The sequence below is a fragment of the Polynucleobacter hirudinilacicola genome (genome assembly GCF_002192535.1).
GTDB classification, from domain to species: domain Bacteria; phylum Pseudomonadota; class Gammaproteobacteria; order Burkholderiales; family Burkholderiaceae; genus Polynucleobacter; species Polynucleobacter hirudinilacicola.
The window spans coordinates 57,672-114,845 of record NZ_NAIA01000001.1 but is presented as its reverse complement, the minus strand read 5'-3'; the positions used below and the strand labels follow the sequence as shown (position 1 = coordinate 114,845).

54 protein-coding genes, 2 tRNA genes and 3 pseudogenes (2 of these 59 running past the window's edge) are annotated in these 57,174 nt (G+C 44.9%); 25 read left to right on the top strand and 34 right to left on the bottom strand.

Annotation, left to right across the window (positions count from 1 at the left end):
- Positions 1-941 carry the 3' portion of an LPS export ABC transporter permease LptG gene (gene lptG / locus B6A14_RS00575; RefSeq protein WP_087908542.1) on the top strand. It extends 214 nt beyond the left edge of the window, so the window shows 941 of its 1,155 coding nt (coding positions 215-1,155); its start codon lies off the left edge, out of view; its stop codon occupies positions 939-941.
- Between the two features lie 62 nt (positions 942-1,003).
- Positions 1,004-1,945 (top strand): CysB family HTH-type transcriptional regulator, encoded by a 942-nt coding sequence (locus B6A14_RS00570; protein ID WP_087908541.1) that lies wholly within the window; start codon positions 1,004-1,006, stop codon positions 1,943-1,945.
- Between the two features lie 38 nt (positions 1,946-1,983).
- On the opposite strand, the gene B6A14_RS00565 is transcribed toward B6A14_RS00570, so the two are convergent.
- A tRNA-Leu gene (locus B6A14_RS00565) sits at positions 1,984-2,068 on the bottom strand.
- 152 nt (positions 2,069-2,220) lie between these two features.
- Here B6A14_RS00565 and B6A14_RS00560 point away from each other — a divergent pair.
- The 8 genes and pseudogenes from B6A14_RS00560 (at position 2,221) to rng (ending at position 8,892) form a co-directional block, all read left to right on the top strand.
- Positions 2,221-2,940: a YebC/PmpR family DNA-binding transcriptional regulator gene (locus tag B6A14_RS00560; RefSeq protein ID WP_087908540.1), complete on the top strand. Its 720-nt coding sequence runs from the start codon at positions 2,221-2,223 to the stop codon at positions 2,938-2,940.
- Between the two features lie 41 nt (positions 2,941-2,981).
- Complete coding sequence (purD, locus tag B6A14_RS00555) at positions 2,982-4,259, top strand: phosphoribosylamine--glycine ligase (RefSeq protein ID WP_087908539.1); 1,278 nt, start codon at positions 2,982-2,984, stop codon at positions 4,257-4,259.
- Positions 4,260-4,295: 36 nt separating this feature from the next.
- Positions 4,296-5,207, top strand: coding sequence for an oxygen-dependent coproporphyrinogen oxidase (gene hemF / locus B6A14_RS00550; RefSeq protein ID WP_087908884.1), 912 nt, complete (start codon positions 4,296-4,298; stop codon positions 5,205-5,207).
- A complete protein-coding gene (locus B6A14_RS00545; protein ID WP_087908538.1) occupies positions 5,204-5,893 on the top strand; it encodes a nicotinate-nucleotide adenylyltransferase in 690 nt (229 codons plus the stop codon). The genes hemF and B6A14_RS00545 overlap by 4 nt, the downstream gene beginning before the upstream one ends.
- Before the next feature lie 46 nt (positions 5,894-5,939).
- A pseudogene (gene rsfS, locus B6A14_RS00540) lies at positions 5,940-6,326 on the top strand (ribosome silencing factor); the annotation flags it as partial.
- Positions 6,327-6,360: 34 nt separating this feature from the next.
- A complete protein-coding gene (rlmH, locus tag B6A14_RS00535) occupies positions 6,361-6,804 on the top strand; it encodes a 23S rRNA (pseudouridine(1915)-N(3))-methyltransferase RlmH (RefSeq protein ID WP_087908536.1) in 444 nt (147 codons plus the stop codon).
- Between the two features lie 4 nt (positions 6,805-6,808).
- Complete coding sequence (locus tag B6A14_RS00530) at positions 6,809-7,432, top strand: Maf family protein (protein WP_201721440.1); 624 nt, start codon at positions 6,809-6,811, stop codon at positions 7,430-7,432.
- Entirely contained in the window at positions 7,429-8,892 is a 1,464-nt protein-coding gene (gene rng, locus B6A14_RS00525; RefSeq protein ID WP_087908534.1) for a ribonuclease G, read from the top strand. Before B6A14_RS00530 ends, rng begins: the two co-directional genes overlap by 4 nt.
- A 5-nt stretch (positions 8,893-8,897) precedes the next feature.
- Here rng and msbA read toward each other — a convergent pair whose 3' ends face one another.
- The gene (gene msbA / locus B6A14_RS00520; protein ID WP_087908883.1) at positions 8,898-10,661 is read right to left on the bottom strand and encodes a lipid A export permease/ATP-binding protein MsbA; all 1,764 of its coding nucleotides are present in this window, start codon (positions 10,659-10,661) and stop codon (positions 8,898-8,900) included.
- 10 nt (positions 10,662-10,671) lie between these two features.
- Between msbA and B6A14_RS00515 the strand changes: the two genes are divergently transcribed.
- From B6A14_RS00515 to B6A14_RS00505, 3 genes are read left to right on the top strand one after another with little or no spacing between them, the layout of a single operon-like run.
- Positions 10,672-11,433 (top strand): glycosyltransferase family 2 protein, encoded by a 762-nt coding sequence (locus B6A14_RS00515; protein ID WP_087908533.1) that lies wholly within the window; start codon positions 10,672-10,674, stop codon positions 11,431-11,433.
- Entirely contained in the window at positions 11,430-12,209 is a 780-nt protein-coding gene (locus B6A14_RS00510; protein ID WP_087908532.1) for a glycosyltransferase family 2 protein, read from the top strand. The genes B6A14_RS00515 and B6A14_RS00510 overlap by 4 nt, the downstream gene beginning before the upstream one ends.
- A complete protein-coding gene (locus B6A14_RS00505; protein ID WP_236635583.1) occupies positions 12,209-13,384 on the top strand; it encodes a glycosyltransferase family 9 protein in 1,176 nt (391 codons plus the stop codon). The genes B6A14_RS00510 and B6A14_RS00505 overlap by 1 nt, the downstream gene beginning before the upstream one ends.
- Here B6A14_RS00505 and dnaE read toward each other — a convergent pair.
- On the bottom strand, positions 13,381-16,998 hold the full coding sequence (gene dnaE / locus B6A14_RS00500) for a DNA polymerase III subunit alpha (RefSeq protein ID WP_087908531.1): 3,618 nt from the start codon (positions 16,996-16,998) through the stop codon (positions 13,381-13,383). The genes B6A14_RS00505 and dnaE overlap by 4 nt on opposite strands.
- Positions 16,999-17,001: 3 nt before the next feature.
- On the opposite strand from dnaE, the gene gluQRS reads away from it, so the two are divergent.
- Positions 17,002-17,949 carry a tRNA glutamyl-Q(34) synthetase GluQRS gene (gene gluQRS / locus B6A14_RS00495; protein ID WP_087908530.1) on the top strand — a complete coding sequence of 316 codons (948 nt, stop codon included), beginning with the start codon at positions 17,002-17,004 and terminating at the stop codon, positions 17,947-17,949.
- Between the two features lies 1 nt (position 17,950).
- On the opposite strand, the gene B6A14_RS00490 is transcribed toward gluQRS, so the two are convergent.
- The 3 genes from B6A14_RS00490 to B6A14_RS00480 all read right to left on the bottom strand — a co-directional run bounded on the left by B6A14_RS00490 (position 17,951) and on the right by B6A14_RS00480 (position 21,143).
- Entirely contained in the window at positions 17,951-19,420 is a 1,470-nt protein-coding gene (locus B6A14_RS00490) for a DEAD/DEAH box helicase (RefSeq protein ID WP_087908529.1), read from the bottom strand.
- Positions 19,421-19,426: 6 nt separating this feature from the next.
- Positions 19,427-19,834: a GlcG/HbpS family heme-binding protein gene (locus tag B6A14_RS00485; protein WP_087908528.1), complete on the bottom strand. Its 408-nt coding sequence runs from the start codon at positions 19,832-19,834 to the stop codon at positions 19,427-19,429.
- Positions 19,835-19,958: 124 nt separating this feature from the next.
- Positions 19,959-21,143 carry a pyridoxal-phosphate-dependent aminotransferase family protein gene (locus B6A14_RS00480; RefSeq protein WP_087908527.1) on the bottom strand — a complete coding sequence of 395 codons (1,185 nt, stop codon included), beginning with the start codon at positions 21,141-21,143 and terminating at the stop codon, positions 19,959-19,961.
- A gap of 197 nt (positions 21,144-21,340) precedes the next feature.
- On the opposite strand from B6A14_RS00480, the gene B6A14_RS00475 reads away from it, so the two are divergent.
- Together B6A14_RS00475 and B6A14_RS00470 are read left to right on the top strand one after the other, a co-directional pair.
- Complete coding sequence (locus B6A14_RS00475; protein WP_087908526.1) at positions 21,341-22,030, top strand: GntR family transcriptional regulator; 690 nt, start codon at positions 21,341-21,343, stop codon at positions 22,028-22,030.
- A complete protein-coding gene (locus B6A14_RS00470) occupies positions 22,027-25,104 on the top strand; it encodes an FAD-binding and (Fe-S)-binding domain-containing protein (protein WP_087908525.1) in 3,078 nt (1,025 codons plus the stop codon). The genes B6A14_RS00475 and B6A14_RS00470 overlap by 4 nt, the downstream gene beginning before the upstream one ends.
- A 25-nt stretch (positions 25,105-25,129) precedes the next feature.
- Here B6A14_RS00470 and B6A14_RS00465 read toward each other — a convergent pair whose 3' ends face one another.
- The 3 genes from B6A14_RS00465 to queG are packed head-to-tail and all read right to left on the bottom strand — an operon-like array spanning position 25,130 to position 27,380.
- A complete protein-coding gene (locus B6A14_RS00465; RefSeq protein WP_236635581.1) occupies positions 25,130-25,483 on the bottom strand; it encodes an AzlD domain-containing protein in 354 nt (117 codons plus the stop codon).
- Positions 25,480-26,265 carry an AzlC family ABC transporter permease gene (locus B6A14_RS00460; protein ID WP_087908524.1) on the bottom strand — a complete coding sequence of 262 codons (786 nt, stop codon included), beginning with the start codon at positions 26,263-26,265 and terminating at the stop codon, positions 25,480-25,482. The genes B6A14_RS00465 and B6A14_RS00460 overlap by 4 nt, the downstream gene beginning before the upstream one ends.
- 17 nt (positions 26,266-26,282) lie before the next feature.
- Complete coding sequence (gene queG, locus B6A14_RS00455) at positions 26,283-27,380, bottom strand: tRNA epoxyqueuosine(34) reductase QueG (RefSeq protein ID WP_087908523.1); 1,098 nt, start codon at positions 27,378-27,380, stop codon at positions 26,283-26,285.
- Between the two features lie 43 nt (positions 27,381-27,423).
- Between queG and tsaE the strand changes: the two genes are divergently transcribed.
- The 4 genes from tsaE to B6A14_RS10555 all read left to right on the top strand — a co-directional run bounded on the left by tsaE (position 27,424) and on the right by B6A14_RS10555 (position 30,127).
- Complete coding sequence (gene tsaE / locus B6A14_RS00450) at positions 27,424-27,969, top strand: tRNA (adenosine(37)-N6)-threonylcarbamoyltransferase complex ATPase subunit type 1 TsaE (RefSeq protein ID WP_087908522.1); 546 nt, start codon at positions 27,424-27,426, stop codon at positions 27,967-27,969.
- A gap of 4 nt (positions 27,970-27,973) precedes the next feature.
- Positions 27,974-29,320, top strand: a complete 1,347-nt coding sequence (locus B6A14_RS00445; RefSeq protein ID WP_087908521.1) for an N-acetylmuramoyl-L-alanine amidase — start codon at positions 27,974-27,976, stop codon at positions 29,318-29,320.
- 86 nt (positions 29,321-29,406) lie between these two features.
- Positions 29,407-29,482 (top strand) — tRNA-Lys (locus tag B6A14_RS00440).
- A gap of 423 nt (positions 29,483-29,905) precedes the next feature.
- Positions 29,906-30,127, top strand: a complete 222-nt coding sequence (locus B6A14_RS10555; RefSeq protein WP_201721439.1) for a helix-turn-helix domain-containing protein — start codon at positions 29,906-29,908, stop codon at positions 30,125-30,127.
- 49 nt (positions 30,128-30,176) lie between these two features.
- Here B6A14_RS10555 and B6A14_RS00430 read toward each other — a convergent pair whose 3' ends face one another.
- From B6A14_RS00430 to B6A14_RS00400, 8 genes and pseudogenes are all read right to left on the bottom strand, one after another.
- Positions 30,177-30,902, bottom strand: a complete 726-nt coding sequence (locus B6A14_RS00430; RefSeq protein ID WP_161491098.1) for a plasmid recombination protein — start codon at positions 30,900-30,902, stop codon at positions 30,177-30,179.
- Positions 30,895-31,077, bottom strand: coding sequence for a helix-turn-helix domain-containing protein (locus B6A14_RS00425; protein ID WP_269088037.1), 183 nt, complete (start codon positions 31,075-31,077; stop codon positions 30,895-30,897). The genes B6A14_RS00430 and B6A14_RS00425 overlap by 8 nt, the downstream gene beginning before the upstream one ends.
- Positions 31,078-31,287: 210 nt before the next feature.
- Entirely contained in the window at positions 31,288-32,052 is a 765-nt protein-coding gene (locus B6A14_RS10345; protein WP_236635580.1) for a site-specific integrase, read from the bottom strand.
- Positions 32,053-32,106: 54 nt separating this feature from the next.
- Positions 32,107-32,685 (bottom strand): annotated as a pseudogene (locus tag B6A14_RS10550) (tyrosine-type recombinase/integrase); the annotation flags it as partial.
- Positions 32,686-33,073: 388 nt separating this feature from the next.
- Positions 33,074-33,559: a methyltransferase family protein gene (locus B6A14_RS00415; RefSeq protein WP_087908516.1), complete on the bottom strand. Its 486-nt coding sequence runs from the start codon at positions 33,557-33,559 to the stop codon at positions 33,074-33,076.
- Positions 33,560-33,834: 275 nt separating this feature from the next.
- Positions 33,835-34,416, bottom strand: a complete 582-nt coding sequence (locus B6A14_RS00410; protein WP_087908880.1) for a c-type cytochrome — start codon at positions 34,414-34,416, stop codon at positions 33,835-33,837.
- Positions 34,413-35,744: a sulfite dehydrogenase gene (soxC, locus tag B6A14_RS00405; RefSeq protein WP_236635579.1), complete on the bottom strand. Its 1,332-nt coding sequence runs from the start codon at positions 35,742-35,744 to the stop codon at positions 34,413-34,415. Before soxC ends, B6A14_RS00410 begins: the two co-directional genes overlap by 4 nt.
- 331 nt (positions 35,745-36,075) lie before the next feature.
- Positions 36,076-36,816 carry an acetoacetate decarboxylase gene (locus B6A14_RS00400; RefSeq protein WP_087908515.1) on the bottom strand — a complete coding sequence of 247 codons (741 nt, stop codon included), beginning with the start codon at positions 36,814-36,816 and terminating at the stop codon, positions 36,076-36,078.
- 678 nt (positions 36,817-37,494) lie between these two features.
- Here B6A14_RS00400 and B6A14_RS00395 point away from each other — a divergent pair.
- A complete protein-coding gene (locus tag B6A14_RS00395; RefSeq protein WP_087908514.1) occupies positions 37,495-38,466 on the top strand; it encodes a hypothetical protein in 972 nt (323 codons plus the stop codon).
- A gap of 132 nt (positions 38,467-38,598) precedes the next feature.
- Here B6A14_RS00395 and B6A14_RS00390 read toward each other — a convergent pair whose 3' ends face one another.
- The 4 genes from B6A14_RS00390 to B6A14_RS00375 are packed head-to-tail and all read right to left on the bottom strand — an operon-like array spanning position 38,599 to position 41,429.
- A complete protein-coding gene (locus B6A14_RS00390; protein ID WP_087908513.1) occupies positions 38,599-39,267 on the bottom strand; it encodes an amino acid ABC transporter permease in 669 nt (222 codons plus the stop codon).
- Positions 39,267-40,001 (bottom strand): amino acid ABC transporter ATP-binding protein, encoded by a 735-nt coding sequence (locus B6A14_RS00385; RefSeq protein WP_087908512.1) that lies wholly within the window; start codon positions 39,999-40,001, stop codon positions 39,267-39,269. The genes B6A14_RS00390 and B6A14_RS00385 overlap by 1 nt, the downstream gene beginning before the upstream one ends.
- Entirely contained in the window at positions 39,998-40,657 is a 660-nt protein-coding gene (locus tag B6A14_RS00380; protein WP_087908511.1) for an amino acid ABC transporter permease, read from the bottom strand. Before B6A14_RS00380 ends, B6A14_RS00385 begins: the two co-directional genes overlap by 4 nt.
- A 19-nt stretch (positions 40,658-40,676) precedes the next feature.
- Complete coding sequence (locus B6A14_RS00375) at positions 40,677-41,429, bottom strand: transporter substrate-binding domain-containing protein (protein ID WP_087908510.1); 753 nt, start codon at positions 41,427-41,429, stop codon at positions 40,677-40,679.
- A gap of 235 nt (positions 41,430-41,664) precedes the next feature.
- On the opposite strand from B6A14_RS00375, the gene B6A14_RS00370 reads away from it, so the two are divergent.
- Complete coding sequence (locus B6A14_RS00370) at positions 41,665-42,444, top strand: transporter substrate-binding domain-containing protein (protein WP_087908509.1); 780 nt, start codon at positions 41,665-41,667, stop codon at positions 42,442-42,444.
- Positions 42,445-42,601: 157 nt separating this feature from the next.
- Here B6A14_RS00370 and B6A14_RS00365 read toward each other — a convergent pair whose 3' ends face one another.
- From B6A14_RS00365 to B6A14_RS00350, 4 genes are all read right to left on the bottom strand, one after another.
- Positions 42,602-43,240: a cytochrome b/b6 domain-containing protein gene (locus tag B6A14_RS00365; protein ID WP_087908508.1), complete on the bottom strand. Its 639-nt coding sequence runs from the start codon at positions 43,238-43,240 to the stop codon at positions 42,602-42,604.
- The gene (locus B6A14_RS00360; protein ID WP_236635578.1) at positions 43,237-43,695 is read right to left on the bottom strand and encodes a diheme cytochrome c; all 459 of its coding nucleotides are present in this window, start codon (positions 43,693-43,695) and stop codon (positions 43,237-43,239) included. Before B6A14_RS00360 ends, B6A14_RS00365 begins: the two co-directional genes overlap by 4 nt.
- Positions 43,696-43,702: 7 nt before the next feature.
- The gene (locus tag B6A14_RS00355) at positions 43,703-44,086 is read right to left on the bottom strand and encodes a DUF1924 domain-containing protein (protein ID WP_087908507.1); all 384 of its coding nucleotides are present in this window, start codon (positions 44,084-44,086) and stop codon (positions 43,703-43,705) included.
- A gap of 210 nt (positions 44,087-44,296) precedes the next feature.
- Entirely contained in the window at positions 44,297-46,387 is a 2,091-nt protein-coding gene (locus tag B6A14_RS00350; RefSeq protein ID WP_161491097.1) for an adenylate/guanylate cyclase domain-containing protein, read from the bottom strand.
- A 434-nt stretch (positions 46,388-46,821) separates the two neighbouring features.
- Between B6A14_RS00350 and B6A14_RS00345 the strand changes: the two genes are divergently transcribed.
- Positions 46,822-47,748 (top strand): LysR substrate-binding domain-containing protein, encoded by a 927-nt coding sequence (locus B6A14_RS00345; RefSeq protein ID WP_087908505.1) that lies wholly within the window; start codon positions 46,822-46,824, stop codon positions 47,746-47,748.
- Between the two features lie 11 nt (positions 47,749-47,759).
- Here B6A14_RS00345 and B6A14_RS00340 read toward each other — a convergent pair whose 3' ends face one another.
- Together B6A14_RS00340 and B6A14_RS00335 are read right to left on the bottom strand one after the other, a co-directional pair.
- Complete coding sequence (locus B6A14_RS00340) at positions 47,760-48,344, bottom strand: DUF3501 family protein (protein WP_087908504.1); 585 nt, start codon at positions 48,342-48,344, stop codon at positions 47,760-47,762.
- Between the two features lie 34 nt (positions 48,345-48,378).
- The gene (locus tag B6A14_RS00335) at positions 48,379-49,716 is read right to left on the bottom strand and encodes a heterodisulfide reductase-related iron-sulfur binding cluster (protein WP_087908503.1); all 1,338 of its coding nucleotides are present in this window, start codon (positions 49,714-49,716) and stop codon (positions 48,379-48,381) included.
- Positions 49,717-50,093: 377 nt separating this feature from the next.
- Between B6A14_RS00335 and B6A14_RS00330 the strand changes: the two genes are divergently transcribed.
- On the top strand, positions 50,094-50,531 hold the full coding sequence (locus B6A14_RS00330) for a rubrerythrin family protein (protein WP_046329724.1): 438 nt from the start codon (positions 50,094-50,096) through the stop codon (positions 50,529-50,531).
- Between the two features lie 651 nt (positions 50,532-51,182).
- Here B6A14_RS00330 and B6A14_RS00320 read toward each other — a convergent pair.
- The 6 genes and pseudogenes from B6A14_RS00320 to B6A14_RS00300 all read right to left on the bottom strand — a co-directional run bounded on the left by B6A14_RS00320 (position 51,183) and on the right by B6A14_RS00300 (position 55,608).
- Positions 51,183-51,734: a phosphohydrolase gene (locus tag B6A14_RS00320; protein ID WP_087908501.1), complete on the bottom strand. Its 552-nt coding sequence runs from the start codon at positions 51,732-51,734 to the stop codon at positions 51,183-51,185.
- An 89-nt stretch (positions 51,735-51,823) separates the two neighbouring features.
- Positions 51,824-51,955, bottom strand: a complete 132-nt coding sequence (locus tag B6A14_RS10425) for a hypothetical protein (RefSeq protein WP_269088031.1) — start codon at positions 51,953-51,955, stop codon at positions 51,824-51,826.
- Positions 51,956-52,070: 115 nt separating this feature from the next.
- On the bottom strand, positions 52,071-52,394 hold the full coding sequence (locus B6A14_RS00315; RefSeq protein WP_087908500.1) for a P-II family nitrogen regulator: 324 nt from the start codon (positions 52,392-52,394) through the stop codon (positions 52,071-52,073).
- Positions 52,391-53,521, bottom strand: a pseudogene (locus tag B6A14_RS00310) (efflux RND transporter permease subunit); the annotation flags it as partial. The pseudogene B6A14_RS00310 and the gene B6A14_RS00315, both read right to left, overlap by 4 nt.
- A gap of 416 nt (positions 53,522-53,937) precedes the next feature.
- Complete coding sequence (gene ampD, locus B6A14_RS00305; protein ID WP_269088030.1) at positions 53,938-54,756, bottom strand: 1,6-anhydro-N-acetylmuramyl-L-alanine amidase AmpD; 819 nt, start codon at positions 54,754-54,756, stop codon at positions 53,938-53,940.
- A gap of 3 nt (positions 54,757-54,759) precedes the next feature.
- The gene (locus B6A14_RS00300; RefSeq protein ID WP_087908499.1) at positions 54,760-55,608 is read right to left on the bottom strand and encodes a cytochrome C assembly family protein; all 849 of its coding nucleotides are present in this window, start codon (positions 55,606-55,608) and stop codon (positions 54,760-54,762) included.
- A gap of 20 nt (positions 55,609-55,628) precedes the next feature.
- On the opposite strand from B6A14_RS00300, the gene ffh reads away from it, so the two are divergent.
- Complete coding sequence (gene ffh, locus B6A14_RS00295; RefSeq protein WP_087908498.1) at positions 55,629-57,011, top strand: signal recognition particle protein; 1,383 nt, start codon at positions 55,629-55,631, stop codon at positions 57,009-57,011.
- A gap of 2 nt (positions 57,012-57,013) precedes the next feature.
- Here the strand turns inward: ffh and B6A14_RS00290 are convergent, their stop codons facing one another.
- Positions 57,014-57,174, bottom strand: partial view of a proline--tRNA ligase gene (locus B6A14_RS00290; RefSeq protein ID WP_087908497.1) — the end only. The gene runs 1,582 nt beyond the window's last position; only the last 161 of its 1,743 coding nucleotides appear in the window; the start codon falls outside the window, past its right edge; its stop codon occupies positions 57,014-57,016.

Below are 57,174 nucleotides of genomic sequence, written 5' to 3'. Positions count from 1 at the left end.
CGGGACTTATTGGCAGTATTTATGTCTTCGCTATGCTTGCCAGTCAATCAGAATTTACTATCCTGCGTATTGCTGGATTAGATGTAAAACGTGGTCTCATCACCCTCACCAAAATCTCGCTGCCACTGGTAGCGCTCACACTCATCATGAGTGAATGGGTTGGACCCTATACCGAGGCCAAGTCAGATCAAATTCGCATGAAGGCACTGGGCTCTGCATACTCCTCGCAATTTAGAACTGGTGTTTGGGTGAAAGATCGCTTACGCAATGAAGATGGCAGTGGGCCAGTGCGATCTGGCGTCCGTTATGTCAATGTAGGCAAAGTCGATAAAGATAATGCAATTCACAATATTCGCATGTATGAGTTTGATGATGTCTATCGCCTGCTCTCTATTAGAAGCGCTACCTCAGGTCAATTTGATGAAACCGGAGTCTGGGTGCTTAACAATGTAACCGAAACTCGCTTTAAAGAAACAAAGCAGTCTGACCCATTGAACCCAGTCTTTTCTTCACAGATCTTTACTCACCCCATACTAACTCTTGAGTCAGAGGTCACGCCCCAAATTTTGAGCGTGCTACTCATTAGCCCAGAAAAAATGTCTATCCTAAGTTTGGGTCGCTTCATCTCCCATTTGCGCGACAACAAACAAGATGCTCAACGCCATTCCATCGCCTTCTGGAAGAAGGTGGTTTATCCCTTTACGATTTTTGTGATGCTAGCTTTGGCATTACCTTTTGCCTACTTAAAAGTACGCGCTGGTAGTGTGGGCATTAAGGTTTTCGGTGGAATCATGCTCGGCATGAGCTTCCAGCTCTTCAATTCCTTATTCTCAAACGTGGGTCTGTTGGGATCTTGGCCAGCTTTTATGACCGCCTTAACGCCACCCCTCGTTTATCTTTTGCTTGCAATCATTGGATTGCGCTGGGTATCTAAGTCTTAATACCCAAAATTCATTTAGAATTTGATTCCTATATCATTGTTGGTATATAGACAGGAATCCCCATGAATCTTCATCAATTTCGCTTTGTCCGCGAAGCGGTTAGACAAAACTTCAACCTGACAACAGCCGCTAAAGCACTCTTTACGTCTCAGCCTGGTGTATCCAAGGCCATCATTGAGCTCGAGGATGAATTGGGCGTGGAGATCTTTCGCCGGCATGGCAAACGGATTCGCTCACTCACTGAGCCAGGCAAAAGAATTCTGAGTTCGATTGAACGCATTTTGGATGAAGTCGAAACCTTAAAGCGTGTGGGCAAAGATTTTGCGAGTCAGGATCAAGGTAACTTTGTAATCGCAACCACACATACGCAAGCTCGCTATGCACTTCCTAAGGTTCTAACTGAATTCACTAAACGGTTTCCAAAAGTGCGCGTTAGCATTCAACAAGGCAACCCAGGACAAATTGCAGAGTTACTAACTCATGATCGGGCGGATATTGCGATTGCTACTGAAGGTATTGCTAATACCCCTGGAGTGCTTGCGCTGCCTGGCTATCAATGGCAGCACGTAGTGATGGTGCCCTTAAGTCATCCACTCCTCAATCAAGCAACAGTAACCTTAGAAGAGATTGCGAAGTACCCCATCATCACTTATGACAAAGCGTTCGCAGGCCGTAGCAAAATTGATGCTGCCTTTGCGCAACGAAACATTACTCCAGATATTATTTTGGAAGCAATTGATGCGGATGTAATTAAAACCTATGTAGAAACTGGCATGGGAATTGGCATCGTGGCCGGTCATGCGTATGATTCGGATAGAGACCGTAACCTCAAAGTGATTCAAGCGAGCCATCTGTTTGGTAATAACGTAACGCATCTTGGTGTTAAGCAAGGTGCTTACCTACGCTCTTTTGTCTACACCTTCATTGAGCTCTTCTCGCCGACCTTAACCAAGAAAATTGTCGAGCAGGCGATGAATAACGAATCGGATTCGTACGAAATTTAGGGTTTTGAAGAAACTCAAAGACTGAACCGTCATTTGAGTGGTGCCTCGGGGCGGACTCGAACCGCCACGCCTTGCGGCACCGGATTTTGAGTCCGGCACGTCTACCAATTCCATCACCGAGGCAGGTGTTTGCAGTGGAAATTCTGCTTAGTTTGATGCTTTGTTACTGCTAAGACATGAGAGTGTAACAAAAAATGGCTCCCAACCCTCTACCTTTGGTCTAGAACCCCTTAAAATGAGTGCTTCTAGCCAAATTATTAAAAGGAATTACCCGTATGGCCGGCCACTCGAAATGGGCCAATATTCAGCACCGCAAGGGTCGTCAAGACGAAAAACGCGGCAAGATTTGGACCAAACTCATTAAAGAAATTACTGTTGCTGCTAAATTGGGTGGTGGTGATGTCGCAACCAATCCTCGTTTACGCTTGGCGATTGATAAAGCCAAAGACTCTAATATGCCTAACGACAATGTGCAGAGAGCAATTCAGCGGGGCACAGGTTCGCTTGAAGGCGTGAACTACGAAGAGATTCGTTACGAAGGTTACGGCATGAATGGTGCTGCAATTATTGTTGACTGTTTAACTGATAACCGCACCCGTACCGTTGCTGAAGTTCGCCATGCATTTAATAAGAATGGCGGCAATATGGGTGCCGAAGGATCAGTAGCTTTTCTATTTAAGCATTGCGGTCAAATGTTATTTGCACCCGGTACGAATGAAGATCAACTCATGGAAGTTGCCTTAGATGCTGGCGCTGAAGACGTCATTACGCATGATGATGGCTCGCTTGAAGTTCTCTCTCCAGTTCCGGATTTTAGTAAGGTGCAAGATGCTATTAGCCAAGCAGGTCTCAAACCTGAATTAGCTACTGTCGCAATGCGCCCTGAGACCGAGATTGCCCTAGAGGGCGAACAGGCAGAAAGTATGCAAAAACTATTAGATGCTCTTGAAAATCTCGATGACGTTCAAGAAGTCTTTACGAACGCCTCTCTTTAAAGAAATATTTTTCCCACAACCTATTTAAGCCACAGCTAGCTATGAAAATTCTTCTCATTGGATCCGGCGGACGCGAACATGCATTAGCTTGGAAGCTTGCGCAATCGCCTCAAGTGCAAACCGTCTATGTAGCACCAGGCAATGGTGGCACTGCCACGGCCAAGCAGGCTACTGCTGGCATTGAGAATCTACCAATAACCGGCTTACAAGAGTTAGCAGACTTTGCTAAACGTGAAAAGATTCATCTCGCCGTAGTTGGCCCAGAGGCCCCTTTAGCAGCTGGCATAGTTGATGTTTTCCGTAATAATGGTTTGCGTATTTTTGGCCCAACACAATTAGCAGCACAACTGGAGTCATCTAAAGATTTCTCCAAAGCATTTATGAAACGGCATGGTATTCCGACAGCGGATTACCAAACCTTCTCCAGCGCGCTTGAAGCCCATGCATACATCGATGCTCAGGGTGCGCCAATCGTAATCAAGGCTGATGGTCTTGCTGCCGGTAAAGGTGTTGTAGTTGCAATGAGCCTAGATGAAGCACATGCAGCAATCGATATGATGCTAGCTGACAATAAGCTCGGTAATGCTGGTGCGCGTGTTGTGATTGAAGAGTTTCTGACCGGCGAAGAAGCCAGCTTTATTGTGCTTGTTGACGGTAAGCATGTTCTTGCACTAGCAACTAGTCAAGATCACAAACGCTTACTCGATGCTGATCAAGGTCCCAATACTGGTGGTATGGGCGCCTACTCCCCTGCCCCGGTTGTCACTCCAGAAATTCATGCACGTGCATTGCGTGAGGTCATCATGCCAACAGTCAAGGGCATGGAAGCAGACGGCATTCCCTATACCGGCTTCTTATATGCTGGCCTAATGATTTCTCCAGATGGCAAGCTTAAAACATTAGAATTCAATTGCCGCATGGGAGATCCAGAAACTCAACCCATCATGGCTCGCTTACGTAGCGATCTAGTAAATGCGCTAGACCATGCTGTAGATGGCAAGCTCAATGAAGTGGAGTTGGAGTGGGATCGTCGTACTGCATTAGGCGTTGTACTGGCAGCTCATAACTATCCAGAGACTCCTCGTAATGGCGATGTGATTACTGGTATTCCAGCCGACACTGAAGATCAAATCACTTTCCATGCGGGCACTCAATTGCAAGATGGCAAGATCGTGACTTCTGGTGGTCGCGTGTTGTGTGTGGTCGGACTTGCAGATACCGTTCGCGGCGCTCAACAAAAAGCTTATGAAGCTATTAATCAAATTCATTTTGATGGCATGCAATATCGTAAAGATATTGGCTATCGCGCGGTTAAATAAGACAGAGGCAATCCCTTGACATCCACTAACACCCAAATTGATATCGCAGCCCTAAAGGATTATTTTTTAGGCTTACAGGATCGCATTACGAGTGCAATGAGTGCGCTTGATGGCAAAGCTTTTATTGCTGATGAATGGCATAAGCCTGAAGATAGCAAACTCAAAGGTTATGGTCGTACCTGCACTCTAGATGGTGGCAATATTTTAGAAAAAGGTGGGGTTGGGTTCTCCCATGTTCGTGGCGATCAAATGCCGCCCTCTGCTTCCCATCACCGCCCCGAAGTAGCTGGTCGCAAATTTGAAGCTATGGGAGTGTCACTCGTCTTTCACCCCAATAATCCCAAGGTTCCTACTACCCATATGAATGTGCGCTGCTTTATTGCGCAAGCACCTGATAAAGAGCCAGTCTGGTGGTTTGGTGGTGGCTTTGACCTGACACCCTATTACGGCGTTGATGAAGACTGCAAACATTTTCATCAGACTGCTAAGGATGCACTAGATCCATTTGGCGAAGCACTCTACCCTCGCTTTAAGAAATGGTGTGATGAGTACTTTTACCTTAAACATCGTGAAGAGCCACGTGGTATTGGTGGCATCTTCTTTGATGACTTCAATGAGTTGGGCTTTGAGAAAAGCTTTGCGATGACACGCGCCGTTGGTGATGCGTTTATCAATGCTTATCTGCCGATCGTAGAGCGTCGTTATAAAGATGCTTTCACACCAGAAGAAAAGGCTTTCCAAGAGTACCGTCGGGGTCGTTATGTTGAGTACAACCTCTTGTTTGACCGGGGCACGATCTTTGGCTTACATTCAGGTGGCCGCACAGAATCCATTTTGATGTCAATGCCACCAGTAGTTCAGTGGTGGTACAACTGGCAGCCAAAACCGGGTACACCTGAGGCTAAACTATATGACTACTACCTCAAACCACGGGATTGGTTGGGTTGAGCACCACTCAGAAAATCGGCATCTTAGGGGGAACCTTTGATCCACCCCACATAGGCCACTTAAAACTAGCAAGTCATTTTGCAGAAATTCTGCAATTAGATGAATTGCTACTCATTCCCAGTGGTGAGCCATGGCAGAAAGGGTCAGATATCACGCCCGCAGAAATTCGCTTTCAGTTGACTGAAGCGGCAGCCAAAGATTTAGCCAGAGCATTCTTGTACTTAAAAATTCCAACTCGTATTGGTGTTGATCGTATTGAGATAGAGCGCACTGGCCCAAGCTATAGCATTGATACCGCTAAATCCCTACGTGAGCGCTTTGGGCCCAAAGCCAGTCTGATTTGGTTGACGGGGGTAGATTCACTGATCAACCTTCCAACCTGGAACTCGTGGCGTGATCTATTTAAATATATGAACTTTGCAGTGACCAGTCGGCCGCATTACGATCTCAATGCCGAGATGGGTACTGAAATTCAGGAGTTACTGAAAGTACATCAGATAATGGACCCAGCCGCACTTGAAATGCAGCCATCTGGCCTCATCTACATAGATGAAAGCTTATCAGTAGACCTTTCCTCTACCGAGCTGCGTAAGCGCCTTAAAACACCGGCTCGTGGCCAGATTGAATCAGAGGAAATTTCATCCCATACCCTACAAATCATTACAAATCTGGGCTTGTATCAGTAATCAAGCTAAGATCATCCTAAATATAGAAAAATATCATCGAGAAACCATGGACTTACGTAAATTACAACGCGTCATTATTGATGCCCTAGAGGATGTTAAAGCGCAAGATATTCGCGTTTATGACACCACTAAACTGAGCGAGCTATTTGATCGCGTGATCATTGCCACTGGCTCAAGCAATCGTCAAACGCGATCGCTGGCAATGTCCGTCAAAGAAGATGTCAATGCTAAAGGTGGTGAAGTGATCTCCATCGAAGGATTAGAGACTGGCGAATGGGTCTTAGTAGATTGCGGAGATATCGTGGTTCACATCTTGCAGCCGATGCTGCGCTCTTACTATCAGCTTGAGGGTATGTGGGGTGCAAAACCAGTACGGGTCAAATTGGCTGGTAGCAAAGGACTGGTTAAAGCAAGTGAACTTGAAGACGACGAGTAAATAACTCTGTTCATAATTGATTCGCTAGTCAATGCGCCTCACCATAGTTTCTGTCGGACACAAAATGCCTGATTGGGTTGCTACTGCAACTCACGACTATGTCAAACGCATGCCAGCAGATTGCAGCATTGATATTAAAGAGATCAAGCCTGATCTCACACCAGCAAAAGAAGCCATCAAGATTGCTGCGGCTATCCCCAGGGGATCAAAAGTCATTGCTCTAGATGAGCGTGGCAAAGATCAAACTACACAAAACCTCGCCACCCAACTAGCTTCATGGCGTCAAGAAGGTTTTGATATCACCTTTTTAATTGGCGGTGCTGATGGCTTAGATACCAGCCTGAAATCCAATGCACAAGCTATGTGGCGACTTTCTAGCCTGACATTGCCGCATGCAATGGCAAGAGTAATGCTAGTTGAGCAACTCTATCGTGCCTGGACTATTTTGCAAGGACACCCTTACCATCGTGAGTAATGCAGTGTTTTCATTTATCTACCTGGCCTCACAAAGCCCACGTCGCCAAGAATTATTAAAACAAATGGGTGTACGCTTTGAGATGTTGTTACCTAACCCAAATGAGGATACCGAGAGTCTTGAAACGCCATTACCCCATGAAAAAGCGCGATCTTATGTTGAGCGCGTTACCTTGGCAAAAAGCACTGTTGCTTTAGCGCGCTGGAAAAAGAGTGGGCTCTCATGGGCTCCGATCCTATGTGCCGATACGACAGTAAGTTTGCCTAATAGTAGTGAGGGAGAAATTTTAGGAAAACCAACCGATGCTTCAGATGTCAATCGAATTTTAAAGATGCTCAGCGGTAAAACTCATGAAGTACTCACGGCCGTTGCATTGACTATTAGCCCAAATGAAAAACCGCTTTGCCTAGTGCAGGTATCTAAAGTTGAATTTGCCCTGCTATCCCAAGAACAGATTGATTCATATATTGCTAGCGGAGAACCTTATGGGAAGGCTGGCGCCTATGGCATTCAAGGGCTGGGTGGCGCATTCATCCCCGCGATTGAGGGCAGCTATAGCGGTATCATGGGGCTACCTATATTTGAAACTGCACAACTTCTAGAGCGCGCTCAAGTGACATGCATATGAATGAAGAAATCCTCATCAATATCACTCCACAAGAAACACGGGTTGCTTTAATCCAGCAAGGTGCCGTTCAAGAGCTACAAATCGAGCGTACTCGCCAGCGGGGAATTGTTGGCAACATCTATCTAGCCAAAGTCGTACGCGTACTTCCAGGCATGCAATCTGCTTTTATTGAAATTGGTCTCGAGCGTACTGCCTTCATGCACGTCGCTGATATCACCCAAAACAATCCACAGGCCCAAATTGAAAAGCTCTTGTTCGAAGGTCAAACAATCTTAGTACAAGTGCTGAAAGATCCATTGGGTACCAAAGGGGCTCGCTTAACCACTCAGTTAAGCATTGCTGGTCGCAATCTTGTTTACCTACCACCAGCAGGTAGCGATCCTGCCACCGAAAAGTATATCGGCGTATCGCAACGTATTGATCAACCAGAAGAGCGCGAAGCGATTAAAGCCCGACTTGCAGGCCTCATGGCTGCTGATGAAAAAGGCGGCATTATTGTGCGCACTAGCGCCCAAGATGCGTCTGATGCTGAACTTCTGCATGACATGCATTACCTGCGCACAACTTGGGAGAACATTCGGGTAGCGATGAAGCAAAATCCTGCTCCGAGCTTACTCTATCAAGACCTCAGTCTTGCTGAACGAGTGCTGCGTGATGTCGCCAGTGAAGACACCACGCAAATTCGGGTGGACTCTGCAGAGAATTTTGAGAAGCTCAAAGGATTTGCAAATTTGTATATGCCTAACCTATTAGGTAAGTTGACATTACATCGTGGTGAGCGTGCTCTTTTTGATTTATTTGATGTTGATGCCGAAATCAATAAAGCCTTGGGCCGACGAGTTGATCTCAAGTCTGGTGGATATCTGATGATTGACCAGACAGAGTCAATGACAACCGTTGATGTCAATACAGGCAGTTATGTCGGCGCCCGCAATCTAGATGACACCGTCTTCAAAACCAATTTAGAGGCTGCGCAAGCCATTGCTCGTCAATTACGTTTACGCAACCTCGGTGGCATCATCATTATTGACTTCATTGATATGCTGAGCAAAGACCATCAAGAATCCGTACTTCATGAACTTAAACGGAATCTAGAGCGCGACCATGCCCGCACCTCAGTAAGTGAATTTTCTTCCTTGGGTTTAGTGGAGATGACCCGCAAGCGGACACGCGAATCCTTAGCCCATATCACCTGCGAGCCATGCGCTACCTGCATGGGCAAGGGCGAGATCAAGACTGCTCAAACTATCTGCTATGAAATCTTGCGCGAGATAGTGCGCGAGCATCGCCAATTTAATCCTCGAGAATTTAGAATCGTAGCTGCACCCGATGTCATTGATTTATTCCTAGAAGAAGAGAATCAATTTTTGGCGCAGCTAGGCGACTTTATTGCCAAGCCAATCACTCTTCAAGCGGAAGGCAGCTTCCGCCAAGAGCAATACGACATTGTTTTAAGTTAACTGAGTTAAGCGTTCGAGAACTGAATGCGATGTAGGTTGGCGTACAGACCATCTTTTTTAATCAAGTCTTCGTGCGATCCATTTTCGACGATTTGACCATGCTCTAGCACCACAATACGATCAGCGTGCTCAATCGTGGATAGGCGATGCGCAATCACCAAAGTAGTTCTGCCAGCCATCAATCGATCAAGCGCATCTTGCACTTGCCGCTCTGATTCAGAATCCAAGGCTGAGGTAGCTTCATCCAAAATTAAGATTGGGGCATTTTTGTAGATAGCCCGAGCAATGGCTAGACGCTGACGCTGTCCGCCAGATAAGCGATTGCCGTTATCACCAATCATCGAATCAATGCCCTCTGGCAATTCTTTAATGAGTGCGCCTAAATTAGCGGCCTCTAAAGCCTCCATAGCTCGACCCCGATCAATGCCTTCTTGTCCAGCGGCACCATAGGCTACATTTGCAGCAATCGTATCGTTAAATAAAATCACATCCTGACTTACGAAAGCGATTTGCTTTCTGATATCAGCCAAGATAATATCCTCGAGCGGTATATCGTCTAAGAAAATATGTCCGCTACTGGGCTTATAGAATCGGGGCAGTAAATTGACTAAGGTAGATTTTCCGCCACCCGATGGACCAACAAATGCCACTATTTCACCAGGCTTAATAGTCAGATTAATTTTGTGTAGGGCATCTTGTCGACCAGCCTCCTGCTCATATGAGAACCCAACATCCTCAAAACGAATACCGCCCTTCGCTTTGTCCAAGGACTTCATATTCTGCCGGCGCTCTTCTGCCTCTTCAAAAGGCTCATCCATTAAGCCAAAAATCATTTCCGCCGCTGTTAAGCCGCGTTGTAAAGGCTGATTAATATCAGCCAAGTGCTTCAATGGTGAAATCACTAACATCATTGCGGTAACAAAAGCTGCAAAGCCACCAACAGTCGTACCCTCTGTGGCTGATTGCATCAAAGCAATCACAAGTACTATAGACAATGCCATCGAGGCAATGAGCTGAGTAATTGGCTGGTTCAAACCACCTGCTACCGCAGACTTCAAGGCAAACTGGCGCAAGCGTTCGGCTTTCTCAAGAAAGCGACTCATCTCATACTGTTCGGCGCCATGAACCTTCATGATCTTATAGCCAGCAGCAGCTTCCTCAACGATATAAGCTAACTCGCTAGTTAAGGTCTGCTGCTCTCGATTAAGTGAGCGCAAGCGCTTATTAATTTTGCTCATAATCAATGCAATTACTGGGAAGATGATTAAGACCACCATTGTCAACTGCCAGTTTAAATAAATCAGGTAGCCCATCAAACCGATGACGGTAAGAGAGTCACGCACTAAACTAATTAACATTCCACCCATGATGGAAAGAATGTTATTCACCTCGAAGACAACTGCATTAATTAAACTTGATGCTGAATTTTTTTGGAAAAAAGTAGTCTTCGCATGCAAGAGCGTATGAAACATCTGCTCACGTAACTTAAGTAGGACTGAATTGATTACGCGAGTAAGCAAGTAGTTCGATAAGAACTGGGCCATACTGCGCACCACCGCCAAACCAACCAAGAACAGTGGTACTTGCCACAGTTTGCTATCAAGCTGGCCTGTGAAGCCACGATCAAGCAAAGGCTTCATTAAGGCAGGGATCGATGTCTCAGTAGCAGCTACAACCGCCATAGCCGCTAGAGAGCCGATAATCAGCCGAATATGGGGCTTGAGATAGGTAATTAAGCGATTTAGGGCGGTACGGTCTTGAGCATTCATATAATGAATTATGCCCACCTTATCAGTCATACTCATCACCCGCAATGAAGAGGCCAATTTGGACGATTGTCTGACCTCCCTGGAAGGCATTGCCCAGCAGATCGTTGTGGTCGATACGGCCAGCTCTGACCGCACTCTAGAGATAGCCCAAAACTATGGGGCCACTATCGCCAGCCCACCCGGTTGGCCTGGTTTTGGCCCCCAAAAGAACCGCGCTTTAGACCTGGCTAGCGGCGAATGGGTGCTGTCCTTGGATGCCGATGAAAGACTGACCCCCGCATTGAGATCGGAGATCTTGAACGCTATCAACCATAGCGCTCACGTGGACTGTTTTGCCATTCCTCGTCTCTCTTGGTATTGCGGACGCTTTATTCGGCATTCTGGCTGGAGCCCCGATTACGTTGACCGACTATTTAAGCGCGGCACTGCCCGTTTCTCAGATGACTTAGTTCATGAACGTTTAATTCCGACCGGACAAGTTGCCAAGCTAGAGAATCCGATGCTGCACTACAGCTTCATGAACTATTCTCAAGTTTTACAAAAGATTGATCGTTATTCCACTGCATCCGCAGAGCAAGCTTTTGCTAAAGGAAAAACCAGCAACCCTTTAACGGCAGTGCTTCATGGTTTTTGGGCATTCTTTCGCACCTATGTGATTCGTGCAGGCTTCTTAGACGGCGCTCAAGGATTTGCTCTAGCAATCTCTAATGGCCAAGGCACCTACTACCGTTATATGAAGTTGTGGCACCTCAATCAGGATGCTAATAAATGATTTCGATTTTGTTGGCCACTTATAACTGGCCACAAGCACTGAAGCTCTGCCTGGAGTCTCTTGCGACACAAACAGATCACAACTTTGAAATCATCATTGCTGATGATGGCTCTACCGAGAGCACTAAACAAGTGATTGAGCAATTCAGGTCATCTACCTCCATCACCATAAATCATCTATGGCAAGAGGATCAAGGTTTTCGCAAAACTATCATTCTGAATCACGCAATTAAAGCTGCGCATGGCAACTATCTGGTATTTCTAGATGGCGATTGCATTGTGCAGCCGGATTTTGTAGCGCGCCATCGTGCGTTGGCGCAAAAAGGATATTTAGTGACCGGTAGCCGGGTGCTGCTCAATGAAAAACTCACTCAAGAACTGATTTCTTGGTCACATTGGGATTTTCAACGCTTTTGCTCTGGTCTTTTAGGTGAGCGCCTCAGTGGTGGCATCAATAAATATTGGCCCCTCAAGATCAAGCTTGGTAATGGCTCATGGCGAGATTACAAACAGTTTGTTTGGCGCCGTATTAAAGGCTGCAATATGGCCTGCTGGAAAGCAGATGCCGAGTCGATTAATGGCTTTGATGAAACGATGACGGGCTGGGGGCATGAGGATGCTGATTTTGTATTCCGCTTGCAACGTCACCATATCATTCGAAAATCGGGATCATGGGCAACAGAAGTATTGCACCTCTTTCATAAAATTCATGATCAAAGTAATGCTGCCGAGAACGCCCGACGTGTTCGCGAAAAGATTCTGGCGAAGGCAATGTAATGAATTCCTCAAATATGAACCCCTTCTCAGATCTGAGGCCTAAAAAGGTATTATTTATTGCCACTCGGCAAATTGGGGATGTACTGGTTACCACCCCGCTTATTAGTAAGGCCAGAGAGTTGTGGCCTGATGCTGAGTTTCACTTTCTGGGCTATCGCGGCAAACTCGATATGCTTTTCGGCAATCCGGACATCAGTGAGATCATTGAAACTTCAGATCGTCCTGGTGTTGGAGAATACCTCTCTCTTTTTAATCGATTATTTCAGCGCTACGACTTGGCATTCGTTACCCAGCCTAGCGATCGCGCTTATTTTTATGGACTGATTGCTGCCTTTAGAAGAGTTGGGGTCTTGGGTGGACATCCCCAAGGTAAAGACGTAGAAGATAAGTCCAAGAGAAGTAAAAGCGAGAAACAGAACGCTTGGAAGAAATTCATCTGCATGCATACGGTGGATGTGGATTACTTCAATCAACACGTTATCGCAGAAAAACTCCGCTTACTCGAAGTCTTCTTCAGAAACCCTCCTGAATTATTCAGCCAGCCGATTTCTGTAACGCCGCCTGCTGGTGAAGCATTGACACCCGTAATTACCAATACACTAGTACAACCCTACGCTGTGGTTCATCCTGGGCCACTCACTGCCTATAAGCGCTGGCCTTTAGCACACTGGCAATACCTCATTACCTGGCTTGCTAGTAAAGGGTTTCAGGTGGTATTAAGTGCGTCACCTGCCAAGCAGGATGTGCAACTCAATCACGATATCCTCTCACTCTTAAATGATGAGACTGCTGCAAAAGTTATTAATGCTGCAGGCAAGCTTTCTATTCCACAGGCTGGCACATTGCTACGGGGTGCAGCACTATATATTGGCGTTGATACCTCCATCACCCATTTAGCAGCGGCTTGTAATACGCCTACGATTGCTTTATTTGGGGCAACACCACCGACCAACTTTGGCCCATGGCCTAATGGCTTTATTGGCGAACAACCTTATCAGTTGCGCGCCCGCTCACAAACCGTTAGTAATGTCACAATCTTGCAAGGTCCAGGTGAATGCGTGCCTTGCCGCAAAGCAGGCTGTCTTGATCGCGCTGATAGTAATAGCGAATGCTTAGATCTATTAGAGCCTACTCAAGTCATTGCCGCAATTGAGAAAGTAATCAAACCAGCTTAGTGGTATTGAACCTGGACGGGGTCTTTTTGTTTAGACGCTAGTAGTTGATTGAGGCTATGCAAACAAGCGTCATCAGGATAAATACGTAACTCTTCTGGAAACTGCATCAAACAAGCTCCGCCACTAGTAGTCACAGCAGCAGTCAACATCAGGCCCTTCACCCCATCATTAGAGCCTGGCATTGGCGGTGGCGCTGCACCCATCTTTGGATCGCGTACGCGATTGGTCATTAAATACGGTCCGATTTGACTACGCAGCATCTTGAGATCGATCGCAGAATCAATACACACATGCACATTGCGAGCAAAGCGCATGCGAGCACCAGTGATATCCATTACCGCTTCAGCAACCACTCGTACACCACCTGAAAATTTATCTGGCGTGACATTCACCTTGGCAATCAGCATCTCATCTTCCTTGAGCCATGACCGATTCGGTTCGTACACTTCGCTATACAGCGTTACCTCAATCGCAGCACTGCCATCATCAATGGTTGCGATCATCATGCGACCACGCTGGCCAGTGAGCATGCGAGCTGAAGTAATGATGCCAGCGATTAACTGGTCCTTACCCTCCGTCACTTTGGCCAAAGGCTGCCGTATGAAATGCGCTGTCTCGTCACGATAGGCATCAAACATATGTCCTGTTAAGCAAAGCCCTAGGGAGGTCTTTTCTTCTTGGAGGCGCTTCTTCTCAGACCAAACAGGTTCGCGCACTAATTCTGGGAGATGGCGATCTTCTTCTCCAGCAGCCTCAAACAAACTCACCTGATGAATAGAGGCCTCCGCTTGTTCTGCAGCCTCAATGGCTCTAGCTAATGAAGCGAGCAAGGTAGACCGAATGTCATAGAGATTACCGCCCGCAGGAACTGAGTCACGATAGAGACCATCAAATGCACCGGCACGCATTAGCGCTTCAATGGCGCGGCGGTTAACTTGCCGACGATCAACCCGTGCGCAGAAATCAAACAAGTCCTTAAATGGCCCACCACTTTCACGGGCTTTGACAATCGCCTCAATCGCAGCCTCACCAGTACCTCTAACAGCGCCTAGACCATAACGAATATGGCTGATCGGTGAATCAGGTGCTGCATCAGGCGCACGCAATGGCGTGAAGTCGTATACGCCCGTATTGATATCAGGCGAGAAGACTCGAATTTGATTTGCCAAACAATCGTCATACAGAATCTTCACCTTATCGGTGTCATCCATAGCGAGCGATAAGTTGGCTGCCATAAATTCTGCTGGGTAATAAGCTTTGAGCCATGCAGTTTGATAAGCTAAGAGTGCATATGCAGCAGCATGGGATTTATTAAATCCATAACCCGCAAAACGCTCCATCAAGTCATAGATCTCGTTCGCCTTGCCTTCGCTAATGCCACCCGCTTTTGCGCCGTCACTAAAAATCTTGCGGTGCTGTGCCATCTCTTCAGGCTTTTTCTTACCCATCGCACGGCGCAACATATCAGCACCACCCAATGAGTAGCCACCAATCATTTGAGCCATCTGCATCACCTGCTCTTGGTAGACCATGATGCCGTAGGTCTCGCGTAGAACTGGCTCAATACGTGGATCTGGATACTCTACTTTTTGACGCCCATGCTTTCGCTCAATAAAGTCCGGAATGAGGTCCATTGGGCCTGGTCGATACAAAGCCACTAAAGCAATAATGTCCTCAAAGCGGTCAGGCTTGGCTTCCCGAAGCATGCCTTGCATGCCACGACTTTCTAGCTGGAACACAGCAACGGTATTGGCTTTCTTGAGAACATCAAAGGCCTTCTCATCATCAAGTGCAATATCGCTAATACTCCAATCTTTACGATCTACGTGAAGCGTTTTAATCCAACGTTCTGCTGCAGCCAGGATAGTGAGCGTGGTCAAACCTAAGAAGTCAAACTTCACCAAGCCAATTGCTTCTACGTCATCTTTATCAAACTGGCTAATTACAGAGCTACTGTCTTGATCTTTGGTCTCTTGTGTATAGAGTGGACAAAAATCAGTTAAGCGTCCTGGAGCAATCAACACGCCACCAGCATGCATACCGACGTTGCGAGTCATACCCTCTAATTGTTGTGCCAGTGAAAGCAACTGACGCACTTCATCTTCGTTTTTCTCGCGCTCGGCTAATTGCTTTTCTTCTTTCTTGGCCATTTCGATGGTCATGTACTGGCCTGGCTTGTTTGGAACAAGTTTGGCAATGCCATCCACGAAGTTATAACCCTGCTCCAATACACGCCCTACATCGCGAATGGCTGCTCGTGCTGCCATCGTGCCAAAGGTAGCAATCTGACTCACGGCATCTTTGCCGTATTTATCCTTAACGTACTGAATCACACGGTCACGACCGTGTTGGCAGAAGTCGATATCAAAGTCAGGCATCGATACCCGCTCTGGATTTAAGAAGCGTTCAAAGAGTAAGTTGTAGCGCAGTGGATCAAGGTCAGTAATGCCCAATGAGTAAGCCACTAAAGAACCTGCACCAGATCCACGACCGGGACCAACTGGTACGCCATTATTTTTAGCCCAGTTAATGAAGTCCGCCACGATCAGGAAGTAACCCGGAAATCCCATTTGAGAAATCGTCTTCACCTCAAACACTAAACGCTCGTGATAGCGCGACATTTCTTTGGCGCGCTCTTCGGCATCCGGGAAGTTTCGCTCCATATGGCGCTCAAGCCCAACCTCAGATTGAGCCATTAAATATTCATCAAGCGTAATACCTGGAGGTGTAGGGAAGTCTGGCAGGCGTGGCTGACCAAGCACAAGGGATAAGTTACAACGCTTAGCAATTTCCACGGAGTTTGCGATTGCAACTGGCAAATCTACAAAACGCTTTTCCATCTCTGCTTGCGTTAAGAAGTATTGCTCGTCATTAAATTTCTTAGCGCGCCTTGGATTACCTAATAACTCACCTTCAGCAATACACACCCGTGCCTCATGGGCTGTGAAATCGCTCTTTTGCATGAACTGCACTGGATGGGTCGCTACTATTGGTAGCTTCAGTTCACTGGCTAAGTGGCAGGCAAGCTGAAGCTGCTTCTCGTCCTGCTGATGACCACCACGTTGTATTTCAAGATAAAAAGAATTCGGGAATAACTTGTCATAACGTCTTGCAGCAATCTTGGCCTGATCATCTTGGCCTGCCAACAAAGCACTACCTACTTCACCCTGGCGCGCACCTGAAAGTGCAATCAATCCATGCGCAAGGGTTTTCTTAGCTTTCTTATCTTCTGCTTTTGCAGCGGGCTCACTAAACCAAGCGGAGTCAACTTCAGCACGACCACGGGATTGGTTATCTAAAGAAGCTCTGCTCAGTAACTCACACAAATTCAGATAGCCAGAATGGTTCTGCACTAAAAGCAATAAACGGTGAGGCTGATCTGGATCTTGGGGGTTACTCACCCAAACATCAGCACCCGCGATAGGCTTAATACCGCTAGATCGAGCTGCGGTATAAAAACGGACCAAACCAAATAAATTACTGAGGTCGGTCAGGGCTAAAGCGCCCATTTCATCTTTGACGGCCGCAGCGACTGCATCGTCAATACGAACGACTCCATCCGTAATCGAAAACTCGGAATGAAGGCGAAGATGAACAAAACGGGGTAAAGCCATGAGATGATTTTAGCTGTGTCTACTTTGAAAAACCCCTCATCCCCAGCCGACGGCTACCGCGGGCGTTTTGCCCCCTCACCCACCGGTCCGCTCCATGCCGGATCACTGGTTGCAGCCCTAGGAAGCTGGTTAGACGCCCGTAAAAATAGGGGTAAATGGCTGCTCAGAATAGAGGATTTAGACACCCCACGCTGCGTCCCTGGGGCAGACCAGAAAATTCAGGCGCAACTGCTTGCTTGCGGGCTTACTTGGGATGAAGAGCTCACCTACCAATCTCAGCGCCAAGACCATTACCAAGAGGCTTTAAAGCGCTTAAATGCGCTTAAATTACTTTACCCCTGCACCTGCTCTCGGCAGACTATTGCCAATACCCTAGCGGGTCTTGGCATTGAAACTCCCCGCAACCAAGAAATGGTCTACCCGGGAACTTGTAGGCAAATCCCACAGAACATTCATTCACCAGAATTGCTAAAGGCATCCAAAGTCGCCTGGCGACTTGCCCTTCCCGAAAATTGCCATATTGAGTTCGAGGATTTGGCGCTAGGTCATCAAGCCCAAAACCTGAATACAGAAGTGGGTGATTTTGTTCTGCGCAGAAACGATGGCATCTTCACGTATCAACTTGCAGTCGTAGTGGATGATGCCGTACAAGGAATTACCCATATTGTGCGTGGCGCTGATTTACTCAGTAATACTGCAAGGCAAATTCATTTGCAAAAGATATTGGGCTATGAAACCCCGCAATACCTTCACCTGCCTCTAGTACTCGATGAGTATGGCGAGAAATTGAGTAAGCAAACTTTAGCAACCCAAATCAATACTCAAGGTGAAAAACACTCCCTTGCAGAATTACGCAAAGCAGCACAGCATTTGGGGTTGAATCATTTGCCTGATGGTGAAAGCATCACCATTGCAGAGTGGCTCTTAGCGGCCACTCATGCTTGGCGCTGAATTACTTCTTTTTAAAGCCGCCTAACAAAGCGCCAACAGCTGGCTTGGCAGGCGTAATGCCCACTTTTTTCTCTTCTGGTTTAGCACCCTCAGCTGCTGGTGGTGCAGCGCTTGGCTCGTATGGCTTGTAGAAGAATGGGTCGGACATTTTTGCTGGGGCAGTATTGGATGAAGAGCCGCTAGATGAATAACTCGATGCTCTGCTTTGTGAAGGCATGCCCTCTGGCAAAGGTTTGATATCGAGCTTACGCTTCATCAATTTTTCGATATCGTCGAGCAAGCGCTTCTCGCTTGCATCTACTAAAGCAATCGCATCGCCTGTACTACCAGCACGGCCTGTGCGACCAATGCGGTGAATAAAATCTTCTGCGTTGTATGGCAATTCGTGATTAATCACGCAGGGCATATCCGGAATATCCAAGCCACGAGCTGCTACATCGGTTGCAACCAAGGCTTCAATCGCACCTGATTTAAATGCATCCAAAGTGAGAGTACGCTCACCCTGACTCTTGTCGCCATGAATCGCGCCGGCTTTGATGCCATCCCGTTCAAGTGCACGAGATAAACGAGCACAGCCCAAACGGCTATTAGTAAAGATGATGCATTGACGCGATAAACCTTTGCGTGTGCGCTCTTCCAATACTTTCACGATCGCGCGTTGCTTATCAGCTGAGGCCACCATGTGTACCACTTGCTTGACTGTATCTGCTGCAGCATTCTGACGTGCCACTTCAACAGTAACTGGGGTACGTAAATAGCTTTGCGCCAGTTTTTTAATTTCTGGGGAGAAGGTTGCTGAGAACAACAGAGTTTGTCTTTGCGCCGGGATCAAATTAATGATGCGCTGGAGATCAGGCAAGAAACCCATATCCAGCATACGGTCCGCTTCATCCAATACCAAAATCTCGACTTGGGATAGGTTGGCAACTTTTGAACCAATGTGATCCAGTAAGCGGCCTGGGGTCGCAATCAAGATCTCAACGCCATTACGTAAAATCCCAACCTGCTCTTTCATATCCACGCCGCCGTAGACAACAGCGGCGCGTAAATCAGTATGTTTGGAATAACTAGCTGCGTTCTCGGCAACTTGCACTGCCAACTCTCGTGTTGGCGTCAGTACCAAGGCACGAATTGGATGGCGTGCAGGTGAAGCGCTATTGCTAGCGTGACGCAAAATCTTTTGAATGATAGGCAAGACAAAGGCAGCAGTTTTACCAGTACCAGTTTGAGCGGCGCCCATCAAATCACTACCTGCTAACACATGCGGAATAGATTGCGCTTGAATCGGCGTAGGGATGGTGTAGCCCTGCTCGAGTACTGCCTTTTGAATCTTTGGATCTAAACCAAAATCTGCAAAGGTAATTGTTGCTGGAGGGGCAGCGGCGGCAGTGGTAGCAGCGCCGGAGTCACTAGGGGCGACTGTGTTGTCAGCCCCTGTAGTAGAAGTTATTTCAGTATCAGTATTTATCAAGGTAACTTACAGAATGGCTGCGATACCGGCCTTAGCGGTTTCAGCATCTTCAGCCGATTTAACGCCGGAAACGCCGACTGCGCCGATGGTAAACCCGTTTACCTCGATATTGACGCCACCTTCTAACATGCCTGATACGTGTGGGGCAGATAAGAAAGCATGACGTCCGTTATTAATAATTTCTTCGTAAACACGTGTCTCACGTTTGCCCATTGCAGCAGTACGTGCTTTTTCTTGAGCGATGTAAGAAGACAAAGGTGCGCAACCATCGCGACGAATTAAACCCAACATATGACCACCCTCATCACATACGGCAATCGTCACTGCCAAATTATTTTTAGCAGCGTGTTGATCAGCTGCATTCAAAATCTTTTGAACATCAGCTTGAGTTAAGAATGGTTTAGTGGCTAACATGTTTAATCTTTCTGTCTCGAATATGGTGTATTGAATTCATGCACTTCTATATAAGTACTTGAATTATAAGGGGTGTAGCTCGGTTAACCCTGAGGAATCCAGCTCCACCCACCCTAAATGCCCCTTATTTAAGGAACTCTTGCGCGGCAACTACTCCGCTTGCCTTCGGTTTGAAGCCCATAGAGCCCAAACTCATCTCGACGCCGCTCAATGCTGCCATGAGATTGAGCTCATTACAGTCACCCAAATGGCCAATACGGAATGCCTTACCTTTGATCTTGCCAAGGCCAGTACCCAAAGAGAGATTGAACTTCTCTAAAGCATGTTTACGCAGTACATCTGCATCCATACCCTCTGGTGTAGCAATACAAGTGAGCACAGGTGAATAGCAATCAGTGTCCTGACACTGGATCTCTAAGCCCCAAGCTTTCACTGCTTCACGACAGGCTGCAGCTAAACGCTGGTGACGCGCAAAAATTGTATCGAGACCTTCGGCCAACATCATATCCATGGCTTCATGCAATCCATACATAAGATTGGTGCTGGGTGTTGTAGGCCAGTAACCATTTTTATTAGATTCGAGAATTTCATCCCAAGCCCAATACGCTTTATGCATTTTGTTAGCCTTGCTCACTTCAATTGCTCTTGGTGACAAAGCGTTAAAGCCAATACCAGGAGGCAACATCAAACCTTTTTGTGAACCAGAGATGGTGACATCAGCACCCCACTTGTCGTGCTCATAGTCCGCAGAACCCAAGCCAGATACACTATCCACCAAGAGTAGCGCTGGATGCTTGAGTGAATCAATGGCTTTGCGAACATTAGCAATGTTTGATGTAACGCCAGTAGAAGTTTCGTTATGCACGACACACACTGCTTTGATCTCATGACCAGTGTCTTTGCGTAAACGCTCTTCAATCACGGAAGCATCGACACCCCAACGCCAAGAATCTTGTCCAGCTTTACCAACTACTTCAACATCAAGACCAAGACGCTTACCAAGAGCACGCCACAAGTTTGCAAACTGGCCTGTCTCATAAAAAAGCACCTTATCACCAGGACTCAGTACGTTAACCAACGCACCTTCCCATGCACCAGTGCCAGATGCAGAATAAATAATGACTGGTTGGCTGGTCTTAAAAATCTTTTTTATACCGTCAAGAACCTTCAATCCAAACTGACCAAACTCAGGGCCGCGATGGTCAATCGTTTGATAGCTAATCGCGCGTAATACGCGTGGAGGAACTGGACTTGGGCCTGGAATATGTAAGAAATGGCGTCCAGATGCGTGGTTATCGAGTTTGAGCATGTTTTGTCTCGCTGGTTTTAGGTTGAATAATCTCCCTAGTGTAAGACAATTTTTGCCAATTTTCTATTTTGTATACAAAATATTTATAGAAAACCTTAAAATAAAGCCTTTAATTAGCCTTAAAAGCCTATATTTATGCTTTATGATGACTTATTGATATTTTTGTATACAAATTTAGGGTCTAGGAAATTAATGCCATGAAGGTAATTGAACAACCTCATTCGCAGAACTTGCATGAAGCGATCTTCCAAAAGCTCAGACTGCTGCTGGTGGAAGGCAAGATTATTCCTGGCAGCAAGCTCAATGAGCGGGAACTCGCCGAAAGCTTGAATGTTTCTCGTACTCCGATTCGGGAAGCGATTCGTCGCTTAGCGGCAGATGGCCTAGTCGAGCTGATTGCGAACCGTGGTGCAATTGCAGTGCAACTCAGACTTGAAGATGTGATTAATACCTTTAATGTAATTGCAGACCTGGAAGGCTTTTCGGGTGAGTTAGCTGCTAATAATATTAGTGATACCGCCCTCTCAGAATTAGAAGCCCTCCAATATGAAATGATGGCTTCATACGCGCGGCGCGATTTATCCACTTATTACAAACTCAATCTACGTATTCATCATCTGATTAATCAAGCAGCTAATAATCCAGTCCTCACTCAACTCTTCTCCCAAGTAAACGCCCGCATTGAAGCATTGCGCTTTCGATCCAACCAAGACGGCGTCAAATGGGAGAAGGCAGTTGAAGAGCATCAAGAGATGCTCGATGCCCTCAAAGCCAGAGACAGCGCCCGTATGCGCAAGATCATGATCCAGCATGTGCACAATAAACGGGATGTTGTGGTTCAACTGCTTAAAGCGGAAGCTACAACTACAGCAGAGGCAGTCAAATGAACAAACCCCTTGACCTTAAAGAGCTGATGGTAGACCAGGCGCAATTAGCGAAACGCTTACGCCAAGAAACTTCTGGCGATGTCATGACCGATAGTGCTAGTCGTGGTCGTTATGCTACTGATGCTTCTATTTATCAAGCCATGCCAGTCGCGGTATTTATTCCGAAGACTGCGCAAGATATTGCGAGTGCTATTCAGATTGCAGCAGAACTGGGTGTGCCCGTTCTTCCCCGTGGCGGTGGCACTAGTCAGTGTGGCCAAACTACTGGTGCAGCCTTGGTGATTGATAACACTAAATACTTCAGAAATGTTCTCGATCTCAATCTAGATAAAGGCTATGTCGAAGTTGAGCCGGGCATAGTGCTCGATCATCTCAATGGCTCTCTCAAACAATATGGCCTTTGGTATCCAGTAGACGTTTCCACTGCTGGGCAAGCAACGATTGGCGGTATGGCGGGAAATAACTCCTGCGGTAGCCGCTCGATTGCTTACGGCAATATGGTGCATAACGTATTGGGTATTAATGCTTGGATTGCCAATGGCCAAGTCGGTGAATTTGCTAATTATGAAAATAGCTCTGGGGTTGCTAAAGAGCTTGGTGACTTTGTTAAGGGCTTGGCTAATTCGCTGCAGCCTGAGATTGAGGCACGCTTTCCGAAAGTGTTGAGGCGTGTTGCAGGTTACAACCTCGATATCTTCCATCCCCAAAGTGAGTTGCCTTACACCCAAGATGGTAGCGTTAACTTAGCGCATCTATTAGTCGGTAGCGAAGGTACGCTCGCCTACTTCAAATCGCTCAAACTCAAATTAGCCCCACTGCCACAACATAAAGTGTTGGGTATTGTGAACTTCGCCAGCTTTTATAAGGCAATGGATAGCGCTCAGCATATTGTTAAGCTTGGCCCTACCGCGGTTGAGCTAGTTGATCGCACCATGATTGATCTAGCCCGTAGCAATCCGAGTTTCAAGAAAACCATTGAGACTGCACTGATTGATCACACGGCACAAACTCCAGAAGCAATTTTGTTGGTGGAGTTTTCTGGGGAAGCACATGCGCCGCTGCTAGAAAAGCTCAAAGCATTGCAAGAACTGATGGGTGACTTAGGTTTACCAGATTCAGTAGTGGCGATGCCAGATGCTTCCCTGCAAAAGAATTTATGGGAAGTACGCAAAGCAGGTCTGAATATCATGATGAGCCTTAAAGGTGATGGCAAGCCAGTGAGCTTTATTGAAGACTGCGCCGTACCACTGGAGAGTTTGGCTGACTACACCCAAGCCTTAACGGATGTTTTTGCTAAATATGGGTCACGGGGTACTTGGTATGCTCATGCTTCTGTAGGAACTTTGCATGTGCGCCCTATTTTGGATATGCGCAGAGACGGCGCCCAGAAGATGCGTGCTGTAGCAGAAGAGGCGTCAGAATTAGTCCGTAAGTACAAAGGTGCGTATAGCGGTGAGCATGGCGATGGTCTGTGTCGCGGCGAGTGGATCTCTTGGCAATTTGGCCCCACGATTACTGAAGCACTCTCTGAGATCAAACACGCATTTGATCCTAAGGGATTATTTAATCCGGGCAAGATTGTGAATCCACCGAAGATGGATGACTCCATCAACTTTAGATTTCCGCCGAACTATAAAGTCATTCCGTTGCAACCTGCATTAGATTGGTCCGCCTGGAACGTACAGAACGATCCTGTTACGGAGGAGACTACTATGCCTGGTACCGGAGGTGATCCAGCGATGGGCTTAGCTAAGGCTGTGGAGATGTGCAATAACAATGGTCACTGCCGCAAGTTTGATGCTGAAGTAATGTGTCCTAGCTATCGCGTTACTCGGGATGAGAAGCATCTCACCAGAGGCAGAGCCAATACTTTACGCCTAGCTCTCTCTAATCAACTGGATCTTCAGAGCGGGACAACAACACAAACTTCCCCACTAGCCAGCGATGCTATTAAAGAAGTGATGGAGCTTTGCGTTAGCTGTAAAGCCTGTCGTCGTGAGTGCCCTACTGGCGTAGATATGGCCAAGATGAAGATTGAGTTCTTATCGGCCTACAAGAAACGGGTTGGTCACTCTTTGCGAGATCTTGCAGTAGCTTACCTACCGAAATACGCTCCTATGATTAGCAATATTCCGTTATTGCCAGCACTCTTGAACCTGCGTAATCGCATTGCACCGATTGCCAAGCTGCAAGAGTGGCTCATGGGCATCTCAGCACAAAGAAGTTTACCAATCTGGAAGAGTAAAACTTTCTGGAACCAAAAAGTAGCACAAAAGCATCAGTTCACCCCAGAAGAGTTGACGCAAGATAGCAATAGCAAAGGCGTAGTCTTATTAGCGGATACTTTCAATGCCTATTTTGAAGATGAAAATCTCATCGCTGCATTAAAAGTTCTCAAAGCAGCAGGTTACCGGGTGCATATTCCGAATAAGAGTGGCAGCAAAGCACAAGCAACAGGCAATACTTGCTCTAAAGAGTTTTGTTGTGGCAGAACCTATCTTGCTGCAGGCATGGTAGATAAAGCCAAAGAAACTCTCGGTGAATTGGTCGATCATCTTGCGCCTTATGCGCAAAAGAATATTCCAATTATTGGTTTAGAGCCTTCATGCCTCTTCACCCTTAAGGATGAGGCCTTAGTAATGGGCTTTGGTGATAAGGCTATCAGCGTTTCTAAACAAGCCCAACTTCTAGAAGAGTTTTTAGCCGCTGAAGCTAAAGCAGGAACTCTCAAACTCATTCTCAAAGAAGCTAGCAAGCCAGTACTCTTTCATGGTCATTGTCATCAGAAGTCTTTTGCTGCCGTTACGCCTGCCATGGAATTACTCAAACTCATTCCTAAGGCAGAGCCTAAATTAATTGAATCTTCTTGCTGCGGTATGGCCGGTAGTTTTGGCTATGAAGCTGAGCACATCGAAGTATCTAAGCAAATGGCAGAAGCCAGCCTCTTGCCAAGCATTCGTAAATCACCCGATAGCTGGGTGGTAGCCGATGGTACGAGCTGTCGTCATCAAATTGCGGATGGTACACAAAGAGAAGCAGTGCATATCGCCAGAATTCTAGCAGCGCACCTATAAAGACAATTAAAAGATTTTTAACTGATCAACGTATTACGCCATAACCCACCATCAATAAGGTTCCAGCCAGCAAGGCCGGGACTAATCGCTTGGTGGGCTTAGATACCATGACGCCAATCGCCAAACCGCAAATCAGAATGCGTATCCATAAAGGCACCGTTGACATCAAGCCTAGGGGCATCACGATCAAACGAATGGTTAAGGCAGCTACCATTGCATACGTGACTGCAGCCAACCAACGAAAGATCTCGCTTTCCTGATTGATGCTATTAGAAAGTAGTACACCAATGGCACGACAGAAGTAAGTGCCGAGGCTAGCGCCAATCAAGGCAATCCATAAACCCCAACCAGAGAGTGCATTTGCCATAGTGTTCATCATCCGATGACTCCAGGCTTCTTACGCAAGAACTTGCGATCAATCAAGTAAGCCAGTGTTCCCGCTACAAGACCTGATGTGAGCAAGCTAGTATCGCGATCAACGATAAAAAAGATTGGGCCAAAGATGCAACCCAACATCAATGCAATACGATTAATCCAAGGCTTGACTTCAGTAAAGGTTAATAAGAAGAAGAGAGGATTAATAAAAACGAGACCTAAGGTTACGGCTGGTGGCACCATACCTGCCAAGTAAAAGCCTAAGATCGTTCCCGGAATAGAAATCAACCAACAGAGTAAACCTAAGCCTACAAAGTAAGCCAGACGGTGCTTAGTCTCAATCGCATGAAATTCCCTCATCGAGATTGCCCAAGCAGTCATCGCTAATAAATGGACTGAAGCGTACAAACTACGATTGCGATCTTTTTGATGAAACTGCGGAAAGAGTGTCACCGTCATGGTGATGAAGCGAGTAGAAGTTAAGGTAACCGCTAAAGCAATCGCGACAACCGATGAACCCGTAATAGCCATCTCTAGTAAGACTACCTGCCCTGGTAAAGCAAACATCAAAAATGAAGTAAAGGTGGTGAACCAAACATCAAAACCGTTGGTCTTACCCATCGCACCAAAGCCCACCATACCAGCAAAGAGCACCATCGCTGGAGCGCCAGCCGCATCTCGGATGCCGGTCCAGAATGCATCGTTTGGACTTGTAAAGCGCTCAGCCGCTGAACCCTCTAGCGCAATCTCGCTAGGATCAATATAGGGTTGCTCGGACGATGACATGACTGAATTGTAAGCCCTTAGGAAGCCCTGATGGCCCACTCTATATGTTCAGCCACTAGAGAATCGGCGGAGCTTAATGCCTCGCTTAACGCCTTATGAATAAGAATCTTATCAGCCGCATCTGTTTTGGGACTAGACAGCGCATTACCCATAGCTACCGCCAGATTGCGCCGCCAACGACTATAGCCAATTCTCCGAATAGCACTACCTTCATGGCGCTGCTCAAACTCTGCCTCAGTCCATGACCATAGATGCAAGAGGCTGGCCTGACCTAAACCATGACGTTGAGCAAAGTCTGGCAACTGTGAACGCTTAGCAAATTTATTCCACGGGCATATCAATTGGCAATCATCACAACCATAAACGCGATTACCCATTGCACTTCGAAACTCAACCGGGATTGCCTCTGGATTTTCAATAGTGAGGTAAGAGATGCAACGACGGGCATCTAATTGATAAGGGGCAGTAATGGCTTGGGTTGGACAGATATCAATACAGGATTGACAGGTACCGCAATGCTCTTCCTGCTCCTGATCAATTAGTAATGGCACATCGACTAAGATCTCGCCTAAGAAAAAAGTAGAACCAGACTCTCGGTTGAGCAAGAGTGTATGTTTGCCACGCCAACCTAAGCCTGCTTTACGAGCAAGCTCTACTTCCATTAACGGTGCTGAATCTGTAAATACACGATAACCAAACGTACCAATCTTTTCTTCTATGGCTTTAGCAAAGTCTTGTAAACGATTGCGCAGTACTTTGTGATAGTCGCGCCCTCGGGCATACATCGAGACCACTGCTTGAGAAGGATTATCCAATTGCTGCCACTCAGAATCAAAATCACTTTCAGGTGGAAGATAGTTCATCGAAACGCAAATGACGCGTACTGTGCCTGGAACTAGTAACTGAGGATTGGAGCGCAAGTCTGCATGGCGCTGCATGTATTCCATATTGCCATGACGCCCTTCTGCCAGCCATTCTTGTAAACGCTGAGAAGCAGGACCTAAGTGGGTATCGGTAATACGTAAGCCGTCAAAACCCAAGCTCTCAGCCCGCTCCCCCAGCCAAGCGCGAAGTTTGGGCTGATCTAGAGACTTAGAGTTTGTAGATAAAGACATAGGCAATACAGAATGTAGCGCAATAATTGAATAAACTAGGGCAATGACCGGAAATCAGACGCCTCAGGCATCTCCCAAAGCATCGCTTAAGCAATATTGTAGGCAGGAAGCAGAAACTGCCTCCCTAGCCCAGCATCTTGCTGCCTCGATACAGAAATGGCTTGGACAATCGCCATCAGCTCACCTCAATATCTCTTTAGAGGGTGACCTAGGAGCAGGCAAAACGACTTTTGCCAGACATTTGATTCAGGGCTTAGGCTATGCAGGAAAAGTAAAGAGTCCTACCTACACCTTGTGTGAGCCCTACGAACTCCAAAGCCATCAACAAACTTTTACTGCGCATCACTTTGATCTCTACAGAATGCGCGATCCACTGGAATGGCAAGAAGCAGGATTTGCAGAATATTTTGATGTGCCGGGGTTTTGTCTAATAGAGTGGCCTGGAAAAGCAGAGGGCACTCTACCCGCATTTGATATTCAGATTCAGTTGACAGTCGGCGAAGATGAAAATGAACGCACTATTCATATCAGCGCATTATCTGAGCAAGGCAAAAAAGTAGTTGATAGTATTCAAGTGGCACCCAACTAAATATATGAGTAGTAAAAAAATCAACCTCTCTAGACGCCAGCATCTCCAGACTTCAGCCAAGTTCTTGAGTTTTGCCCTCCTCCTTACTGAGCTTGATATTGCTTGGGGCGCCAAGATATTGGGCGTTCGCATTTGGCCCTCAGAGGACTACACCCGCATTACTTTAGAGTCTGACACCCCACTACCGATTACACAGCAGATCCTCACCAATCCAGATCGATTAGTGGTTGATGTGCAGGGCTTAGAACTGAACCCAACACTGAGGGACTTAGTTGCTAAAGTCAAACCCAATGATCCTTATGTATCACAGATTCGGGTGGGGCAATTTCAACCGGGGATTGTGCGTTTGGTATTTGACTTAAAAGAACCAATCAAGCCACAACTCTTCACACTCGATCCTGTTGCTGAATACAACTACCGCATGGTGTTTGATCTTTACCCTACAACACCACTAGATCCACTCATGGCTTTAGTAAGAAGCAGTGCTAAAAAAGAAATTGCACTTGAAAAAGCCAATGAAGAGATTGATCTGATTGCGCAGTTTGCAACTAAGAAAGATAAAGAAGCAGCAAAAGCACCGGCAAATCCAGTAGCCCAAGCTATTCCGGAAACAAAAGAGGTTCCACCTCCCGCCAAATACAAACGATTAATCACGATTGCGATTGATCCCGGACATGGCGGTGAAGATCCAGGCGCCATTGGTGCAGCAGGATCTAGAGAAAAGAATGTAGTGCTCTCAATTGCAAGAAGGCTCAAGGAAAAGATTGAAGGCGAGGCTTATATGCGCCCCTACTTGACCAGAGACGGTGATTACTTTGTACCACTGCATGTCAGGGTTCAAAAAGCCAGACGTGTTGAAGCGGATTTATTTGTATCGATTCATGCAGATGCCTTTATTGAGCCTAGAGCCAAAGGTGCATCTGTATTTGCGCTCTCCCAAATGGGTGCGAGTAGCTCAATGGCCCGTTGGATGGCGAATAAAGAAAATGCTTCAGATCTGATTGGTGGCATCAATATTAAGACCCAAGATCGTCAGGTGGCGAACCTACTTCTCGATATGTCGACAACCGCTCAAATCAAAGACTCTATGCAAGTAGGTCAATCTATTCTGAAACAAATTGGAGGTTTTGCTCCGCTGCATAAGCCAAAGGTAGAGCAAGCCAGCTTTGCTGTTTTAAAAGCTCCCGACATCCCTTCTATCTTGGTAGAAACTGCTTTTATCAGCAACCCACAAGAAGAAGCTAGATTAAATGATGAGGGCTATCAGGATCGTATCGCAGAGGCCATTTTGCGAGGAATTAAGGAGTATTTTTCTAAAAACCCACCAGTAGCCAGACGGGTTAACTCATAACGTACTTGTAAGTACAAGGGCTGACGGGCAGACGGACTAGACCCCAGGAGCGGCTACAAACTTCTTGCTATAATTTCTGTTTTACCGGGTCGGTAGCTCAGTCGGTAGAGCAGCGGACTTTTAATCCGTTGGTCGCGAGTTCGAATCTCGCCCGACCCACCAGTACCATAAGGGGCGAGACTAGAAACTCGCTCCTTTCTTTTTTTGTAGAGGCAACTGGGTAACACTGGGGTAACGCTGGATCTCACCACTTGGCCCTAATAGTGCAGTTTCCAATATCTCCCGTCGCCCTCATGCATTGCTGAAAAGGTGATGCAAAGTAGTAGAAGACTGCCGCTAGCGCAAAAATAACCCCGATCATAATCAGCTTTTTCTTTAAGTCTTGATCCACTTCTACCCCTCTTTCTTAGCCTAAGTATTTTGTAACTCATTCGATAAGGCAGTTGGGTCTGCTTGATAGTGCTAGCTAAGTGCCTAATTAAGCTATATAAAACAAAGCTAACTCATCGCAATCGATTGATTCTTTTTTTTATTTGTAGACTATATTCCGTGGACTGTCAATCCGCATAAACGGATATTGATGGGGTGAAAGATGTATACGCCCCCTCCAAAAAACTACTAGCCAAGAACGTCAAGTCTGGCAGGAAAGATCTTGGGTTATCTCAAGAGGCGTTTGCAGACGCTTGCGAAATAGATAGGACGTATGCCAGTCAGATAGAAAGAGGTGTGGCTAACCCATCCCTAGAAGTTCTTTGCAGGATCGCCGACACATTAGAGCTATCGTTAACAGATCTACTGAGTCGGTAACCCTAGCAAGACTTCATATGAATCCTACAGAGCATAGGCTTTGAAAGAATCAGACCCCTATGCCAACCATGCGAGCAAGGTCTAGGGGGTCATTTGAAACCACCTGAATCAACTCTCCCTGCACTTGCTCATTATTTAAGTACTCTGAATTAGCAGCAAGGGAATCCACAATCTGAGCGGCTATCGTCCTGCGAAATTCGTATGAGTACCTCACCATTGGACGTGGTCTCGTGAACCCATACCTGACTCCTACGCTCTCATAAAAGCTTTCTTGCATTGCCCGCCACTTGGTTCTATTTCCAGCCAGCTTGGAGCCTTGAAGCCTACCTCCAACCAAGGGCACCAAAATAGTATGACTATGGGGATTAGGCTCATCCCTATGAATCACTACGCTAAGCACAGGGACCCCAAAATAGCTTCTGCACCACTCAGTACAATCATCAAAGAATGTGAGCTCATCAATTTCGTGATCACTTGGCAGGCTAATAACGACCTCGATCCCCCTTACTGCATCCCTCCTGATCTTTGTAGGGAGATTAGCGGCATCAAGTAATTTATCGTAATCCTCTACCACTCTAGAGGAGGTTTGAGACCCCGTGAGAATTTGGTTAAGCTGAGTCCTAGTTGAATCTATCCTGTCTCCCGACCTGTATTCAGCTTTTATTTCCCTAAGGTTATGCATGGCCGCCCGCTTAATAATGTTATGACTCGTCAGCTTTTTAATTCGAAGTACTTGATCTATTCTGCGGTTGGATCTTGTAGGCTGCTCACTCATTTTCACCCCCAGCATTGCAAGTGTTTTGAGTAACGAATATGTGAAGATCACTCATGCGGTATCTAACCTTCCGCCCTATTCGAACAAAGGGAAGCGGATACCTATTGGTTGCCCTCCACACATCAAGGGTATGTGGCGAGACACATAAAATCTGCGCTGCCTGCTTTGTATCCACAAGAACTATATCGTTATCACTCAATCTACTCTCCTTAAGATAACTGAGTAGTTGGCTTCCGAAGAAATTTCGTTGCTCTCAGTTATTAGGTGAAATTTATTTCATCAAAACCGAGTATGCAACCACACAACTAAAGAGCAGTAAGGAGTTGTTTGATAGCGTTGAGATAATTTAACGAGCAGTATGTAGCACTATGTAGCAAAAAAAAATTTAATAATGAACAGTGCGTGTGTTGTTTATATGCACTGGTACCTTATACCCCTCCTGGTACATTTGATTGGTCCCTATGGGGGTGGGCGCAATCAATGCAACCATATGCCTAGTGGCCTCAGATACCGCTTTTCTAACGGGCTCTAAATCAAAATGAGCATAGATCTTTGTAGTAGCCTCACTTCGGTGATTTAAGCTTTTGCCTATTATTGCGAGAGAGACTCCATTTGTTGCCTGCCAACTTCCAAGGGTACGCCTCAAATCATGAATCCACAAGTTAGCCATGCTAAAGAGTTCTACATCTACACGCATCTCCACGCAGATTGCAGCTATCTGAACGAATGCATCATGGGGATCAATGGCTAACTTTGACTCAAGATTTTTAGCGGCCCGCTCATCCAATAGGCGCCTCGTTTTCAGGTGATCTAGAACTCTCAAACAACTTGCCCGCTTGAGGATTCTCTCCCAACCTTTCTTAGGTTCAACTAAGTGGCCTGCCTTACTACCACTTGGGAATACATAATCAGAAAAACCATCTCGCTCTCTATGCTCAAGTACAGCCATCGCCTCTGCTGATAGCGCTACTTGCTGAGGGGTACCATTTTTGGTTAGCTTAATACGCCATATCTGCTGATCAAAATCTAGATCAGTCCAGCGCATGGACATTACGTTATGACGTCTTGCACCAGTAAATAGCGCCATCAATACAAAGTCTGCAATAACCTTGTTTTCCTCCATCTTGACTGCCTGCAAGAAGAATGGCATCTCCTCTCGCAGTATGTATCTATCCCGAGATCTCTCCTTATTCTTTTTGATCCTTGATGCAGGGTTGAAAGTGCAGTTACCTCTATTGATACCCCAATTAAAGACTGATGATGCTAGAGATACCACTCTGTTAGCGGCTGTCTTCGAGCCCAGTTTCGTTATGTGGGCATGAAGATCTCCAATGTCCACCCTTTCTATCTCCGAAAGCTTCCTACAGCCTAGAGAGTTCTTCAGATACATCTCATAATGCCTCTTATCATCTTTATAGCTACGCTTATTTTGGGTCGAGTGCAGAGAGTAGTAAAGGTTAAACAAGTCCCCAAAGGTCATCTCCGACCTCTTACGCTTGAGGTTATCAGCCACACTTACCCCAGTGGCTAACATGGAAACATGTTGTAGCGCCTTCTTGCGAGCCTGCTCAATCGAAATAGCTGGGTACTTACCAATTGTGATTCGCTGCACCCTGCCGTTTTTTACACGCCTATGGACACTAAATGAGATAGCCCCCTTATCGGTAACACGAAGACATAAGCCTTTTATCTCACTATCCCTGTATTCATTTCTCTTACCCAAGGGTGCAGGCTGTAGTGCATCAATTAGCTTTTTGGTGAATCGAAACTCATTCGCTGTCATGGCATATCACTCTCATGGGGTAACTCATGGGTAACAAGGTACATGCATTTTGATGAGTGCGCATGTAACTCAATGAATACTTGATTTGCTTTGAAGCCTTTTAGATATTGGCTTATAGATCTGCATGCATCACGATGAACAATGCTGAATAGATTGCTTGCGTGACTTTTAATCCGTTGGTCGCGAGTTCGAATCTCGCCCGACCCACCAGTAATGCAAAGGGGTCACAGAAATGTGGCCCCTTTTCTTTTGGCTGAATGTAATACGGCGGTAACTGCTTGGAACAATGCGGAACTTAATGCACGTTTCATAGAGTGGGGATCTAAGACGCTGGGTGAGAGTGATTCATTCGCATTTGATAACCAAAGTAAAAGCATGAATAGCTCTACTAGTAAACGCCAGGAATTAATTTTTTGACTCGGGCCTGATAGTCCATATAGGTTGGGAAACGCTCCACCAGCCAAACCTCTTCACGCCTAGCTTTGATATCAAATAATACAAATAAGCAGATCGAATATGCTAATACATAGATTCCAGGGAAGATGAGCAGCCAGGCAAGAGCCGCTAAGAGAACACCAAAATAAATTGGATGCCGAACATATTGGTATAAGCCAGTCTGAATCAGAACAGCATTATCTTTAGGGCAAGGTAAGGGGGTAAGATTTTTGCCCAGATTGATCGCGGCAATCACCATAATTAAACAAGCTAGCAAACCAATAGTAATGCCGCAGGATTGAAGGATGGTAGCAAAAGGTTCTGATTTAATGAGAAGAGATCCTTGGGGCCCAAATAAGATTAGACCAATCAGGATTCCCTGAACCACCACATACCATGCACCTCTTTTGAATATGGATTTATGGAGCGATGAATTCATTCTTACCAATCGGATTCTGGAACATTTAGAGCGCAGTGACTAGGTTTAAGCAATTTACCGACCTGTTTGAGCCAATCGTACCTCATAAATCTGTTGGTCGCGAGTTCGAATCTCGTCCGACCCACCAGTAATACAAAGGGATCACATCAATCTGGTCCCTTTTCTTTTGGAGTGAATGATACCTAGCAGCTGGATACGCGACACTTGATGGTATTTTGTCGGATAAACCGACAAAATAAAACCACCCGAAGGTGGTTTTATTTTTTTCGTTAACTTTAATTACAGTTTGTCATACATCGTATAGCCTTGGTGTCTGGCCTATCATCAACATAGAAACCATCTCTATTTGGCATTTGAACTGCTGCCAATGTCTTACTATTCATTTCTGCAGTTTTATCAACTAAACCGTTCAAACTCAAAATATATGCAGAAAGAGCATACACTTCATCATTAGTTAATGATTGGGGCGCATTCATTGGCATAGCCCGTCGCACATAATCAAATAAAATAGGTGCGTAAGGATACATACTGCCTGGTGTTAGTACGCGAGTATTCGTTTTAAATGATCCAATTCCACCAACCATAGAACCATATACTGGACCACCTTTGGCATCAGCACCATGACAAGAGGCGCACTTTTGGTTGTAGATTTTTTCACCAACTACCGCATTACCTGATCCCGGTGGTAACCCCAAACCATCTTGGGTACGTATATCAATATTCCAAAGTACTAGGGCTTGCTCAGAAATTGGCTTTCCAAAGGCTGCGCCTGAAGTATTTTTGGGATTTGAATTATTTGTTGCTGTAGAGCAGGCGGTCAATAAAACTGCGCCCACTAACCCTAAGGTAATTTTCATTTTTTTAGCCAATGCCATTTGTAACCTCCCCGCTTGCGCTTACATTCCATGGGAAAAGACCATTGTGGTGCTGAACAAACCCAGTGATAGCTCGGGCTTTTTTTAATATCCTCTACAGTAGGCTGAACATAACCTGTGCTGTCAACACATCTACTTACAATCTTTGCTGGGCCACCCTGCCAGTTCCAGTTGTACTTGAACCTAGTTAGGCACTTATCAATCACAGGCTCCTCTAATTCTGCAGTTTGCCAATTCTTCCCGCCATCTAAAGAAACATCAACGCCGGTGATTTTTCCGTTACCACTCCATGCGTATCCACGAATCTCATTAAACCCTGGCTGAATTTTCATACCCCCAGAAGGATTTGTAATAACTGACTTGGCTTCCATTACAAAACTAAACTTGCGCCACTTACCATCTGGCATTGGATCGGTATATCGCGCAGTTTCACCCCGAGCATGCCATGGCTCTGTACCCGCCTTAATTCTTCTTAACCACTTAATGCTGACATTCCCCTCCCAGCCAGGAATAAATAAACGTAATGGATATCCATTTTCGGGACGCAACATTTCGCCATTCATTGCATATACCAATAAAGCATCGTCCAACATCTTATCAATTGGGATGCTTCGGAAATGCCCAGAAGCATCAGCCCCTTCAGCAATTAACCAAGTTGCCTTTGGATCTATGCCAGCCTCATCTAATATCCAAGATACTGGCACTCCAGTCCATTGCGCGCACGACAATAAGCCATGTGTTTGCTGAACGGTTCTTGATTTCGGAGTAAGCCAATCCGTCAAACCATTACCAGAGCACTCCATAAAATAAAACTTGGTTACTGTTGGATATTTCACTATGTCATTCATGGTGAGCACTAGTGGTTTAGCCACCATGCCATGAACAACTAACTTGTGTTGATCAGGATTGATATCAGGAACACCATTATGGTGTCGCTCATAAAAAAGACCGTTTGGGGTAACGATTCCCGGCGTTGACTGCAAAGGAGTCATACTCCAATCTGAAAGATTTTGTTTATTTACAAATACGTCCGTTCTTCGACGTTTTACATTTGCTTCAAACTTAGAAGGCATTCCATATGCCTCAACCTCCATACCCTTACCTGGAGCTTTATTGGAGTCCGGTATAGGCAATGGAGTATTTTGAGCAGATGCAATTCCACTCGCACCCAACATTCCAGCCCCACCAGCCATTGCTACGGAATTTTTTAAAAATGATCGTCGGCCATGAGTCATTGATATATCGGCCTGAATCTCTTTGTGAGACGACTTAATGACCTCAAACATTCTCTCTTTTTCGTCTTGTTTCAAGATGCCCCCTTTTTTTGGTTTGATCACACAAGCTTCAGCTAATTAATCAGCACAATAAACCGACTGATCAGTACAATTTAAGATGGCAATAGCACCCTGTCAACAAAGATTAGTTACAGGTTTACCCTTATGAACACCACCCATACGTAAATCAAACTCAACCCTAGGACCACGTACCTATGTCATACCAAAAAAAATCACAATTATTACGTCGCTTAATCCGTTGGTCGCGAGTTCGAATCTCGCCCGACCCACCAGTAATGCAAAGGGGCCACAGAAATGTGGCCCCTTTTCTTTAAGAGCGAGGCTTCTTGAGATCAAGACATCAGCCTCAATCCTTCATATAGTCGTGCACTACTTCTCCCATACCCAAAGTGATGTCGGCCACAAAATGAACTGCAGAAAGAACTTCTAAGACGGGTAACTTAGCCACATCAGCAATTACATGGTTAAAAAGCTGTAAGTCGGCCGGTGAAGACCAAGCTTCTTTAACATTAATATCTTTGAGGTAATAACGCACTAACTCACAAATACGCAGACTGCCATCCACGTGAGGAATGATCTTAATGAGGTAATTTGGTTTTTGCAAGGAAGCAATAACTCCAGAGGGATCAAGTGCACGGTGTTTGAAGCCCATAGTCATAGTGGCGCATAGAACACTCCCGTAATGTAACTTGCCCACAATAACATCACCCTCATGCTCTACTTTAGGATTAGCAAATTTTTTAGGGAAGCCCCATATCTCACGTCCACCTGCAATTGGGGATTCGTCATCCAAATACATTGAGTGAATATAGACGCCCTCCTCACCCTTAAAACTCACGGGGATTACTTGGCCTGACTCTGTGTAGTCACCAAAACCATTTGAGTTAGGCATCTTAATAAATTCATACTTGACCACGGGCTCAAGGGGTAGCAACGGCTCTGGAAGAACGGCGGCGAGAGCTGCAGGATCGGTTCGATAAGACACGATCAGGTACTCACGGTCCATAAATCGATAAGGCCCGGGCGGATAGGCCGGGTTTGTTAGCGGCATAGCGTAGGCATTTTTCTTAATTGAAGCGATATCCATGAGTAACCTCTCTATATAAAAATTTGGTTAATTCAACAGCAATTTCTTTCGTTATGTAGGTTATAGCAAAGTTATATTGAATTCTGAAATAGCTAATCACTAAATTGGCGATGAATGGCCTAAAAAGGCGTTCAATTAAAGGGCTGAATTGTATTTTTCTGCATTAACTTAAGCTTCCGTGCGCTAGAAACCTTCTTTTGATTCCTTGGAGGCAAGTTCGAAAACGTAGTTGCAACGAAGTCAATCTCGTCAGACCTGCCAGTATGTCCAGCCTCGCTTTGGCGGACCTTTCTTTTGGTCAATTTATTGAACGGCTCTACTACTCGGTCTATAGCGGTCCATCACTTGATTTTGATTACTCTCGGGCATAGCTCCGGGTGGCGCTGGATTGATATTGCTAAAACAGGTTCTAAATTGCTCAGGAGTAACTCTGAGATCACAAATAATGGAATCTACCGACCTATGAGGATCATCTCACAGGACCCCAGTAGCGGTTAAAGTCGATTGGGCACATGCTGAACCTAAAACTACAGTAGCAAAAGTAGCTAAAATAGCCCCCAATATCTGATTTGCTTTCATGATACAGAACTGATCTATTAAGTATTTAGCCATCAGTCCATTGTATTTAAGCAAGTTTACAAAATGTATTCACCTAGCCTGCAAAGTTAAACAGACGATATGTTCTTTAAGCACACCACTCCAGCAGATGCACCCATTATGGCAAGGGCAGTGATTAGCACCTGTCGTCAAAATGGTTGGTCCAATGAAATACAACCCCAATTCCTGAGAATCGTTTTTCATAGCCTCATGTCCTATGACTGCGATTTCGAGACATTGGAACCGATCAGTACCGAAGAATTTGCCCTAGCAATGCCAGAGCCAGATAAGCGTAATGAAGTATTGGATTTAATGCTAGCTACAGAATTATTATGCACCTCTATCTCACCAGAAATTTCTGATGCCATTAATTTATGGGCCCAGAAACTCGCCATTAAAAATAATGGGCTAGCATTAATTCGGGATCTTTCTAAACAATTAGTTGCCCAAGCTCAGCAAGACTTTTACCGCTCTAATTATTTTTATGATGCGGATCTCTCCTCACCCAATTTTTCTCAGCTAGATCAAAAGTATGGGCTTAGCGCCACTATGATGACCATGGATGCCTCGGATGAGGTGGCTACGCGCTATGAAAATCTGCAAAAACTCCCAGATGGTACTTTAGGTAGAGGCCTTTGGGATTTTTATAAAAAGCGGAACTTTAATTTTCCCGGTGTAATTGGCGGAATCAACGAAGCAGTCGCGCATCATGACTGGATTCATGTTCTGGCAGATTATGACTCTAACGGCATTGGAGAGATGGAGGTAGCTGCCTTTAGTACGATGGCCACACAATCTGAAAGTGCAGTCATGAATTTTTTGGGGACGCTCAGCATTTTTCAAGGTGGCTTACTAAAAACGATTGTTGCTGGGGCTCCTCACTTAGGACATGATATGGAATTGATTAATGGGCCTGAGCGCATTGCCATTGCCTTACAAAGGGGCAAAGAAGTTAGCATCGATTTAGTTCTTGGGATTGATTTCTTTGATTACGCTCATGAGCCATTAGAGGATCTTCGAAGAAGATGGAATATCCCTGCTAAAACAGCCTAACCCTCTGGTCGCGAGTTCGTATCTCGCCCGTCCCACCAGCAACACAAAAGCCACTATCGAGTGGCTTTTTCTTTTGACCTTCAATACCGATAATGTGAATTATCTTATCGAGACTTTAACCAAGAAAAACTACTAGTTTCTTGGTATGAATATGCGTTTTTCTATGCTTCTGGCGACCAATACAATCACTGAAACGAGTAGTAAATACACTAAGGCAGTTAGTAAATAGGCTTTAAAGAACTGGAAATTCGTAGATGCCAGCTGCTGCATACGCGCAAAGAACTCTGTGTACTGAATTAAAAAGGTCACAGAACTATCTTTAAGATTGGCAATCACTTGATTTGTTAATGCTGGCACAGAGGTCAGCAATACTTGCGGCAAGGTAATCAAACGAAATATTTGTAACGGCTTAAAACCTTGCGCTGATGCAGCCTCTATTTGACTAAAGTCCAAGCCATTAAATGCTGTTTTAAGATAAGCGGCATTGTAGGCAGCAACATTTAAAGTGAATCCAATCACAGCAACAGTAAATGGACTTAAGCGAACGCCCCACTGAGGTAGTCCATAGTACATTAAAAATAAGAGGACGATCAGCGGCATACCAATAAAAAAAGAAATATAAGCATTTGTTGCATTGCGTATCATGCTATTTTTACTGAGCGTGAGATAGAAGACAAAAATACCCAACATAAATCCGGTGACACTGATGATCGCTGCTAATTGCAGGGTATTAACAAGGCCAGTCAATATCAGCGGCATTTGCTCCAGAAGATCACGCTCAAAAGTACTCCAAGGCCCCATCAGACAGGCTCTCTCTTGCCAAAAAATGCTTGCAGTTCTGGATCAGAATGATCGTTAGCCAGGACATCGATACGTTCATCAGCACGAATAACGCCCTTATCCAAAAAGAGGACTCTATCTGCAATTCCGCTTGCTAGACCTAAATCATGCGTTACACAAAGCATCGTAATTCCATTACGATGCAGGTGATTAATCAGGTCGCAGACATCACGCGACATCACTGGATCCAGTGCCGAAGTTGGCTCATCGAGCAAAAGAACTGCGGGATCCATTGCTAAAGCTCTCGCAATAGCAACACGCTGCTTTTGGCCACCCGATAATTGAGAGGGATACTTACTCTGGTGGGGAGCCATCTCAAATTGAGATAATTCATGCAAAGCTTTCTCATTGGCCTCTTTTAGTCCCATGCCTTCCAATTTACGCAAGGCTAATGTGACATTTTCTAGTACGGTAAGATGGCTATATAAAGCAAATTGCTGAAACACAAATCCGATCTGCTTGCGTAAAGCACGAACATCAACACTCGCATCCAGAATCTCTTTTCCCTTGAATTGAATTGATCCAGATGTAGGCTCAACTAGTCTATTAAGACATCTCAATAAGGTTGATTTACCACTTCCAGATGAGCCCATCAAAACCTTCACTTCGCCTTGATTAAGGTCTAGATTAATTCCGGAAAGCACAGCTTGATCGCCAAATTGCTTGGCAAGATCCCGAATGGCGATTACTGTCATGCTGAAGCCTCTCTCATGCCTGGGATTTCATAATGTTTTTGGATAAGATGAACTCCCACCAATAAAATTCGATAAATTGCAAAATAGAGAACCCCAACTGCGAGATAAATCTCAATCCCCTTCAGAGTATTTGCTGTCAATGTCATGGCCTCTTTGGTAATCTCTGGAATGCCAACGGTATAAGCAAATGGCGAATACTTCAGGACAGAAGTGAACTCATTAACCATACCGGGCACAGCAAAACGGAGCATCTGTGGAATTTCAATATACCGGAGCACCTGGATACGAGTCATACCCATAGCTTGTGCCGCAACAATTTCAGCTGGGTCGACAGAATTAAATGCGCCACGAAATACTTCAGTTAAATAGGCGCCAGCAACCAGCCCCAAACTCATAGCCATTGCTAATAAAGGCGGCGGTTTTATGCCTATACCAGGGAGACCAAAATACACCATGAATAGCAAAACCAATACTGGGACGCCTCTGAAAATATAGGTATAGATATCGATTAAAAAGGAGATGCTTCTGATTGACAGTCTATACAGACTAGAGAGCAGTAGACCAACCGCAAGGCCAGTCATACTGCAAACGAGAGTCACCATCACGGTATAGACAACGCCATGCCCTAGATCTAACAGAATATCCAAAAGACTCATCGTGATATTTCCTGGAGGATTACTTCATCCATTTATCTAGGATGGCTTTTATTTTTTCAGGGCCCAGTTCAGCCAGGTATTTATCAAAATCATCCCGTAACTTTGATCCTTTAGCAAAGGCAAATCCCAACTTATCATAGCCTCTAAATACATAAGCACTTTGAATCGGCAGCTTCAGTTTATTTTCGTAATTCAGGAACACTGGCTCCTCAATGAAGGCTAGATCAATATTACCATTCTGAAGATCGGTGACTACTTCGGCATAAGAAGGATAAAGCTTTACCTTACTTAAAGAGTAGTAACCCTTAGGCTCAAGTTCATTTCTGATCAAATCATCGTAAGCCATACCACGCGGATAACCAATTGAATATTTCTTAAGTTGATTTAAATCCGTAATCTGAATATTTTTACTTTTAAGGCTCACCAAATGCCAAGAATTATCGTAATAAGGCTGAGAAAAATCCATCACTTCTTTACGTTTGTCGGTAATCGAGATGCCAGAAAAAGCGACGTCCGCTTGACCACTAGAAACAGCACCGAGCATCCCCTGCCAATCATATGGAGTGACTTTGATGGTGCAACCACGAGCCTGGCAATACCCTTGAAAAATATCCATATCTACGCCAACAATCTGGCCATTTTGATCGAACAACATGGGTGGCGATGCTGGTGATACGGCTACCTTAATTTCTTTTGAGTTTGTTCCCTTAGAACAGGCAATTATTCCGAAACTGAAGATGCTGGCTAAAAATACTAAAAAAAGGCGCTTCATATTAAAACTCCTGATATCAAGATTGATCGGCTTTATCACTTTATCGACGAAATAGCGGACAGACTGCTGCCCCACTAATTTACACTAGTTAATAAGACTATCCAGGGCAGTTTTGAGCCTTTCTTGGCAACTCTATCCGGAATGAAACCATCAGCATCAAACTTTTTCAATTTTTTAGTCTCAAGAGAGCTTAATGGTAAAGTTTTCTAACATATCCAAAAAATGAGAACGCCATATGAAAATTTCTAAGCGACTATTTCAGCCCTCTCTAGTAGCGATATTTGCAACCTCTATATTCTTGACTACCGTAGGATGTTCCAAATCAAACGAAGATAATGCTAAGACAATACAGGCTGCTGTTGCACCTACCGTACCCCCTTATTCGTTTGAGCAAAATGGTCAACTGGTTGGAGTAGACCATGAAATTTTCAAAGGCTACTGCGAATCTCGTGGCTATGCATATAAGATTAAATCTTATGATTTTGCAGGTATGTTTGGAGCGGTGGCCAGCAGCCAAGCTGATATCGCCTTCTCTGGCATTTCCATTACAGACCAGCGAAAGCAAGCAATGGAATTTTCAAATCCCTATGCTGAAAGTACATGGAATTTAGTGAGCCTCACAAAACGTAATATCCGCATTACCGATATAGGCCAACTCAAAAAATATTCTATTGGATTCCCCACGGGCACAGTATTTATGGGCTATGTCCAGAATACCTTAGAGCCTAAAGGTTATTACTCTGTTAGTAAAGTCAAACTCTATCCCTCCTATAGCGAGGCACTCACAGATCTTAATAATGGAAATTTAGATTTAGTTTTTACAGATAGCTCTATGCTGAGCACCTATATTAAAAAGCTACATCTACCAGTCCAAAGCAGCTATGAAATTCCTTATGGGGATAGACTGGGATTTGCCTTTGCTAAAGGCTCACCTATTCGTGATGATTTCAATAAATATCTTGCGGAATTAGGTCCAGAAAAAATAAAAGCCTATACAGCAAAATGGGAGCAATAATTTAGTAGCTATCAGTAATCGCCCAATATCTTTCAGCCAATCCGATAAATTGCAATACAAATAGATATCGCCCAACCCACCAGCAATGCAAACGCTACCTTTGGATAGGTTTTCATTTTAGGTTTATACCTATGAAAATGATTGGCTTATTAAGACGCTATTGTGTAAGGCCTGGTAAAGAACCACTGATAACTAAATAAAAAATGTATCCCGAAGCCACTATTAGTAAGACTCCAACTACATACTGCGGATATCGAATGCCCTGATCAGGTAAGCCCTGTTTTTTACCATCTACCATTGCTTTCACTAAATTCTCTTTTTGTAGAAAGCTCATCATGATGGCAGCAGCAACGTGAATCGCAACTACTGCTAGGGCTAGGTTTGAGATCATCTCATGTGCCTCACCCATCAAATCCCCAAAAAACTCCTTCACGCTGAAGTAGCCGGTGAGACCTATCAATAAAATCAGTAGCATTAGACCAACCATCACAATGCCGCCCACGGGATTATGTCCAGGGCTCGAATCTTGATGACTGCCTAATAATGCCCTGGCATGTTTCCACATTTCTGCTGGGCCCTTAACAAATTGGGTAAAGCGTGCGTATCTTGTACCAATAAAACCCCAGACCACTCTAAAGAGTATTAATGCACACGCAGAATATCCAAATGCATAGTGGATCATTTGGAGACGCTCACTCTCTGCAGTAAGCCAAGCGCCAGCAAAACAAATTACTAAAAGCCAATGAAAAACTCGGGTTGGCACATCCCATACCAAGATTGTTGGCTTATTAATCATTTAGTGGGTATTGAAATACTCTTTTCACTGAAGATGCCCTCAGTCGCATTGACATGACAGGCCCCACAATTAGCCGGACTCTTGATACCAACTCTTTTCCAAACATCAGCCTTGATCTCGTCATGTTCGCGAATAAACCATGGTGTTTTAGTAATGCGATTATCTGGTGCTAACACATTATATTTTTGCTTAGTGGCTGCATTTTTCCTTAACCAAGCACTGATTTCTTTTTTTTCTTTATCATCCATGCTGGCGTCCGCGCCAAAGTGTTTGCTAAGCCCACTCATAATATTTTGCCAAGTTTGCTCTCCCAGCAATCCAGGTGGATATGGCATATGACAGCTAGCACATTCGGTTTCGTATGACTTAGGCATATCAGATGGCATGGGCATTTTGGCTCCCATGGCCGGATTGATCAGAAATATAGCTAACAATAAGCTTAAATAATTTTTCATTTACACCCTACTTAACACTTAAAAGCCAAACAAGAACATCTGCTTTTTCTTGTGCAGTACATTCGCGCCCTAGTACATCATTACAGTTACGCTTAAACCACTTATCCGCCTTGGCTTCATCAGTAAAGCGAGTTGGATCAGCATTGGGTGATAAGGGTTTAATTACCTTACCCGTAACGATATGCTTAGTTTCATGGTTTGGTGGATTCTCATGGCATGAAGCACAGCTCCACTCTTTTCCATGTTTAGTATTAAAAAATTGCTCGCCCTTGCTTACTGACGCTTTGCCGGACTTAGACTCATAAGTCTTCAAAAGATCCTGTGGAGTGATTGCATGAGCCGCACCACAGCAAGTCAAAGATAAAACCAGTATTAATACTCTCATCTGCATTTATTCCTCATATAGTCTATGAGTATGCGCCTTCGAGATGAGAGCAGCGAATACCTTATCTAATTACTAGGGATAATCTCGCCCGACACACCAGCAATACACAGGGGTCACACAAATGCGATCCCCTTTCTTTTGATTAATGGAATACTGCGATTGCTGATTGGTACTATCGGTGATGATGTGTACATAAGGTACAAAGTCTAATAATTACTAACTTTCTATATGGCTTTGGCACTTTGATGCCATCACCTTAGCAAGCCCATCATCATATTGCTCAATTAACTCCTGATAAACCGCCAAAGCTGACTCATAGTTTTTGGCAGAATAAAAATTAAATGCTTTACTGGTTAAATCGCACAAAATTATCTCAGTAGCACTGGGGGAGGTTTCTGCATCGCCCCCTCTAATACCAAGTAACTCATAAATCAATATTTCTCCAGCACGACCCTTGACGGTAATTTGATCAATTGGCCGAACCCACAAACGCTCACCAGCCTCTTTAAAAACAGAATGGCTAATAATGATGTCAGTAGCAAATTCTTTATTTATTCCTTCTAGACGCGAGGCAATATTTACACCATCGCCCATGACCGTATAACTTAAACGTTCTTCTGAGCCAATGTTACCCACTAGCACCGCATCGGTATTGATGCCTATTCTTACGACCAATGGCATATTACCTTCCTGAATCAATCCAGCATTTAACTTCAGCATGCGTCGCTTCGTTTTTATAGCGGCAACCGCAGCATGAAAGGCATGATTTGGATTTAATGTCGGCGCACCCCAAAAGGCCATTACTGAGTCGCCTATAAACTTATCAACAGTTCCACTCTCTTCCTTTATGGCATAAGTCATTAGCTTTAGATAGGATGAAATCCGCCTAAGCAACTCTCTTGTCGGAGTAGTCTCAGATAGGGCAGAAAAATCCTTTAAGTCAGAGAAAAGGATAGTTAGATATCTACTTTCGCCACCAACCTGAATACCATCATCAGACCTCAGCAAAGACGTCACTAAATCTCGAGGAATATAAGCAGTGAAAGCGGAAATAGTATTTTTCAAACGCTTCAGAGAATTTCCCAGGGTGGAAATCTCTTGAATTCTAGACTCAACATAGATAGATTCATGTAGCTTAAGCTCACGGATGTTGTCAGTTTCTTGTGCGAGAAACTTAATTGGCTTTGATATGCTGCTAGCTAAAAATAAGCCCGCTGGTGTCATCAAAATAAATAACAAAGCAATCGCCCACAACAAATCATTTTTAAACTGAATGCTTTCTGCAAGCAATTCAATCTGAGGCACAGCACTAACAAGCATAAAATCACTTTGTCCAGGCACTTTGAATGAATGGATATCAACTTCCCATTTTTCACCACCAACTTCTACAACATCCATGAAGTCATTAGATCCCGACTTTTGACTGAAGACATTAAAAACTTGGGTCAAGATGGGAGAATTAAATTCATTTAACTGCTTCAGGTTAATCCGCCCACTACCATCAAGAGAATCCTTAATCAGCGAAGCATCCTGAGTTATTCCAATCACAAATCCTTGACCATCAAGTAATGCAAACTTACTATTTGGTGTTTGTTTCTGCTCTTCCAGGTTCTTGCTAATGGCATCTAACTCAATGTCTACTGCAACAACGCTGCGACTGTTTTCAGCCTTATTTGCAATGGTTACGCCAACTTTTCTGTTAGCAAAAAACAGATATGGTGGTGTAATAATTGAGCCAGAGTCTTTAATTGCACTTTGATACCACGGCCGCTGCCTTGGAAAATATTTCTTTGCATAGTCTGGCTGCCGATCCACCTTAAGTAAACGTAGTGTGGAGTCTAGAAAAAGATAGCTACCTTCTAGTGTAGCGCCCTGACGCTCAATGCTCTGAATCATAAAATGCGTTTCAGGCGGCGCATTATATTTAGTGCGTTCGGCATCAGTTCGTATGGGTCTTAAAAGAAAAAAATCGCCACTTTCATAACCAATATAAACGGCTGCTATTTCACCCTTATCTGCAAGCACTTGTCGTAATAAGCCAAGCCTTTTCATTCGCTCAGAAAGTGTCAGTGCATCTGTGATCGCGGAATTAGCCAACAACTTGACGGCAATCTCGGGTGGCTCTAAGAGGCGGTATAAATTAGAGGAAACCTGAAACACTTTAGCCTCAGATTTATCACTAGCACTCTGAAGCAGAATTTTACTAATCGTGTTGTAAGCCAATAGCCCAATGGCGCCACCCACCAATACCATGACTAACAAGAACAAAGTTGAAATGTGAAAATGTAGAGAGAAGCGCTTTTTCATTGCCTGTTCCGGATAGTCCGCATCAAATCTGTCTAAGCACATCTGCACTTACAAAATCTGATTGTTATTTATTGGTAAAATGTTTCAATTAAAAAGAATACAAGCTACTGGGATTAGTGGATGGGTAATGCCCAAATCTCTAAGCCAAAAATAAGGCTACTTCAGTCTACACCAATAATTTATCCTCAGCATTGCTTGCCTGAGGCATATAGAAACCCAAGGAATAACTAAACTTTGTTTTATAGGAGCTTTCCACCCCAGATAAAGCCTATCCTCGTTAAATAGTACTTTTTCTCTACTCTCGCCCGACCCACCAAGCATTACTCAGCCTCGCTCTGTAGAGCCTTTCTTTCCTGGCATCCTGATAGCGTGCCAATACTCAATCTAGCTGGATTTGTGCATAGAATTCCGAACGGCAGCATAATATTCTTCATATGACACTTACAGAATTACGCTATATCGTCGCAGTTGCTCGCGAGCGCCACTTTGGCAGAGCGGCAGATGCCTGCTTTGTTTCTCAGCCAACTTTATCGGTGGCCGTCAGAAAACTCGAGGAAGAGCTCAATACGCAAATTTTTGAGCGGACCAATACTGAGGTTTCGATGACCAGCTTAGGTGGACTCATTGTTGATCAAGCCCAAAGAGTGCTTGAAGAGGCGAATTCTTTAAAACATCTTGCGATGCATGGGCAGGATCCCTTATCAGGTCCTTTGCGACTCGGCGCGATTTATACCATTGCGCCCTACCTACTTCCCAGCTTAGTGAGAATTGCAAGAGAACGATTGCCAAATATTCCTTTATTTTTGGAGGAAAACTATACCGTTCGTTTACTTGAGATACTGCGTCAAGGCGCTTTAGATTGCTTAGTTTTAGCGGAGCCCTTTACAAATACCGGCTTAAACCAAATTGATTTATACGATGAACCATTTTTAGTTGCTGTACCTAAGGGTCATCCTTGGGAGTTCCGTAAGTCAATACCTCACCTTGAGCTCAAGGAGCAAAATACTTTATTACTCGGAACCGGCAACTGCTTTCGAGATCATGTCCTAGGGGTTTGCCCAGAGCTAAACCGCTTTGGCTCAGGCGCCACTCTTGGTGAACAACGGAGCTTTGAAGGATCTTCTTTGGAAACCATTCGACAAATGGTAGCCAGCGGTATTGGCATTTCTGTAATGCCTCGCACCTCCGTTGCTGACCCAGATGCGACAGACCAGCTCATTCGCTATATCCCTTTTGAAGACCCCATCCCTACTAGAAGAATTTGTCTCGTCTGGCGCAAAAATTTTCCTCGTGCTGCTGCCATGGAGGAATTGGCCAAGGTTATACGTGAGTCCGATCTGCCTGGAGTTACCTACCTTTAAGGCGAACTTTGCTAGCTTAAGTCAGAAACTAAAGATGCCAAGGTTTCCAGCGGCAGTGTTTGAACATGCATTGGGTATCCCTTGTGATCACAGCCCACCATTAATTGAGCGCCGGCTTTCAAGGCTCTCTTCATATCCTCGCTCAGATCAAAGCGCATGAAGTGCACTGCAGATGTCTTCTCGGCAGTAGAGCGCTCTAAATCTTCATCAGCAATAGCGTAGACACGGGGCTGCCCTTCTACTTCAATAAATATCTGATGCTCAATACCGACTAATTTAGCAAGTGCGACTTTACGATCGGCTTCATTAGGATATTCAATCATCATTGTTGCTTTGAAGTCAGAGCCTCCAGGAACTAAGGGGTTGTAGGCATTCAATTCATCCTCAATGCCCTCTTCCTCAAATGTCTTTTCTACGCGTAACATTTCTTGTATCTGATAACGCATGAGAAATTCATTCTCAAAAATCATCGTCACATGATCACCAAGATGAACAGTGCGCAAACGACGCTCTTTAATTGCCTTCTCGCGAAATTCAGGACGCTCTTTGTGATATGCCTCAAGACTTAGAAGGCTATCGCGTGTAATAGTTGCCATACTTTAATAATTCCTTTGTATTTTTTTGTTTTACTTACAGACCGTATGCTTTAGCAAGCAAAGTGAGTGGATGTGCCATTTCTGATTTCGGCAATCCCAATTCCTCCATACCCTGCTCAATATGATGGCCAGCAAGCTGACAATCTGAGCTGATGTAATTTGGCTCTTCCTCTGCCATTCTTTTGAAAACAGGTTTACCAATCTTCATCGCTGTTTCATGAAACTCTTTTTTGACACCCCAAGTTCCAGAATGTCCTGAGCAACGCTCTACAACATTGACTTCCGTGCCAGGAATGAGCTTCAGAGTTTCAGCAGTTTTTTGACCCACGTTTTGTACGCGAGAATGGCAAGCCATGTGATAGCTAACATGCCCCAACTCTTTGCTGAAATCTTTTTTCAGCAGCCCATCAGAATTGCGTGCCATAAAGTATTCAAATGGATCCCACATCGCCTCTTTAACTAACTGTGTATCAGCACAATCTGGGAACATCAAGGGTAGCTCTTGCTTAAACATCAGGGTGCATGATGGGATTGGGGTCAGAATCGCATATCCCTCACGCGCTAATTTAGCCAATTTAGGAATATTCTTTTCTTTGTTCTCTGCAACAGACTCCAAGTCGCCGAGCTCCAGCTTTGGCATACCGCAGCAAGCTTCTTTATCCACTAACTCGTATGGAATTTGATTGTGTTTAAGAACCTTAATAAGATCTTGACCAATTCCGGGTTCGTTGTAATTGATGTAGCAAGTGGCGTAGATAGCTACCTTGCCTGGAGTCTTAACGCCATCAACGACTGGCCATGCGTCTGACTTCTTCGCCAACTGTGGGAAAGTCTTCGGAGCGTATTCAGGAATCCAAGCATTCTTATCAACGCCTAAGGCGCCTTCCATCACCAAGCGCGCAAGTCCAGTACTGTTTACTGCATTGACTGCTTGAGTAACAATCGGAATTCCGGCGAAGTGGCCAAGCTTGTCGGTAGATGAGAGTAATTTATCGCGGAAAGTTGCTTTGTCATCTTTAAAATTCACTGCCTTTGCGCGCAACATCAGATGCGGGAAATCAATATTCCAAGGATGAGGTGGAACATAAGGGCACTTAGTCATATAGCAAACATCGCAGAGATAGCACTGATCAACTACCTTCTGATAGTCAGCTTTATCGACCTGCTCCATCTCGAGATCTTCGGTAGCATCAACCAAATCAAAAAGAGTTGGGAAAGAACCGCAAAGACTGACGCAACGACGGCATCCATGGCAAAGATCAAATACACGCTCCATCTCGGCTTCTAAATCAGCCTTATCGTAAAACTGAGGATTTTTCCAATCCAAGGGGTGTCTTGTTGGAGCCTCTAGGCTACCTTCACGTGTTGTCATATTCGTTCTCTTATGTTTTTCTGCATGGGCCATGCAACTCAATGAAGCTAGTGTATGACCCAAAGATCCGATAGTAAAATTGTATTAATTAACAATTTCAATAGAAAATAACTAAATACCTAGAAATCTGGGGGTAACTAAGCCTAAGGTTCCGATAAACCCTCAAATAGAGGCTTCATTTGTGGGTTTACCCCTTTAAGTGCAATTTTAATGTAGCTTTAGTCTTTTATTTTATTAATTGAAATATTTATATCAGTTGTTTTTAACTATCAAGACCATACAAAAATACGATTATTGAGGGTGCTAATTTTGTCCATAATGAGTCCGTGGTGACGCAATCACCCCTATTTCAATTAACCCGTTTTTAGGAGTCAAACATGGCTAAAACTGTAAAAGGTACAAAGACTGAGCAGTCTTTGAAGGAAGCATTTGCTGGTGAATCACAGGCAAATCGTCGTTACTTGTATTTCGCAAACCAAGCAGATATCGCTGGTGCAAATGATGTTGCAGCTGTATTCCGCTCAACAGCTGAAGGCGAAACAGGCCACGCTCACGGTCACATGGAATACTTGATCGAAGGCGGCGCAGGCGAGCCAGGTACTGGCATGCCAGCTAAGACAGTTGCTGAAGCATTGCAAGCAGCTATCGCCGGCGAAACACATGAGTACACAGACATGTACCCAGGTATGGCAAAAACAGCACGCGACGAAGGCTTTGATGAAATCGCTGACTGGTTTGAAACATTGGCAAAGGCTGAGCGTAGCCACGCTAATAAGTTCACTAAGACTTTAGAAGCACATTTGGCAAACGCTTAATTAGCTAAGTCAATTGATTAAAAGCCCTCGAATGAAAGTTCGGGGGCTTTTTCTTTGGGATAGAATCTCACAAAACATAAATGTAGTTTTTTAAATCAACCTGACTCACTCAAGTCATGATGAAAACCAAAAGCCTGGGTTATGATTTAAACGCGCACTGATGGCAAGAGGCTCACCTCAATGCCGCTAGACACGGCCTAAAATGAATTCAATATTTTTAAGGAAATATTTAATGTCTCGAGATAAGTGGGGGTTATTTGCATTTGGCCTGGCATTTCTAGGCTTTATTGTCTATGTAAAAACAGGATCTTTTTTACTCTTTGCCGTAGGTATCGTATGCGCTGCTTTGATCAATTTCTCAAAAAGTAAATCTATTAAATAGATGACCGGAGAAATAATAGAGCTCATTATTGAATTCAGTGTGATATTGATTTCACCCGTCATCTACCACCTCTATCTTTTAAAATATAAAAAACTTCCTCCAGAAGTTGTTTTTAAAGACATCAAAATTTACCTCATCCTGTATGGACTAATTGCAATTACAGGAGCATTTCTTTTCTTCAAGTAAAACCAAGCATCAGGATTGGAGGATCGCTAGATCCAAGACTCATTTAAAAACTGGGGATGGACTCCAAAAGCATTCGAAATAATTTATGGAGCCACCCATTGTTTTTTTAACACCCTTCTTACTATTGGATCAAATGTAGATAGGGGCTCACTTTTGTAATTGGGATCAAAAGAGATTTCATCATACTTGGCACAAAACTCTACGGTTTGCTCATAGGCAGGATCTGATTTGTACTGATCACGTGCATTGGGATCTAGGCCGAGCCTATCGGCATAAAAATAAGTCTGAAATAAGCCGTGCTGGACCAACATCCAATAATTATTTCTAGAGATAAAGGGGTGCAAAATGGATGCAATAACCTCACCATGATTAAAGGGGGCTAAGGGCTCAGCGATGTCATGAAATAGAGTGACAACAACATACTCATCATCGCGGTTGTCACGCAAAGCTCTAGTGGCAGCTTGGAGGCAATGATCCTTCCGTGAAATGTTATAAGCAGTATCTTTAGCCAGGTCTTCCAAGAGGCCATAAAGCTTATCGGGAAGATTCGCCAAGGTTCTTTCATGAACCTCTTTCATCACCTCAAAGTCAGCTACAGTACCTTGGTCCATTCTTGTGAAGTGCATTTTTTCCATAAAGAATCTTTCAAGTAATAGAACAAACCAATAAAATACTAGTCTTCAAGCCAATACCTGATGGGCTTGATACAAATGAATCGGGGATATTAGAAATTGAGGCTTGATAGAAACCAAGCGCAAACTGCAATCGTTGAAAAAATACCTGTAAATACCGCGATACCTATCAGGTAAATATTTTTTGATTTATCTCGTACTTCAATCATACGTTTTTGGTCCATATCTACCTCCAGGTGATCGTTGTTACAAATATATTAATGCATACCAATTAAAGTGCATAGCCCTGAATTGGGCTTAATTTGTGTACACATGGATTAAAAGCAGATTTCTGCTGATTTAACTAGATGATTTAGCAATGAAGAAGGCTTTAGGGACTGGAGTGCACCACACAACGCCATCCCCCATTTGCCCGGTCTGACAGACTGCCACTATCCTATCCATTAGGACTTCTGCAATTTCATCGTTACACACAATTTCAAGGCGAACCTTTGCCGAGTAATCTGTTAACTCATCTTTGATATTGGCTTTGCTAGTTTTAGAAGGTGCGCTGCAGCCCTCAACCTTAGTAACCGTCATTCCTGGAAATCCAGGGGTTTCTAATAAGGCCGTTCTAAGAGCAGCTAACTTATTTGGGCGAATCACCGCCTTGACTTCCATCATGCTTCCACCTCTTTTTCTTCAAACCATCTATATAAGACGGGTAGTACTAATAATGTTAAGGCTGTTGAGGTCACCAAGCCAGCAATAACCACTGCAGCAAGAGGGCGAGTAACCTCGGACCCTGGCCCACCTGAGAACAACATCGGCACTAAGGCCAACATCGCAACTGAAGCCGTCATCATGACAGGCCGAAAGCGATGCCCGCAGCCATGTAACAAAGCATCTTCCATACTGTAGCCATCCTCGCGCAGTTGCTTAATAAAGGAAATCAGCACTACTCCATTGAGAACCGCTATACCCCAGAGATTGATAAACCCTACTGCTGCTGGCACGGAGAGGTACTCGCCCGTCAGGAATAATCCAAAGACGCCGCCAATAGAAGCAAATGGCAGTACCAAAATAATTAAGCCAGCCAATCTGAGCGATTTGAAGAGCATAAAGAGTAGGAAAAAAATTGCCAGAATAGTTAGCGGAATAATAATCATGAGGCGTGCCATCGCTCTTTGCATATTTTCAAACTGACCGCCCCATTGCAGGGTATAGCCTTGAGGTAGCTCTACGTTTTTAGCAATCAGACTTTGGGCCTCTTCAACAAATCCACCTAAGTCGCGACCCTCTACGTTGACACCGACAACCAAACGACGTCTACCAGACTCACGAGAAATTTGGGCAGGCCCCTCAACTAGCGAGATCTCAGCTAAATCTCGCATCAACACCTGAGCGCCATTGGGTGAATGCAAAATAATATTCTCAATTGCATCAATATTATTTCTATAAGGGCTAGGATAGCGGAGTACCAAAGGAAAGCGTCTCTCCCCTTCGTAAACAATACTGGCTTGCTTGCCGCCAATAGCCGTTTCAATCACTTCGTTAACATCAGAAACATTAATGCCATAGCGCGCAATGGCATCGCGATCAATTTTGATATTGAGGTAGTTCTGACCAGAAGCTTGCTCTATGCGCAAGTCATTGCTACCCTTCATCTTGGTTAAGATTTGACCAATCTGTGAGCCCAGCTTTTGCAAAACGGCTAGATCCTCGCCAAAAATCTTCACCGCAACTTGTGAGCGCACACCAGAAACCATCTCATCTACACGCGCAGCAATCGGCTGAGAAATTNCCAACTCAGANAACTGAGTTGCTTGGCCACCACCAACGCCACCGGCCACAAAACCAGCAGAAGGAGCTTGATTAATCCCTCCAACAGGACTCATTCCTGGGTTATTGGCACCACTTGGCTGGCCTGCTGTCTGAGGATTAGCGTATGTCATGTTGCTCCTGCTTATATATAGTTATTTGGATAAAATATCGTTAAAAAACAATGGGGTATTGCTGTATTCAAACACTACATCTAGTGTCTCGAAGCGCATTAGGCACTAAGTATAGGGAAATATTTAGTATTTGGTAAGCTTTTTCTGGCAATTACTTATTAGTATTTTTACTAAGTTTTCCAGTAATTTAGGGGTGATTTTGGTGCGGAATTTTTAGTCCTTTTTAACTAAAGGCTAAAAAAGTGAGCGTATGCTCACATACAAAGATTCAACTAACGAGAAATCAATCCGTAAGGTATTTTTTCTGGCGAAATGGCTGTCTCTTTTTGGAACCTTTCCCAATCAAAATATTTTCCAGGATCTGTTTTACGCTCTGGGGCGATATCGCTATGTCCCGCAAATTGCAAATTGGGATAAGTCTGTTGCAATTTCTGAACAAGTTTTGTTAACGCTTTGTATTGAACATCCTCAAATGGGGTGTCGCCGTCGCCCTCCAATTCAACGCCAATAGAAAAATCATTACACCTCTCTCTGCCCATAAAGGAGGAAGCGCCTGCATGCCAGGCTCTATCTCGAGTAGAAACAAACTGAATTAAATCTCCTGCACGGGTAATCAGAAAGTGGCTTGAAACTTTCTGATCTTTAATCTCTGCAAAATAAGGATGTGCAGCTGCATCTAATGTATTTTGGAAAAAATTGATGATGTGTTGACTCGATGCGAGATTTCTAAATTCACCCGGCGGCAAACTAATGTGATGAATGACTAATAAATCAGGATTGATGTTTTCTGGTCGTACATCTTTATTGGGTGATGCGCGCCAATCTGCAGCGCCAATCCAACCCTGCTGATCCAATATATTGAGATGCTCTTTTGAGCAATAGAACCGATCGTCATAAACGATCGCATCCGGTTTTGGTAGGTGGACTTTGCAACACTGACATTGCACCATTGCTTCCGGCTCTGTCAGGGTCTGAGCCTTATTGGCCTTGGGGCTGGCTGATTGCTCCCGATTAAATTTGGCTTGCTTTTTTCCCTTTAGCCAAAAATACAAAAGACCCGCACCTGCCAATAGTAAAAGCCACTTAAGCAAAGGTCATGCTCTCTGAAGAATTACTTCCAACACAAAACGGCTGCCAACATATGCGAGCAGTAAAGCAGTGTAAGCGCTCAAGACCCAGCGAATTGCGGCTCTACCTCGTAAGCCAACCCTCCAACGAGCAATCAGCAAACTAACAAACAAGAACCAAGAAATCAGCGCAAAAATAGTTTTGTGGTCAAAGATAAAAGGTTTGCCAAATAATGCCTGGGAAAATAACAAACCAGAAAATACCGTCAGTGTTAAAAGCGCAAAGCCAACATACAGTAAGTTGAATAACAAGCTCTCCATTGTCATGAGTGGAGGAAGCTCTTCTAACCAATGGGCGGCACGACTGTTTGGAACAAAAGCAAATTGGCGATGTAAGGCGCGATCTTGAACGCTCATCAACAAGGCATGCATAGCAGCCAAACTGAGTAAGCCAACAGCAATTGTTGCCACAATGAAGTGTCCTTTAAACCAAGGATCGGAGACTGCTTTAGGCGAAATTAAAGTTCCCGGGAATAAATTAGGCAACAAAGTACATGCGCAGGCAAATAGCAAAGCCATCCAACGCAAACTAGAGATAGGCAAGAACCAGGACTGAAACCAGTAAAACGCAAGTCCAACCCAGGCAATCAGCGATAAATCCTGGGCAAAGCCAAAGACAAACCCCTGGTCAGTGAAGACTGAGTCATGAAGCTCAATGCCATGAACCAGTAAAGCCAGGAAAATACCTGCCTGAACAAGCCCTGCAAACAAGGGGGAATCCACGCTGCCCTTGGCCCTCAAGCCCAAAATGAGCAAAAGAAACAAGTAAAGCGCAGATGGGAGCCATCCCGAACTTGAGTAACCTAAAATATCCATCTGGAAAGTCTAATCGATAAATGCTAGAGAACCTCACCGACCGTCTTTCACGCGTTGTTAAAACAATGCGGGGACAAGCCCGCCTAACCGAAGCCAATACTGCAGAAATGCTGCGGGAGATCCGCCTAGCCTTACTGGAGGCTGACGTTGCCCTGCCAGTCGTGAAATCTTTACTAGAGCAAATTAAATTTAAAGCCCTTGGTGAGGAAGTGGTTGGTAGTCTGAGCCCAGGCCAAGCCCTGGTTGGCGTAGTGCAGCGCGAACTCGCTCAAATCATGATGGGCGATACCAATCAAAGTGGTGAGCTCAATTTAGCCACCCAACCACCAGCAGTAGTTTTAATGGCGGGTTTGCAGGGTGCAGGTAAAACCACCTCCGTTGGCAAATTAGCTAAATGGTTACAAGAAAAGAAAAAGAAAAAAGTTCTGACTGTTTCTTGTGACGTCTATCGCCCCGCTGCTATCGAACAACTAGAAACTGTAACTAAGCAAGTCGGTGCAGAATTTTTTCCAAGCAATGTTAATCAAAAACCAAACGATATTGCTCTTGCAGCTTTAGATTGGGCGCGCCGTCATTATTTTGATGTGGTGTTAGTCGACACCGCAGGTCGATTAGGTATCGATGAAGCGCTCATGCAAGAAATTCAAACGTTGCATACAAGTTTGAATCCAATCGAAACCTTGTTTGTAGTTGATGCCATGCTCGGTCAAGATGCCGTCAATACCGCAAAAGCCTTCCATGAAGCATTGCCACTCACGGGCGTCATTCTCACTAAGCTAGATGGCGATTCACGTGGTGGTGCAGCCCTTTCTGTCCGTCAAGTCACTGGTGTACCTCTCAAGTTTATTGGTGTCGCCGAAAAGATGGATGGCCTTGAGTCCTTTGATGCGCAACGTATGGCCAATCGCATTTTGGGCATGGGCGATATTCTGGCGCTGGTTGAACAAGCCCAACAACACGTTGATGTTGCTAAAGCTGAAAAATTGGCGACAAAGATTTCTAAAGGTGGATTTGATTTAGAAGACTTTCGTGATCAACTCATGCAAATGCAAAAGATGGGTGGCATGGCGAGCTTGATGGATAAATTGCCAAGCCAAGTTGCTCAGGCAGCCACTAAAACAAATCTGAGTAATGCAGATAAACAAACTACGCGCATGCGCGGGATTATTGATAGCATGACGCCACGTGAACGAAGCAAGCCTGAGCTACTCAAAGCCAGTCGCAAACGGCGCATTGCTGCCGGTGCTGGTGTAGAAGTTCAAGAAGTCAATCGGCTCTTGGCTCAGTTTGAACAAATGCAAACCATGATGAAGCAATTCAAGGGTGGGAAAATGGCGCGCACCATGGCAAGCATGGCTGCTAAAGGGGCCGCCAAAGGTATTGGCGGACTCTTTAAAAAATAAACTTATTGAATTGAGTTCTTAGCTGCTTCCACAGCAGAAATCACTTTTGCTTTGATCTCTGCTAGCGGGATGTTTTGTGATTCCGCATCAGTGCGGCCCTTAAACTCCACTTCAGCATTAGCTAAACCGCGGTCGCCAATCACCACGCGGAATGGTGCACCAA

Excerpts from the sequence above, each read along its gene's own strand:
- B6A14_RS00350 (WP_161491097.1), bottom strand. The coding sequence starts at position 46,387 with ATGAAAAAGCGCTTCTCTCTACATTTTCACATTTCAACTTTGTTCTTG.
- B6A14_RS00380 (WP_087908511.1), bottom strand. The coding sequence starts at position 40,657 with ATGAGTCTTTTGGATATTCTGTTAGATCTAGGGCATGGCGTTGTCTAT.
- queG (WP_087908523.1), bottom strand. The coding sequence starts at position 27,380 with ATGTCTTTATCTACAAACTCTAAGTCTCTAGATCAGCCCAAACTTCGC.
- B6A14_RS00510 (WP_087908532.1), top strand. The coding sequence starts at position 11,430 with ATGATTTCGATTTTGTTGGCCACTTATAACTGGCCACAAGCACTGAAG.
- B6A14_RS00370 (WP_087908509.1), top strand. The coding sequence starts at position 41,665 with ATGAAAATTTCTAAGCGACTATTTCAGCCCTCTCTAGTAGCGATATTT.
- B6A14_RS00415 (WP_087908516.1), bottom strand. The coding sequence starts at position 33,559 with ATGAATTCATCGCTCCATAAATCCATATTCAAAAGAGGTGCATGGTAT.
- ffh (WP_087908498.1), top strand. The coding sequence starts at position 55,629 with ATGCTAGAGAACCTCACCGACCGTCTTTCACGCGTTGTTAAAACAATG.
- B6A14_RS00560 (WP_087908540.1), top strand. The coding sequence starts at position 2,221 with ATGGCCGGCCACTCGAAATGGGCCAATATTCAGCACCGCAAGGGTCGT.
- B6A14_RS00515 (WP_087908533.1), top strand. The coding sequence starts at position 10,672 with ATGCCCACCTTATCAGTCATACTCATCACCCGCAATGAAGAGGCCAAT.
- B6A14_RS00505 (WP_236635583.1), top strand. The coding sequence starts at position 12,209 with ATGAATTCCTCAAATATGAACCCCTTCTCAGATCTGAGGCCTAAAAAG.
- gluQRS (WP_087908530.1), top strand. The coding sequence starts at position 17,002 with ATGATTTTAGCTGTGTCTACTTTGAAAAACCCCTCATCCCCAGCCGAC.
- B6A14_RS00445 (WP_087908521.1), top strand. The coding sequence starts at position 27,974 with ATGAGTAGTAAAAAAATCAACCTCTCTAGACGCCAGCATCTCCAGACT.
- B6A14_RS00475 (WP_087908526.1), top strand. The coding sequence starts at position 21,341 with ATGAAGGTAATTGAACAACCTCATTCGCAGAACTTGCATGAAGCGATC.
- B6A14_RS00395 (WP_087908514.1), top strand. The coding sequence starts at position 37,495 with ATGTTCTTTAAGCACACCACTCCAGCAGATGCACCCATTATGGCAAGG.
- rng (WP_087908534.1), top strand. The coding sequence starts at position 7,429 with ATGAATGAAGAAATCCTCATCAATATCACTCCACAAGAAACACGGGTT.
- B6A14_RS00335 (WP_087908503.1), bottom strand. The coding sequence starts at position 49,716 with ATGACAACACGTGAAGGTAGCCTAGAGGCTCCAACAAGACACCCCTTG.
- B6A14_RS00485 (WP_087908528.1), bottom strand. The coding sequence starts at position 19,834 with ATGTTAGCCACTAAACCATTCTTAACTCAAGCTGATGTTCAAAAGATT.
- B6A14_RS00300 (WP_087908499.1), bottom strand. The coding sequence starts at position 55,608 with ATGGATATTTTAGGTTACTCAAGTTCGGGATGGCTCCCATCTGCGCTT.
- B6A14_RS00480 (WP_087908527.1), bottom strand. The coding sequence starts at position 21,143 with ATGCTCAAACTCGATAACCACGCATCTGGACGCCATTTCTTACATATT.
- B6A14_RS00390 (WP_087908513.1), bottom strand. The coding sequence starts at position 39,267 with ATGGGGCCTTGGAGTACTTTTGAGCGTGATCTTCTGGAGCAAATGCCG.
- B6A14_RS00385 (WP_087908512.1), bottom strand. The coding sequence starts at position 40,001 with ATGACAGTAATCGCCATTCGGGATCTTGCCAAGCAATTTGGCGATCAA.
- B6A14_RS00570 (WP_087908541.1), top strand. The coding sequence starts at position 1,004 with ATGAATCTTCATCAATTTCGCTTTGTCCGCGAAGCGGTTAGACAAAAC.
- B6A14_RS00320 (WP_087908501.1), bottom strand. The coding sequence starts at position 51,734 with ATGGAAAAAATGCACTTCACAAGAATGGACCAAGGTACTGTAGCTGAC.
- B6A14_RS00375 (WP_087908510.1), bottom strand. The coding sequence starts at position 41,429 with ATGAAGCGCCTTTTTTTAGTATTTTTAGCCAGCATCTTCAGTTTCGGA.
- B6A14_RS00430 (WP_161491098.1), bottom strand. The coding sequence starts at position 30,902 with ATGAGTGAGCAGCCTACAAGATCCAACCGCAGAATAGATCAAGTACTT.
- tsaE (WP_087908522.1), top strand. The coding sequence starts at position 27,424 with ATGACCGGAAATCAGACGCCTCAGGCATCTCCCAAAGCATCGCTTAAG.
- B6A14_RS00465 (WP_236635581.1), bottom strand. The coding sequence starts at position 25,483 with ATGATGAACACTATGGCAAATGCACTCTCTGGTTGGGGTTTATGGATT.
- B6A14_RS00345 (WP_087908505.1), top strand. The coding sequence starts at position 46,822 with ATGACACTTACAGAATTACGCTATATCGTCGCAGTTGCTCGCGAGCGC.
- B6A14_RS00360 (WP_236635578.1), bottom strand. The coding sequence starts at position 43,695 with ATGAAAAATTATTTAAGCTTATTGTTAGCTATATTTCTGATCAATCCG.
- B6A14_RS10345 (WP_236635580.1), bottom strand. The coding sequence starts at position 32,052 with ATGCCATTCTTCTTGCAGGCAGTCAAGATGGAGGAAAACAAGGTTATT.
- B6A14_RS10425 (WP_269088031.1), bottom strand. The coding sequence starts at position 51,955 with ATGGACCAAAAACGTATGATTGAAGTACGAGATAAATCAAAAAATATT.
- B6A14_RS00340 (WP_087908504.1), bottom strand. The coding sequence starts at position 48,344 with ATGGCAACTATTACACGCGATAGCCTTCTAAGTCTTGAGGCATATCAC.
- B6A14_RS00410 (WP_087908880.1), bottom strand. The coding sequence starts at position 34,416 with ATGAAAATTACCTTAGGGTTAGTGGGCGCAGTTTTATTGACCGCCTGC.
- B6A14_RS00460 (WP_087908524.1), bottom strand. The coding sequence starts at position 26,265 with ATGTCATCGTCCGAGCAACCCTATATTGATCCTAGCGAGATTGCGCTA.
- B6A14_RS00330 (WP_046329724.1), top strand. The coding sequence starts at position 50,094 with ATGGCTAAAACTGTAAAAGGTACAAAGACTGAGCAGTCTTTGAAGGAA.
- B6A14_RS00400 (WP_087908515.1), bottom strand. The coding sequence starts at position 36,816 with ATGGATATCGCTTCAATTAAGAAAAATGCCTACGCTATGCCGCTAACA.
- B6A14_RS00365 (WP_087908508.1), bottom strand. The coding sequence starts at position 43,240 with ATGATTAATAAGCCAACAATCTTGGTATGGGATGTGCCAACCCGAGTT.
- dnaE (WP_087908531.1), bottom strand. The coding sequence starts at position 16,998 with ATGGCTTTACCCCGTTTTGTTCATCTTCGCCTTCATTCCGAGTTTTCG.
- purD (WP_087908539.1), top strand. The coding sequence starts at position 2,982 with ATGAAAATTCTTCTCATTGGATCCGGCGGACGCGAACATGCATTAGCT.
- B6A14_RS00315 (WP_087908500.1), bottom strand. The coding sequence starts at position 52,394 with ATGATGGAAGTCAAGGCGGTGATTCGCCCAAATAAGTTAGCTGCTCTT.
- rlmH (WP_087908536.1), top strand. The coding sequence starts at position 6,361 with ATGCGCCTCACCATAGTTTCTGTCGGACACAAAATGCCTGATTGGGTT.
- B6A14_RS00355 (WP_087908507.1), bottom strand. The coding sequence starts at position 44,086 with ATGCAGATGAGAGTATTAATACTGGTTTTATCTTTGACTTGCTGTGGT.
- B6A14_RS00470 (WP_087908525.1), top strand. The coding sequence starts at position 22,027 with ATGAACAAACCCCTTGACCTTAAAGAGCTGATGGTAGACCAGGCGCAA.
- msbA (WP_087908883.1), bottom strand. The coding sequence starts at position 10,661 with ATGAATGCTCAAGACCGTACCGCCCTAAATCGCTTAATTACCTATCTC.